The organism is Candidatus Methylacidiphilales bacterium, assembly GCA_025056655.1.
Lineage (GTDB): Bacteria > Verrucomicrobiota > Verrucomicrobiia > Methylacidiphilales > JANWVL01 > JANWVL01.
Genome location: JANWVL010000064.1, coordinates 1 through 57,671, shown reverse-complemented (window position 1 = coordinate 57,671; position 57,671 = coordinate 1). Strand labels below are relative to the sequence as shown.

Below are 57,671 nucleotides of genomic sequence, written 5' to 3'. Positions count from 1 at the left end.
TTCGGAAGCCGGTCATTGCGAATGCTTTTGAAAAGCCATGTAGGAAGATCGTCCGCTCCTTCATCCCAGGCAAGGAGGCGATGGAGGTGTGTTGTCCTTCGTAAGTTAATTCCGAGTAGATTTCGTCTGTGATAACGAGAAGGTTTTTGTTTTGAGCCAGGGCGGCGATTTTTTTTAGCTCTTCTTGAGGCATTGCTGCGCCGGTCGGATTTGTGGGGAAGTTCAGTAAAATAGCTTTGGTGCGGGGAGTGATGTGGGGCTCGAGTTGGGAAGCTTTAAGTGCGAAACAATTTTCTGGATGAGTTTGCACAGGCACTGGTATGCCATGACAGAGCCGAATGCTGGGCGAGTAGGAGACATAACAGGGCTCGTGATAAATGATTTCGTCGCCTGGATCGATGATAGCGCGTAGGGCTAAATCAAGAGCCTCTGAGACTCCAGCTGTGACGATGATTTCTGAGCTAGGGTCATAGTAGACGTGATAATATTGCGCGAGGTATTGTGAAATGGCTTTGCGGAGCCGAGGGATGCCTAAGTTGGAGGTATAACCGGTGCGGCCAGCTCGAAGGCCATCTATTGCAGCCTGGCGGATGTGTTCTGGGCTTGAAAAGTCGGGTTCTCCAATGCCTAGGGAGATCACATCTTGCATGGATTGCACAATTTCAAAGAAATCTCGGATGCCAGAACGTGGAATATTGAGGACGTGCTTGGCTATTGGTGGTGAGAAAGGGGCTCTGCTTGATTGAGACATGATGGGCAAAAGGGGAGGATATGCCTGATGGCTGCTGAGCTATGGGCTTATTTTGAGCCTTTCGTAGTCTTCTTCGTCGTCAGCAGCTAAGGCAGTATCGAAAAATGGGATGTGGTGCTCTTTGTAGGTTTTGAGGAGGAAATGTGTAGCTGTTGAGACGATTCCGGTAAGGGTGGAAAGCTTTTCTGCGACGAAATGAGCGATCGCTTTAGATGAGGGCGCTTGAACAAAGATCACCAAGTCATAATCACCGCTCACAAGGTAACAATCGATGACTTCTGGATATTGGCTGATTCTGCGGGCTAAGCGATCGAAGCCTTCGCCACGTTCAGGGGTAGTTTTTACGTTGATGATTGCTTTAACTGTATTTCGGTCGAGCTTGTCTTCGTCCACGATCGTCTTGTAGCCGAGGATAATTTTCTGTCTCTCGAGATCGGCGATGGTTGCACGGACTTCAGAAAGAGGGATGTGGAGCTCCTCAGCAATTTTTTCCAACGGGGTCTGGGCGTTCTCCTCAAGACGTGCTAAAATCTGAAGTTGTGGATTCATAAAAGTATTTTATATCCCTTGCAGCGATATAACAAGAATGAGCAGGATAAAAGATTGTAAAATGCGCTCATACACGGGACCTGTTGAGGAATGAGAATGCGTTAATCCTTTGGCGTGAAGGGGAGCGAGGACATATGAAGATAGATTTTTAATTTGCCATCTTCTGTTCTTTTCAAGACCCAGCTTTTGTCGACCTTTGTGGTGTTCCCTTGTTCATCAGTGAACCAGACATTTCCCATGATCAGTGCTAAAGCGCCTTCAGTTCGCCAAGCCACTTCGCCTTGCTTGCCTTTACCGATTTCAAAACGGGCTTCACGCCAAGGTTTAAGGGCGAATCCGCTGTCGTCTGGATAAAGGGAATCACCGCCGATGAAGTAGGAAAGGGCAGCTCGGCGACTTAATCGGAAGGTGTTTTCTCCATGACCGAGGGTGGGTTTGAAAAGCACTGGACCATTAAGGTAGTCGTATTTTTCGTCTAAGAATTTTTCTGCGAGTGCGAGCACGTCTTTGCCTTCTGCATGGGCACGAGAGATGGCTGTGACGTCTGTGCACCACTCTCCGATAAAGCGCAGGGCCTCCTCCAGATCTATGGGTTGCTCTGAGGAGAGAGAATGATTAGGTGGCCTCAGCTTATGGGGAGGTTGGCAAGAGGTTAGCAGGACAGTTAGAACTAGTGCTGAAGAAAACAGCCTGACTGACTTAGGGATTAGTTTTTTTATTTTCATAAGTGGTCATGATTGGTGAAGCCAAGCAGCGAATTTGTAATAAAGGGGAAGGCCAATAAGGAGATTAAATGGAAAGGTGATTCCGAGTGATGCGTTCAGGTAGATGCTAGGATTGGCTGATGGCAGTGCGTGTCGGACGGCTGCTGGAGCGTCAATGTATGAGGCACTGGCGGCGATCGCTCCTAAAACAAAACTACCGCCTAAGGAAAGGCCAGCCCATGTGCCGATCGATACACCGAGTAAACCATGGAGGATCGGGAGGAATATGGCGAAGGCAATAATTTTGATGCCAAGTTGGACGAATGCAGAAATCTGACGAGCGGCTACCATGCCCATCTCGAGGAGGTATAAAACTAGGATGCCGCGAAAGGCGTCTTCATAGACAATTTTTATAGGAGCCATGCCTTCTTCACCGATGAGGTAGCCTATAGTTAATCCTCCTAGCATGAGAATAACGCTGCGGCCTCGGAGCGTTTCTAGAATGATGTCTTTGATGGAAAAATCTGCTGTAGTTTTCTTTTCGGTTTGAAGCGACCATCTTGCGAGGAAGAGCGCGACTAGAATTCCCCACTCCATGATGCTAACCATGACGGGCATGAAGGGTTCGGGTGGGGTCATTTGTCGGTTGGCTAATGTCATGGCGGCAAGAAAGGTGACAGAGGAAACGGAGCCGTATAATGCAGCTAAGCCGGCTGCATCTTCGATGTTGAGCTTGAGTAAGCGTCGTGCGAGGTAGAAGACGGCGGCGGGGATTAGCAGTGTCAGTGATAATGTGGCTAGGGATGGCTTCCATATGTGTAAGAAGTGGCTTGAGGAAAGTTCTACGCCTCCTTTAATCGCGATTGAGAAGACTAGATAGATTGAGATGGCGTTGAGAACGGGTTCAGGGAACTCAAGGTCGCTTTTGAGCAGGGTGGCGATAGCCCCTATGAAAAAGGCTAGGACGATAGGCGACAGGAGGTTGTTGATGAGCATTTCCATACTTGGCAGTGAGTGAGGTTTGGGTTAATATATGAACATTTATTAGCGAATTATATTACACGAAAAATTATTCGTATGAAAAAGGTCGTCAATAAAAAAAATAAACCTGGCTGGACTTTTTTAACGAATCACACGCATGTGTTGATTTGTCTTAGGAAGAATCGGATGATGCGCCTTCGGGAGGTCGCTGAAGCAGTGGGGATTACGGAGAGGGCGGTGCAAAAGATTGTTGCGGACCTGATTAAAGCTGGTGTGTTGATAAAGAAGAAGTCAGGACGTTGCAATTCTTATGAGATATGTCCAGATATTCCTTTGCGACATCCGCTTGAGGCGCATCGTCGAGTTGGGGACTTGTTGCGTTTAGCTCGTGGTGGATAGGCTGGGGTTGGGCTTTATCTGATGGACGATGCGGATGAGGACGGGTAGGAGTTCTTTTTTTCGGGAGACTATGTTGCCGAGGTCGTAAAGGTTGGGTGCTAACAGTGGATAGTCTATGGCTTTGATCATTTCGCTGTGTCCGGTGACAAGGAGATAGCTTTGATGGAGTGTGATGTTGGTGATCATGAGGCAAGCGAAATGGGCGTTTTTTTCTTTGCGAAATTCTTCTAGGGCTTTGGCTAGTTCCAGGCGGTGTTTCCAGAATTGCTCAAATCCTAGCTCTTCGATTTGAGCGGCGATCAGGCTGTATCCGTTTTCGTTGTATTCTTTTGCATCAAGTCGAACAGCATCTTTGGCGGATAGATTTAGTAGTGGGGAACCGCAAGCGAAGAGTTGCTCTGCGAATTGGGAAAGGTTTACGGGGAGATAAGGTTTGAGCCATTGAAGGATTTCTTGGTCTTGAGGGGTTGTAGTTGGAGAGGTGAGGTTGAGTGTATCTGAGATGATTCCTGCAGCGAGGCATAAGGCGATAGGTGGGGGAGGGGTGAGGTGATGTTGCCTGTAGAGTTGTGCGATGATTGTGCAAGTGGAGCCTAGGGGCTCGTTGATATACCGGATAGGTTCTCTTGTAACGAGGTTTCCGGCGAGTCGATGGTGATCGATGACTTCGATGATTTCGGCTTGCTCGACGCCTGTGACAGCTTGTGAGAATTCGTTGTGGTCAACGAGAATCAGACGTGTGCGGGGAAATTGAACGAGATCAGATTTTGAGAAAACGCCAATTAGGCGGGCGTCTGAGTCGAGGACTGGGAATAGAACTTGTGTTTTTGTGGCGACGATTGTTTGAGCTTCTTTGATCAATGTGTTTTCGGGGAAACTGATAAAGTCAGTGGTGAGGGCGTGGCGGATCGGTTTAGCACATTTGATAGCGAGGGTAGTTGTGGCTGTGTCGTTTGGTGTAAAGATGACTGAGACGCCGCGATCTTTGGCTTGCTGGAGAAGTGTGGGGGTTAATTTTGCATTGCCTGTGATGATTATGGCACGGACGGCTTTTTCGATGGCGAGTTGTTGAATTGTGGGGCGATTGCCGACGACTAGTAGTAGGCGATCGAGGGGGTAGTGCTCGAGGCGTTCAGCGAAGTAGTCTACGGAGGAGGCAGCGACGGTTAGGATAAAGTCTTGTTCTTTGAGGGGGTCGACAAGGTGGAGTGCTGTGCCGTGAACGGTTTTGAGGATGCGGTTGAGGTTGGTTGGGATGGTGCGAGAGGCGAGATTGTCGTGTGAGTTGAGCGGTGGGAAGAGGTGCTCGAGCATTTTTACGATGGAGACAAGGCCGACAATGTGGTGGTGTGAGTCTATAACTGGGATGTTGCGGAAATTGTGAGTGGTCATGCGTTCAAAAACATCATGTAGGGATTCATCTTCGCGTGCGGAAATGGGATGACGTTGCATGATGTGAGAGAGGGTGGGGCGGACGTCAGCGAGAAGGCGGGGGACGGGGAGCGCTGTTTGTCTGAGGACGAATTCTGTTCGTTGGTTCAGTTCTCCGCAGCGGGCGGGGACTGCGTCGGGGAGGGTGGTGCGAGATAATAAATGAGCGTATGCGATGGCTGAGCAGATGGCATCGGTGTCGGGGTTTTTGTGGCCGATTACGTAGGTGGGCATGATGGGGGTGGGGCTGATATGAATCAAACTTTGGGCTAGTAGCTTAAGGTTATTAAGATTAAGGCAATAGCGATACGATAGTAAGCGAAGGGAGTAAGGGTGTGCGTCTGAACGTATCGAAGGAGCCAACGCACTGCGATGAAAGCAGTGACGGTAGCTATGAGAAATGCGATGAGGATGTCGGAAATCGGCTCTTGTGGAGGGCGAGTGAGATGATGGGTTTCACTGTAATAGGATAGGATCGATGCTGCAAACATGGTGGGGATGCCTAGCAAAAATGAGAATTCAGTTGCTGCTGGGCGTGAGGTGTGAAGGAGCATGGCAAATAGGATGACGGCGCCTGAGCGTGAGAGGCCGGGGAAGATGGCGGCGAAAATTTGAGCGAGTGCGACGGCAAAGACGACCGGCCATGTGATGGAGTCGGTGATTTTTTCTTTGGATTGTGCGTAACGATATTCTCCGTAGAGGATTAGGAGTGAACCTCCGAGGAGGGAGAGGATGATGGGGGCAAGGGTGTCAGGAAGAGTCCATCCGATTTTTTTTATGCCATAACCCATGAGGCATGTGAGTAGGAAGGCAGTTATGAGTTTAATTAAGTAGTTGGACTTTTCTGGGTTTTGGATGTTGAGGATGAGATCTAAAATTTTTTTCCAGTAGATTAGGAGGACGGCGAGGATGGCACCGGATTGGATGATAATATTGAAGGCGTCTGATCGTGGGCCTATCCAATGTTGGGCGATGAGCAAGTGTGCGGTCGAAGAGATGGGAAGGAATTCTGTGACGCCTTCGATTAGGCCGAGGATGAGAAGTTGGAGGAGGTTATCCACAAGTGGTGGTGGGGAGAGGGGATGTTATTGGGGTGATGTCGGGGGTGGGAGGGGTGCTTCGACAGGTGGGGTGGTTACCGAAGTTTTTTTCTCTGGGGTTTCTATGGGGACTGAGAGTAGGGAGAGGATGTCTTGAGCTAGGATTTCGGCTTGTATGTTTTGAGGAGTGAGTAGGACGGGGAAATTGCCGTTGGCAAGGGGAGCGCCGACTGTGAGTGTGTATGTGGTGTTGTTTTGGGTGGTGATTTGAATTGTGGCATGTGGTGTTTGGAAGGTGCGTTGGGGGAGGTTAAGCCAATTTACGGCTTGGAGCGAGGCTGCACGGACGAATAGGGTCTCGGTTTTGAAGGGGTCGAGTTTGGTATTTTCTAGGGTGGTGGTAAACGATTGGGCGTCTTGTCGGGAGATAGTGTATGGGGGTTGGTTTTTGGGGGTGAGTTTTAGGGTTTGTATTTGGCTGGACTCGAGATTGAAAAGGATTTTTGAGCGCCAGGATGAGGGGTCGAGTGAGTTTAGGTCATCAAGGATGTTGGTTGGGAAGGCGTAGATGGTGTTTTCGAAGTTGTTGGAGAGGTGGACTTCGTTTTTGTCGATTTTGCCGACGAGAATTTCGATGGTTTGTGTTGTCGGAGCGGGGGGCGGTGTGTCTTTGGTAGTGGCAGTGGGATTGGGTGGAGCGGGGATTTCTAGTTTGAGCGTGATTCGGGTGGAGGGTTTGTCAAGACCGTAGGGTTTGAGGTCGGTGGCGGCATCTTTTACGACGCGGTTTGCGGGGGTCTTTTGGAGACGTTGGAGAAGATTGGATATTTTGACGTGATCGGCGAGGGTATCGGCAGCATTAGCGAAAAGCCATTTGGATTGTTGGCGGATAAAGGTGATGGTGTTTCGATTTTTTTGGATGGTGAGTTGGGTAACGTGGTCTGAGGAAAATGTGGCGATGGTGAGGTCGCGGAGAGATTTGATGAAGTTAATGAGTTTATTGACGTCCTCGCGGTTAATTGAGAAGACGGCGGGGTCTTTTAGGCGTTTGGCGTAGTAAAACTCGGATTGTTCTGTGATGGGATTACCGATAAGGAGGGTGTGGGAGGATGATTCTTTTGCGGTAGTAAGGTTGATTTGGTATGTGGGGGTGTCGAGGCCGAATTTGTTGAGTTCTTCCTGAGAGTCTGTGATGAATTGGACGGAGTTGAGAGAGGTAATAAAGTTTAGGAATTCGTTTACTTTTTCGGTCGAGGCGCGTGCAGTGAAAGGACGTTCGAAGCTCCATTTTTTGTCTTTAAGTTTTAGGAGGAACTCTTGGGGGATGGGGGGAGCGTGCAGCGATTCAGCTTGGAAAGAGATGGTCTCGACAGACTGGGGGTCATCGAGGTCGTAGAAGATAGTGCGGTCGCGGAGGTCATCGAGTTTTCGGTTAAGTGCGGCATGTAGTGTGCTAGGGACGAGGACGACTGGGGCTTTTGGGTCTGTGCCGATGCGGGCGTAGTAGGTTTCACTGAAGGCTGTTTTTCTTCCGAGTTGGAGGGTATAGGTGATGGGAGGTTTGTTGTTGTCTTGTTGTGTTTTGAATTCGAAGGTGAAAGTGGGCGGGTTGAGGCCCCATTGGGCTAGTGTTTCTTGAGGGTTGTTGATTTGTTCGAAGGGGATGGTGCGCTTGGATTGGGAAAACTCAATTTCACTGAGGATCATGTCAATAGTGGGGGAGTCGGCTGGGGTGTTGATCGGTGCGGTGATGCGCCATTTGTCGTTTTGTTTTGTGAATGAGAATGTGCCGGTGGGGGCGATGAGTTTGGCTTCTATGACTTTGGAGAAGGGAACGTCGATAAAGAGGTTATTTTCAGCTTGTATGGTTTCTGTAGTGCTTTTTTGATTTTTGGCTACGAAGAAGATGTAGATGCCGAGTGTGGTGACTAGGGTGGCATAGATGATGATTGATTTGTAGGGTTGCATAGGTTGTGTGTGGTAGAGGATGGTGTTTATCGCCTACGGGAGAACCAGACAAGGATTCCAAAGATTAGTGGAATGCTGGGTAGGACAAAAATAGTAAAGATGGTGACGGTGCGTATTTGTAGTGGGGTGAGATTTAGTGGGAATTCTTGGGGGATTTTGGGTGGGATGTCGAGGAGGGGAGCCTTTTTGGCGAGCCAGCTGATTAGGTTGGTGCTGAATATGCTGCTCTCAGCATTGATGAAGGAATTTAGTGCAAAGGATGCGGAGCCGACTACGATGATGCGGGTGTCGTGGGTGGTTTCGTTCATGTTGTCTGGGTTTGCGCTTGTGTAGAGGGCTGCAATGGTAAGAGGGCCTTGTGTGTCTGCACCGGTGTTGAATTCAGGTGTGGCATTTTCGGAGAAGTTTGTTTCTCCCCAATAGTTTTTAATGGTTTTGACGAGGTCGATGTTGATGCCTCCTTTTGTGGAGTTTGGTGGTAGACCTGTGGTGATGGAACGGGCGATGGGAAGATTCAGGTTGAATCCTAGGAGTGCTCGTGTGGATGGGTGGTCTGCGAATTCGGATGCAATGACGTTGCGAGCAATGATGGGAGTGCCTGGAAATCTGATTAGGGCGATGTCGTTGTTAAGTTTGAGGCCATATTCTTGTAGGAGAGGTTCTAAGCCTGAGGTGGTCTGTGGGTCTTGAAAGAGGGCGAGGCGGCCTTGTTTTTCAAGATAGTTTTTTATGAGTGAGATTTCTTCATCCGACAATTTGGAGCGGGGTCCGAGGATGAGTAAGGCAGCAGCGTCTTGTGGAATTTCTTGAGTTTGAGCAAGGTTGAGGGGTGTGAGTTGGATGTTTTCACGTTTCAGGCGGTTTTGGAGTTCAGAGATTGAGCGGTTGGATGGGCCTTGGTCGAGTTGGGGTTGGCCATGGCCGACAAGGTAGTAGACCTTGGTTTCTTGTTTTTCAATAAGGGCTTGCAGGGCTGAGGTAATTTGTTGTTCGCCCTTGAATGCTTTGATTCTAGGTATGGGATCAAATGGGGATTGGGGATAGAATTCAGCGAGGTTTTGAGCTGTAATTGTGCGGAAGTTATCTTGGTAGTCGAGGATGATGACATCATCAATGCCGTAGATGTTGTATTTTTTAGCCAGGGCTTCAGCTCGGGCTAAGTCTTTTGCTGCATCAACGTTTTCTATTTTGATTTTTTCTCCACCTCTGGCGAGATATTCTTTGAGTAGATTGTTGACGTAATGGAAGAGGGGTGGGTTGGTTTCGTTTAGGGTGCCGAAGAAGGTGACCAGGGTAACGGGGGATGAGAGTGCTTTTAGGGTTTGGAGGGTGCGAGGGGAGAGTTCGTTTATTTTAGTGGGGCTTAGATCTTTTCGGATGTAGAATTTGGATCCGAGGTAATTGAACATTACGAAGAGGATGAGGGAAAGGAATGCAGTGATGAGTAAAGAGACGCGGATGGCGGAGGGGGAGGAATGTTTGTTGTAATGTGGAGTGAGTGGAGAATTCATAGGCGCGGACGGTTATTGGTTAAGAGTTGAGTCGACGGCTTTCTAGGGCACGTTGAGTGAGGGTTAGAAACAAAAGAGTGATGGAGAGGTAGAGAACTATGGGGCGAGTGTCGAGGACAGCTTTGAGAAAACCGTCGATTTGTTCAAATACTGAAAAGTAGTTATTGAAATCGGCAGAGGTTTTGACTGTTTTCAGGTATGGGAGGAATCCCATTAAAAAGAATGCGAAGGTAACGCAAAAGGAGGATATTGAGGCGATGATTTGATTTTTTGTGATGGAAGAGAAGAATAAGCCTACAGCAATAAAGGCACTGCCCCATAGTAGCAGAAAAAGGTAGGGGAGAATCCAGTAGGCCCAGGATTGTAGGACGTCGACCTGCCCGAAAATTTGGAGAAGGAATAGATTTGCCAGCATAGGTAGCCAGATGATGATGAAGAATGTGAGGGCAGCAAGGAACTTGGCCAATACCACTTCCCAAGCCCGAATCGGGGCTGTCATTAACATTTCGATCGTGCCAAGTTTGTATTCTTCTGCGAAAAGTCGCATGGTGATGAATGGAGTCTGTATAAGGAGTGCAATCCAGAAAAACGGGCCATTCATGTAGGCTTCTAGCACCGTGAACTCCTTCAGGTTCATGTCGTTGATCAGGATGATCATGAAATTCATCCCTAACCCGATGAGTAGTGCGGTTACAAATAGGATGATATAGGCGAGGGGTTGAACGAAGTAATCCTTTAGTTCTTTTTGGAATTGTATGATTAGACTCATAGTCGTGGTGGGTAAGTTATGGTGTTGGGTTAAAGCTAATCTTGGGTGAGCTCGACGAATACATCTTCAAGCGTTGTGCGAGTGCGGGAAAGTTCTCGTAGGTTCCAGTTGTTTTTTCGAACGATTTGGTAGAGGTCTTCGCGTATGTCGGAATTATCTTTGGTCGTCAGGTGTAGGGAGAACCAGCCATCGGCGGTGGAGTCTTTGGTTTGGATATTATCTACCTGAGGATGTCTTTTGAATTCCTCAAGAATGGAGTCTAGCGGTCCAGAGAGTTCAATATTGATTCCGCCTACACCTCTTCTGACGATGCGGGTAAGGTTTTCTGTGCTGTCTGAAGCCTCTATTTTGCCACGATGAATGATAATGACTCGGTTGCAGGTCATTTCGACCTCGTGAAGTATGTGTGAGGAGAGGATGATGGTATGCTGTTTCCCTATTTCCTTGATCAAATCGCGGACAGCGCGGATTTGATGAGGGTCTAGGCCTATGGTGGGCTCATCTAGGATCAATACACTGGGATCGTGGATTAGGGCGTCTGCTAATCCCACACGCTGGCGATATCCTTTTGAAAGATGACCAATGATTTTATTTTGAACATCCTTTAGGCTGCACTTTTCAAGAGCATTTCGGACGGCCTCTTGAACTTTGCTTGCTGGGACGCCCTTCAGCCGAGCTCTGTAGTGAAGATATTGGCGCACGCGCATGTCGTTGTAGAGCGGGACGTTTTCCGGCATATATCCCACACGCCGACGCACTTCTAAGGATTGGGAGACAACATCGTATCCTTCGACTTTGATCGATCCGTGGGTGGGAGGTAAATATCCGGCAATAGACCGCATCGTGGAACTTTTCCCGGCACCGTTAGGGCCTAAAAAGCCCACGATTTCGCCCTTTTGTATTTGGAAAGAAATATTGCGGACGGCTTTTACGCCCGCGTAGTGCTTTGAAAAGTTCTGAACGTCTACGATGACCATAGCCTAAAGGTTTATATCGAGCCATGAATTTTAATTTTCAGAGAGATAAATTCAATATGTAAATTACGTTGGCTCATGAATTCTCCAGTGATTTTTACTTGTTTATCGTGACATGTGACGGTAGGCAGTTTTCCTATGCGATCCCTCCTTTTACTTGCAGCCATGTTTACGATTCAGGCGGTATTCGGCTCACCGAAACTAGACGACGAAGTAGTGGTATTTGAAACTTCATTTGGCAAAATAGTGGCCGTCTTGTGGCCTCAGGAGGCACCGGCGACGGTAGCCAACTTTAAGAAGTTAATTAGTGAAAAATTCTATGACGGCACAAGTTTTCATCGCGTAATTAAGGATTTTCTCGTGCAAGGAGGAGATCCACTCAGTCGAGATCCTCGAAACCGCAACGTCGGAACAGGAGGGCCCGGCTACTTTATCAAAGCTGAACATAATAACCAGCCGCATACAAAGGGCGTTCTTTCTATGGCCAGGGACGAAAGAAACCCGGACTCTGCAGGCAGTCAGTTCTTCTTTTGCCTAAAGGATCGTCCTGAACTCAACGGCAAATATACAGCATTCGGCAAGGTAATTGAAGGTTTTGAAGTCCTAGACCAAATTGCAGGTGTAGAAGTGACGTTTAATCATGCCGGCGAAAGAAGTCTGCCGATTACTCGTGTTGGACTCAACCTGGTAAAACTTGAAAAGCAACAAGAATACGCTGAGGTTATCGCACGTCTTGATCGGCAACACCGTGATCACTCACTCATGGAGGCTCTGAAGGGCAAGACAACAAAAGATCCCAATGCCCCACCAGCAGCGACTCCTCCTCCGCCAAATGTTACTGATGAAACAGAAGTGCTCCTTATTAAAACAACGCTAGGTGAGATGAGTTTTGTATTGTGGGATCAAGAAGCTCCACATGCTGTCAATTATGTGAAAAATCTAATTCGCCGACGTTACTACGATGAGACTGCCATACACAGGGTGATTCCACGCTTCATGATACAAGGTGGATGTCCCTTTAGCCGAGATTTCAAAAGTCGATTGGTTGGAACAGGAGGGCGTGAGGAAGCTCAAGGTGTTGAATTCGAGTATCTAGACCGTGTCCCTCAACGAGGCTTCATCGGACTGGCCAGACAAGAGGGCGACCGATCTTCTATAGGCACTCAGTTTTTTGTCTGCTTAGATGAGCTTCCAGAAATACAAAATCGTTACCCATTATTCGGTCAGCTTTTTAAGGGAGAGTCCACACTGAATGCCATTAGTGGAGTTGAAGTGACCTATGGAAAAGCAGGAGAGAAGTCAAAGCCAGTCCAACCGGTCATATTAAATGAAGCGCGGCTTATTCCAGCCAAAGAAGCTCGTCTAAGGCCATAGGCCAGAAAGCTTAAACCTCGTGTTGACGAACACCGCACATCAATCTAACTCTAGTATCTGATAAAAAGAGGAGTTAGAGTTTAGGCTACATGCTCGAGGCACTAAAGCATCCCTATACTGCCTACTTAGATTCCAAAAAACAAAAAGTTGGACGCTATCTCCTCACGTCCATTTTACTTCACATTGTAATTATTGCTCTATTGAGCCTTGAGCCAGTTAGAACGTTTTTAACCTTTAAGCTTGATTTGCCTCCAGCTTCCCCTCCTCCTACCGTGCAGATCTTTTTCGAACCCCCGCCTCTCCCACCCCAAATGCCTGTCTCGCCCCCGCGAGAGGTGGTTTACACCGATGCTTCAAATGCCTCTGAACAAGAAGTGACCGATGCATTATTTGAATCAGCCCATAACACACGTCTCTCCTCGACAGAGGATCAATCGACAAATCAATCCACTAATCTTCCACAACAGTCTGGTGATCCTCAGCTGGGCCTCTCTATAAGCCCCACAGAAGGCCGCACCAACATCCCCGTAAATCCACCAACTCAGCCTCCTCCCCCCAAAAATTCAACTCCCACTCCATCCAAACCTCAACCTCCGGCCGAAGTCATTCTAGAAAATCCCGATGAACTGATCACCGAAAGTAAAATTGATGAAGCCACTTTAATCGAAGAACGAGAAGCCAGAAAGCGTGCGGAAATTCGCCAGGCCCTAAAGCAGGCACAAATGGATTCCCAGCAAACATCCAAGCCCATCTCGCGCCGACCTGCTCCTTCAAATCCACAATCCGTTCCATCTCGAGGCCATCGCGAATCTCTTACTCAAAAAACGCCATCTGCCGCAGAGAATCCTACACTGAGTCGCGGGCGATCTGAAATTCAGGGAAGTGCGCCTCGAGGAGACACAACTTCCATCGGATCCAGAGCTTCACCCGTAGGGCGATACAAAAATCGACTCTACCAAGAAGTAGGCTCGCGTTGGAACCAAGAAATTGACCGCCGCGGCGGCCCAAGCACTTTGCCCCTCGGTTCAGTCAGAATCGCATTCACAGTCCGGCACACCGGAGAGATAACAGACATACGAGTTGTTTCCCGCAGCGCATCCAATAACATTATTGCGCTTGAAAATTTGTGCCTCTATGCACTCCGAGCCTCCAGTCCTTTTGAACCTTTTGATCCCCAAGTCCGACAGCAGCTCGGCGATAGCTTCCAAGAAGAATTCACCTTTACTATTTATCGCTAGTTAATTTACAAAATAACCTCACAATCCTCTCAACACATTAACCCTCTATGGAAAATCTATGGCAATTCTTCGTCAAAGGCGGCTTCTTCATGATACCAATCGGATTGTGCTCGATCATCGCCCTTGCAGTCATTCTTGAACGAGCCTTCTCCCTCGCGCGTCATCGCATCATCAACGCTCCTCTCGCAACAGCAATCCTTAAATTCCACCACACCGATGATCCCACACCCCTAGAACAACTTTGCGCCCGCGAGACTACCGCGCTCTGCCGCATTGTAAAAACTTGCTTCATGCATCTCAACTGGACAAAATTCGAAAACTCCGAAGCCATGCAGACCCGTGCCCGTGCTGAAGTGTCAGCAATGGAGCGCAATCTCGTCTGGCTTGAAATCATAACAGGCGTCGCTCCCCTGCTTGGACTGCTCGGCACAGTTTCAGGGCTCGTTGTCGTGTTCTCCTCCTACCTTGATCAAGGGATGGTCTCTCAAGGTCCTATGTTAGCAAAAGGAATTGCAGAAGCCTTAAACACCACTGTCTTCGGCCTCGTTGTGGCCATTCCTTCAATGATGGCACATGGTATTTTTAGCCGTCGCGTTGAGTCATATGCAGTCGAGCTCGAAATCCTGAGCACAGACTTACTCGGGAAACTTTATACCTCATCCGATGATGAAGAAAATTTCGTAAACGAATAACCGATAATTCTCGCCTACCGCTCTCGCCCACATGCGATTCTATCAAGCTCAACGCCGAAAACCCACCATTTCTATCGTCTCCCTGATTGATATTCTCACAATCGTCCTTCTTTTCTACGTCGTCACAACAACCTTTCGTCGCGAAGAGCCAACAATTAAAATCGAGCTTCCTCAATCCAGCCATGCCGAATCAAAACGAGAACCCCCTCCAAACATCATTTACGTCGATGCTCAACAAAATATCTATCTCAACACTGAGCCGATCACCCTCGCAGAGCTTCCCAAGGCGTTGTCCAACATTTTGATCACACAAAAACAAGGAGACATCGCCATGCGCGCAAGCAAAGATGCGCCATTTAGCATCATTGTTGCGGTAATGGACGCTGCTAAAGAAGCAGGCATCTCTCATCTCCCGACCTTCACTGAGCCTGCCCCTCGTTAATGTTGAGCCACCCTCTGCCCTCGCACCGAAAAACTAAAATCATCGCTACTCTTGGCCCGCGCTCTAGTGATGACGCTACTCTCGAAGCGCTCATCAAGGCTGGAGTAAATATCTTACGTCTCAACATGTCGCATGCCGACCACCAGTGGGTTCGAAGCATCACTCACCGTGCGAGATCAATTGCAGAACAACTTCAATATCCACTCGGCTTCTTGCTCGATACTCAAGGACCAGCTATTCGCACAGGCGATCTTCCTACACAACTCAACCTTAAACCCGGAGACATCTTCACCTTCACCGTCCGAGGCGAAAAAAACGAAGAACAATTCTCTGTCGATACCAACTACGATCAACTCATCGATGACATCTGCGTAGGCGACATCGTCATGGTAGACAACGGCATGATCCAGATGCGAGTTCTCGCCAAAGAGAATAAAAAATTGCGTTGCGAAGTCCTCACCCCTGGGACGCTCGGATCAAGAAGGCATATCAACCTCCCCGGGATCAAGGTCAATCTCCCTGCCCTCACCGATAAAGACCTCAAGGATATAGCACTTGGCGTAGAAGTCGGTGTAGACTATGTCGCGCTCTCATTCGCCCGTGAAGCCAACGACATTTTTCTCCTACGACAAATCCTCGACACGCACCACTCCTCCGCCCTCGTCATCGCCAAAATTGAAGATCAATCCGCCATCACAAACATTGACGAAATCATAGACGCAGCCGACGGAGTTATGGTCGCACGCGGAGATCTCGGCATCGAAATCCCCTTTGAGGAACTCCCCATCGTCCAACGACGCATTGTCAAAAACTGTATACGAAAACAAAAGCCCGTCATCGTTGCCACTCACATGCTCGAAAGCATGATACAAAATCCCATTCCCACCCGCGCAGAAATCACCGACGTAGCTAATGCGGTCTATGAACAAGCTGATGCTCTCATGCTTTCCGGTGAGACAGCTGTTGGACAATATCCCGTAGAGTGTATCCGCGTTCTCGATCGTGTTGCTCGACGTATCGAACGAAGCGGTGGCGCAGGCTATGCGCGCCTCATACAACTCCAACACGATAAAGAGAGAGTAATCGCTTCAGCCGTTCATCTTGCAGACGAAACGCAAGCTGAAGCTTTATGCGTCTTTACACGCACAGGATTTATGGCGCGCACTGCCGCCAGCTTACGTCCTCGACACTCACCTATCTTCGCTTTCACTCCCGATGTGGCGCTTGCCCGGAAGCTTCTTCTACATTACGGCATCGTGCCGATCGTCTTAGAATTTTCATCCGATCCAGAAGTAACCCTAAACGCCGCCCTACAACTCCTACATGAACGCTATCCGCATCTCTCAGGCAAACCAATTGTCGTCGTCTCCAATCATAAAGCCGGCCGTGAAGCTCCGCCAATGGTGCAACTCTTAAGGGGAAATTCCTAGCGACAAAATCTACGTTGCTTAATTTTAGTCACACTGCAATCTGATGAAATATGAACCTACAGAAGATCCGCATCGGCATAATTGGCGCCGGTGCTATTGCTCGTCAAAGACATCTACCTAATCTTCAAAAAATTCCTGGCGTAGAAATTGTCGCCGTCTGTAACGCCAGAAGAGAAAGCGCCGAGCGAGTCGCAGCCGAGTATAAAATCCCAATTGTTGTGGACCATTGGCAGGACGTTATAGCGCTGAAGGACATCAACGTTATTTGGATTAGCACGACACCTCATCTACATGCGCCGATAACGATCGCTGCTCTACAAGCGGGGAAACATGTATTTTGCCAAGCACGCATGGCAATGGACCTATCCGAAGCTCGTGAAATGCTTACTGCCGCACGGGTCCATAACAAATTGGTCACCATGCTGTGCCCAGCGCCTCATGGAATGAAACATGGGAGATATTTTAAACATCTCTTGGATAGCGGCTTTATCGGGCAACCCTATCATTTTCGATTAAACGCAATGAACGGCATGTTTAGCGATCCTGATGCTCCTGCGCACTGGCGTCAGCGGGTCGAGTTGAGCGGTTTAAACATCATGTCCGTAGGCATATATGCTGAAGTGCTCGGTAGATGGATTGGCCAGCCCTTACGGCTCTTCTCACGCCACGAGACATTCACCCGCCGTCGCGGAGAAGTCCTCGTGCAAATTCCCGACTTTGTCCAAGTGATAGGAGAATGGCCTAAAAATCTAATCGGCACGCTTGAGTGGAGTTGCGTTGCGTGCCATGCGCCTCAGGAATGCCTTGAAATCTACGGACGAGAAGGAACCCTGGTTTATAACTTTATCACAGATGAAATCTTCGGAGCTAAGCGGACTGATTCAGGCTTGAAAGCCCTACAGGTTCCCCAAGAGTATGTGGATTCGTGGCATGTCGAGGAAGATTTCATACAAGCCGTGCGTTCAAAAGGCCATCCCCAGCCAGATTTTGAGACAGGTGTCCGATACATGGAATTTGTCGAGATGGTTCATAAAAGCGCTCGTGAGCGACGCTGGGTCGATTTGCCTAGGACGAGTTATTTATAATCAGCTTTCATGCAGGGCGACGGATTGATTCCATCATCAAGCTTTCAAAAAGCATTTTGTGATGCCCTGGCGGCTTTTTGGGACGAGGTGCAAGAACAATTCCCCTCCGATACCTTTGCTGAGAGGCTCTTTCATGATTTAACGGAGTTTACCCAACGTCCCGGCAAACGCATTCGTCCTTGGCTCTTTGCTGAATTCTATCGGCTCCTAGGAAGAGAAAATTGGGCTGAAGCAGGGGTAATGCGCGCAGCATTGGCTTTAGAGCTCCTTCACTCTTTTATCCTTGTGCATGATGATATCATCGATCGATCGGTCGAGCGTCGCGGTCGACTCTCTCTTCACCGTCTTCTTGCGCTTCATTTCGGGAAACACAAAGAAAGTCTCAGATTAGGAGAGAGCCTGGCAATTGTCGGCGGGGATATTTTATTCGCCCTAGCTTACAAGGCTTTATTGACTTCCGCTTTTCGACCAGATCTTAAAGTAAAAGCTCTGCTTTATCTTTCGAGCGCTATCCTGGATACGGGATGTGGTGAAGTCTTGGAAATATACACAGCAGCGCGCGATTTAGAAGCTGCTTCGATGGATATCATACAGAAAATCTACGAGCTAAAGACCACCCGTTACACCTTTATCGCGCCCTTGCGTCTGGCAGGAATATTAGCTGAGGCAGACGAAACATTGATCTCAAAATTGGAGCAAACTCTGTTGCCACTGGGGCTACTTTTTCAGATCGCAAACGACCTTGACGATTTCCGTCGTATGCGAAATGAGCTGGATTCGACGGATCTAAGCGAAGGAATAAAAACGATCCTTTTGCGAACCGCTTATGATCGGCTCGGAGAGGTCGAGCGCACTCTGTTGCAGCTCTGTCTCTCGGATGCGACATATCATGAAGGCTCGTTCTTTCGTATTGTTACACTGATTGAAAAATCTGGCGCTCTTGGCGAAATCAAGAGGCAAAAGGAACGTCTTCTGTCTGAATGCATCAGAAGGCTAGAGATGCTAAATGATCCCGATATGCAGAGCAGAGTCTATGCGATTATTAGTCGTATCGGGGTAGAACTGTCGGGTGTCTTAGTTCGAGGCGATGGGTCACGTGGATGAGAGTTTTGAAGCTGCTCGGCAAATCACGCAGAAGTTTGCTAGGAGTTTTTATTTCGCTTCGAAAGCCTTAGATCCAGAGACACGAAATGCTTGTTATGCCGTTTATGCATTCTGTCGAAGTGCAGATGATGCAGTAGATCTTCTTGCAGAACGAAACGAGACTGCGCAAGAAGCCCTAAGACCTTATTTTACCTATATATCTGCGCTTCAAGGGGACCCTAAAGATAAAAACGAAGCGCTTCCCAAATGGTGGGAGGCTTGGGCAGCTACTGTCAGGCGTTACGATATCCCGATAGTCTATTTCGAAGAACTCCTCAAGGGCTTAGCGATGGATCAAGGAAGGGTGCGAATTGCGGACGGCCAGGAGCTGCGGCTGTATTGTTATCGCGTGGCTTCTGTGGTCGGCATGATGTTGACACACATTTTTGTTCGGAATCCGAGCGCGGAGTTGTTGCAGTATGCTGAGGCTATGGGGCGGGCGATGCAGTTAACGAATATCTTGCGAGACGTGGCAGAGGATTGGGAACGGGATCGGATTTACCTTCCTCAGAGTGAATTAAAAGCTTTTGGAGTAGATGAGGAAAGTATCGCCTCGCGTCGCATGACCAAAGCTCTGCGAGGTTATCTTCGAGCCAAAGTATTCGAAGCGCGAGGGTATTACCGTGAAGCAGAGCGTGGGATTCGAGAGTTGCCCCGAGGGAGAATACGTCTGGCTGTGTGGATTATGCGTTATGTATATGGGGGCATTTTAGACGTTATTGAGGAGCGCGAGTATGATATTTTCTCATCGCGAGCCTACGTCTCTTTTCCACGAAAAATCGTGCTGGCATTTCAAGCCTTTCGTGCTGAGAGAATGAGTGATTTATGATTCGGGCGACACCGAGCTGGTGGGGACGTCACATTTTAAGACCGTTTTTTGAATGGCATCTTCGAAGGCATTTTCATGCAGCTTATTTTTGGGGTTGGGAATCGTGGAAAAGGATAGCGGATGATGAACCAATCTTAGCATACGCGAATCATTCAAGCTGGTGGGATGCGATTGTGTTGATCCATCTGATACCCTTTTTTAAGCCACGCCAGTCGTATTGCATGATGGAGCGATTGGAGGATTACCCTTTCTTTAGGCATCTTGGCGCTTATTCGGTCAGTCTCAGTCGGCCTGTTGAAGCGGCCGTTTCGTTGCGCTACACCAGTAGATTGATCGGTAGTAGACATGCTCTTGTCTGGATCTTTCCTCAAGGTAGAATCTTGCCTCCTCATTCTTCTTTTGAGGTGAGAGAGGGATTTCGATGGCTAATCCGTCGACATCCTCATGCAGCACTTCTGCCTCTTGGACTGCGATATGGTTTTGCTGAGCATGAGCGACCTATCATTGCAGGCGCTTTCGGTGAACCACTGCGCGGCGAAGATCGTGAGCGTCTCTGTGTGGAGCGGCTAGAGCAATTATTGAGGATGTTGGATCAGCGAGTTGGGGTATGGGATTGGTCTGGCGCAAGAGTGACTTTGCGGCCGGGTCTTTCCTTGCATGAAAGGTGGGACCGCTGGCGAGGTCGGTTGTTTTTTTGGAGTGGGAGACAAAGTCGGGCAGAGAAGTAGCGTCTTTTTTCAGAGCGGCTATTGATTCATAGCCATTTGTGCTGTGGCAATTTCTAGGAGCTCTGTGGTGATGTTGGCTTGCCGCTGTTTGTTATAATCTAGTGTGAGTTCTTTGATAATGGTCTGGGCGTTGTCGGTGGCGTTTTTCATTGCCACCATGCGTGCTGAATGTTCAGAAGCTCTTGCGGAGAGCACTTTTTGGTAGAGGGAGTAGTGGACGAAGTAAGGCAGCATGTTATTCAGAAGCTCGACAGGGTGTGGTTCGAAGAGGTATTGAGCTACGGGGGAATTGTCCGAGGGGCTGGCATCAGATAAAGCAGAGGTCGTCACTGTTGCGGCTGAGCCAAGAGGAAGAAGCTGAGTGAGGACTGGTTTTTGAGCCAAAGTATTGATGAATTCAGAATAGGCTACGATGATTTTGTCTGTTTGATTATCTAAGAAAGATTGGATGAGGAATTGGCTGATTTTTTTGGTGTCGCGAAAACCAAAGCTTTCCTTGAGCTCGAAATCTGCGGTTAGAGAACGGCCGAGTCGAGCGATGAATTGGCGACCTTTTCTGCCTATGGTGATGTAGTCGAAGGAGACGTCTGGGCTTTCCTTTTCGTATTTCAGGGTTTCCCGAAGAAGGTTGGAATTAAGAGCACCACAGAGCCCTTTATCGGTCGTGATGAGAACTATTGTCTGGCGACGGAGAGGACGTGCGTCGAGGAGAGGATGGGTGAGGTCTGCTCCAGAGCGAGCTTCGTGTAATGAACGAGCGATATGATCGAGGATACGTTGGTAAGGAGCGGAGGCGAGGGCTTGTTGTTGTGCTTTGCGCATTTTGGACGCAGCCACCATTTGCATGGCTTTGGTGATCTGAGCAGTGTTTTTGATGGACTTGATGCGGCGACGGATTTCGCGGAGGTTGGCCATAGAGCTTAAGGGGAGGGGATAAGGAGTAAATTTTGGTTAGCTTAACTTGTAGTTTTCTGCGAAGAGAGTGATCGCAGCTTTGAGTTCTTGAGCGATCTGATCGTCGATCACGGCTTTTTGACGGATAGCAGCAAGTAGGGGCTCGTGCCGCATGGTGAGGTGCTCTGTGAGCTTATGTTGGAAATCTTTGATTTTATCCAGAGGGATGGGATCGAAGAAATTATTTTGCATAGCCCAGAGCAGTGCGACTTGGATTTCGACGGGGATGGGGTTGTATTGTGGCTGCTTGAAGAGTTCAACTATGCGTTGTCCTCGATCTATGCGAGCTTTTGTTGCGGGATCGAGGTCTGAGCCGAATTGCGCGAATGCAGCCAGCTCGCGAAACTGGGCTAATTCGCCTTTGATTTTGCCAGCGACTTGTTTCATTGCTTTGATCTGAGCTGCGGAGCCGACACGTGAAACCGATAGTCCCACTGAGATGGCGGGTCGTATGCCTTGGTAGAAGAGATCAGTCTCGAGATAGATTTGGCCGTCCGTGATCGAGATGACATTCGTGGGAATGTAGGCGGAGACGTCGCCGGCTTGTGTTTCGATAATTGGGAGTGCGGTGAGGGAGCCGTTGCCGTTTTGTTCGTTGAGACGAGCTGAACGCTCGAGGAGGCGTGAGTGAAGGTAGAAAACGTCGCCGGGGTAAGCCTCACGGCCAGAGGGGCGTTTTAAGACCAAAGAGACTTGGCGATAGGCAACGGCGTGTTTGGAAAGATCATCATAGACGATCAAGGCGTCCATGCCATTGTCCATGAACCACTCTCCAATGGCTGCGCCGGCGAATGGGGCCAGGTATTGCATGGTGGCGCTATCGGAAGCGCTGGCTACGATGATGATTGTGTATGGGGTGGCGTTGGCCTCAGATAGCACGTCGAGGACTCTTGCGATATTTGAATTTTTCTGACCGATGGCGACGTAGATAGAATAGAGTGGGCGGAAATTGGGGTTGCCTTCGTTGGCACTATTGATACGAGATTGATTGATGATGGTATCAATGGCAATGGTTGTTTTGCCTGTGGCGCGGTCACCGATAATGAGTTCGCGTTGTCCGCGGCCGATCGGGATCATGGCGTCTATTGCAATGATTCCTGTCTGAACGGGCTGGGAGACGGGTTTTCGCTTGATAATACCGGGAGCGATTTTTTCTACGGGGTAACTGACGTTCGTTTTAATCGGTCCTTTACCGTCCAGTGGATTGCCGAGAGGATCGATGACGCGGCCTAGTAGTTCCTTTCCAACCGGAACCTGCAGCAGGCGACCAGTGGCTCGAGCTCGTGTGCCTTGTTTGATTTTTCCAAAATCGCCTAAAATGATCGCCCCGACTTCAGTTTCTTCGAGGTTTAAGGCCAATCCATAAATGTTGCCCTCAAATTCGATCATTTCGTTTAATGCTATGTCGGAAAGGCCTTCAATTTTCGCGACGCCGTCGGCTATTTGGCGGACCGTGCCGACATTTGACTTGGTAATGGTGGTTTTGATTCCCGCTATGCGCTGCTCGATTTCCTGGAGAAGGGTGTTCATAAATATCAAGGGGTGGATTGTCTAGCTGTGTCTAGCCAGAGGCCGAAACATTTCAAGCTGGGAGATTAGTGAATGAATAAAAAAGGCCAAGAGGTGATCTTGGCCTTTTGATTTTATACGATTTATTTGAGGATTATTTTAGGTTTTCAAGAGTGGATTTTATGGCTTGAAAATTGGGCAACTCTTTTGGGGAGGGGGTTTGCTCCGCATAGCGTATGATTCCTTCGCGATCAATCACAAATGCTGCACGTGCTGATGTATCGCCTATTCCTGCGAGGCCAGGTAGAAGGACATCGTATGCTCGGGTGACTTCTTTGTTTAGGTCACTAGCTAGGAGGATGGAGATTTTTTCTTGCTTTGCCCATGCTTCTTGAGCAAATGGACTATCCACACTAATTCCGATGACTTCTGCACCTAAGTTTTTGTAAGCTTCGAGGCCATTGCTGACTTCACAGAGCTCTTGAGTGCATACTCCAGTAAACGCTAGGGGGAAAAACAAAAGCAGCACGTTGTTTTTTCCGATGTAGTTTTCAAGTTTAACATCAACTAGGCCTTCCGAGGTTTTGGCTTTGAGTGTGAAGAGTGGTGCTTTTTGTCCAGTTTGAATCATATTTTTTTAAAATTAAGGGTTGAGGTTGAATTGTTAGCGGTTACACTATCACAAGAATAGTGACCTTCGATGGCAAGCATAGCTTTTTTTCCGAAATATGCAAATTTTGGCAAGTTACTGTTGATTTTTTTATGTGGATTGCTCTTTGTGGCCTCGAATACGATTGACTGTAAAGCGCAAGATGATTTGCGGTTGCCTCCTAAATTCATTTTAGTGAGCGTGCCTGAGCAACGACTCACATTATGGGAAGATGGGAGAATCGTCAGGCGTTATCGTATTTCGACTTCGAAGTTTGGGTTGAGCAATCGGAGTGGAAGTTACGGCACACCGCTTGGCTGGCACACGATAGCGGCAAAGATTGGTGATGGTGTGCCAGTAGGAGGAGTCTTTAAAAATCGTGTTTGGACGGGCGAAGTGCTTCCGGTGAATGCCCCGGGGCGAGATCCTATCGTCACCCGAATTCTTTGGCTAAGTGGCGAAGAGTGGCACAACTCTAATTCATACGACCGCAAAATCTATATACACGGCACGCCAGAGGAATCGACGCTTGGAATCAACTCGAGTTACGGTTGTGTGCGCATGGCTTCTCGTGATGTTATTGATTTGTATGATCGCGTGCATGTTGGAACGCCAGTGTTGATTTCACTTCTATCGACTTTAAGCCCGGAAGTTCGTTTGCAAGTGGCGTCCTACTGGCGATATGCTCATTCTCCTTCATTTGCCTTTCAGCAAAGAGAGCCCGCATTCTCTGGCATGAGAGAAGCACCACCGGTGCCTTAAGTTAAAAAGGGCGATGAAACGCTAAGTTGAGAAGTCGTTCTTGAGGACTTGAATAAAGGCCTCTTGGGGAATATCGACTTTGCCGAAGGACTTCATGCGTTTTTTGCCTTCCTTTTGTTTTTCAAGCAGCTTTCTCTTTCTTGTAATATCGCCGCCGTAACATTTTGCCGTTACGTTTTTACCGATGCTGCGAACGTCCTCGCGTGCAATGATTTTTCCGCCAATGGCAGCTTGGATTGCAATTTTAAAGAGATGAGGAGGGATAACCTCTTTAAGTTTGGCAGCGATTGCGCGTCCGCGAGCTGCGGCTTTGCTACGCTCGACAATACACGAAAAAGCTTCGACAGGTTCGCCATTTACAAGGATGTCCATTTTAACGAGGTCGGCCACTTGATAGGGACCATGCTCGTAATCCATAGAGCCGTAGCCTCTGGTAATCGTTTTAATGCGATCGTGGAAATCAACGAGAATTTCAGCCAAGGGTAAGGTGCAGTGTAACATTACGCGCCTGGAGTCAACCGACTCGGTGTGATCACAGGAGCCGCGTTTTTCCATCACAAGTCCCATGATGTCTCCGATGTTTTCGTTGGGGACTAGGATGAACGCTTTTACCGTAGGTTCAAAAATCTCATCAATGGTCGAAGGGTCTGGCCATTTAATCGGGTTATCGATATAGATCTCTTCGCCGTTAGTTTTTTTGATTCGATATACCACGCTAGGATAAGTGGTGATAATATCGATATTGTATTCTCTGCGAAGACGCTCTTGAACGATCTCCATGTGGAGCAGGCCTAAAAATCCACAGCGAAAACCCGATCCTAATGCAGCAGAGGTTTCGACGGAAAAAGTAAGCGCAGCATCGTTGAGTTGTAGTTTATTCAATGCGATTTTAAGCGCTTCAAATTCTGCTGTGTTGATTGGATAGATCCCGCTGAAAACCATCGGGGTGATCTTTCTAAATCCCGGCAGCGGAGTGGGAGCTGGGTTTTCTGCGTAAGTCATTGTATCGCCTATTTTGACTTCACTAGGACTTTTTATGTTGGCGATGACATAACCTACGTCGCCAGCGCTTAAGGAAGGGCATTTTTCGGGTTTCGGACGGAAAATACCGACCTCCTTTACTTCGTATTTCATATTTGTGCTCATCAGGAGCACTTGCGTGCCAGGTTTCAGTGTGCCGCTGACGACCCGGACGTAGTTCACTACTCCACGATATGCGTCGTAGACTGAGTCGAAAACTAGACACCGCAAGATATCGTCTTGAGGTTCGGCGGGAGGAGGGATTCGCTTAATAATCGCCTCTAGAATGTGATCTACTCCAGCACCAGTCTTAGCGCTGCAAAGGATAGCTTCATCGGCTGGAATTGCGAGAATGTCTTCAAGCTGGCGTTGAACGGAGGGGATATTTGCGCTTGGAAGATCTATCTTATTGATAACGGGAATCAGTGTTAATCCTTGCTTCGCAGCAAGGTGAACGTTGGCTACGGTTTGTGCCTCGACGCCCTGAGCCGCGTCTACTACGGCAAGGGCGCCTTCGCATGCTGAGAGGCTTCGAGACACTTCGTAAGAAAAATCGACATGTCCAGGAGTATCAATTAGGTTGAGGCGATAGGTCTGTCCGTCTTGAGCTTTGTAAAATAAGGTGACAGGGTGTGCTTTGATGGTAATGCCTCGTTCTCGCTCAAGATCCATGGAGTCGAGAAGCTGGTCTTGCATTTCTCGTTCGCTGATCGCTCCTGTCAGTTGTAAAAGGCGATCAGAGAGGGTTGTCTTCCCGTGGTCGATGTGAGCTACTATACAGAAATTCCGAGTAAGCTGGATTGACATGCTAAAAGCAGATTGCTTGTCTGGCCAAGACAATGGATTAAAGACGAATTGAAATCAAGATACCTTGTTGCTCGATTGCTCATCCAGCGGCAAGAGCCTCCGACGCGGCGTGGCGGAGCTCTTGGACTTTTGATCGAAAGTTCGGGCTATGAAAGAGGGTTGTGCCTGCGACGATGATATCGGCCCCGGAGGCGGTCGCCATCCGCGTGGTTTCGGTATTGAGTCCACCATCGACTTCAATTCGGTAATGCTTGTTATGTTTCAGAGCATATTGCCTGGCTTGTCTTATTTTATCGAGGACCTCAGGCATAAACTTTTGCCCTCCGAATCCTGGATTTACAGTCATGCAGAGCAAAAGATCAATTTGATCAAGATAAGGAATAGAGCGGGCGAATAGAGTCAATGGGTTTAACGCCAAGCCAGCCTGGCAGCCTAGACTGTGAATCAAGTCTAATGTGCGACGAACGTCATGATGTGCTTCGAGGTGCACGGTGAGGATATTTGCACCGGATTCAATAAAAGTCCGAGCATATCGGTCGGGTTGTTGAATCATTAGATGGACGTCAAGAGGAAGACGGGTTAGACGGCGTATTGTTTTTACGATATCTGGGCCGAAGCTGATGTTGGGGACAAAGTGTCCGTCCATGATGTCTAAATGAAGCATTTCGACTTCAGCTTCTTCGCAGCGACGAACCTCATCCTTGAGTATCGAAAAATCTGCAGCGAGAATCGAAGGGGCGATCTGGACGGCTCTCATGTTAGTTTTGGATTAGACACGCCTCTCTTGAATTCAGAGGATTGCATAGGGAGCTCCGTAAGTCTGTCTTGATGCTTTTGTTTTGGCAAGGAGCAGTATTTTGGCATTAGAGAGAATTTGTGCGTGTTTGCGACTTGACTCAATTTTATTCCCCGAAAAGCGGTGGAGTGAAACGTTACATTTACGAAAAACAGCGATACATCGAGCGAGAGACACTGGATGAGCATATTCTAATTGTGCCTGGCGACGCTACGAGGTTGGAGGATCACGGGAGGATAAAGGTGTTTACAGTATGGTCGCCGCGGATAGACCGGACCTCTCGTTACCGAATTTTACTGAATACAAAAGTCGTAAAGGAATACCTTCGCGAGGCACGTCCGGATATCATCGAAGCGGGAGATCCTTACCATTTAGCGTGGACAGCTCTTGAAATGGGACGAGAGCTAGGTGTGCCTGTTGTAGGGTTTTACCATTCACATTTTCCGGAGGCCTATTTGAGGACACTCGGAAAATACATAGGAAAGTGGGCCTATCGGAAGCTCATGCGATGGTGTGAGCAATACATCGTGCGATTATATTCTCAAATGGATGCTACGTTTGTTCCGAGCGATCATCTACGTCAGCTTTTGCGAAGGTGGGGGGTGCGGAATGCCGTCACACTTCAACTGGGTGTTGACACCCAAATTTTTCATCCCGATGCACCTGATTTAATTTGGAAAGATCAACTTGGGATTCCTGCAGATGCTTATGTGTTGCTATATGTAGGTAGGCTAGCACGAGAAAAAAATATCGATACCTTGCTCGAAGCTTTTGAAATACTTTGCAGAGATTCCGATCGCCTCTACTGGCTTGTTGTTGTTGGTGACGGGCCGTTGCGTTCTCTTGTAAAAAACTATCAAGAGAAGACAGGTCAAATTGTCTGGCGCTCATACGTGAATGAGAGCAATGTCTTGGCACGATACTACCGATGCGCTGATTTGTTTGTTCATCCAGGCATTTGTGAAACTTTTGGCCTTGTGACGCTGGAGGCGCAAGCGTGTGGATGCCCAGTGATAGGGATTCGGGGAAGCTATATGGATGCTAATGTTTTTGGTGGGCATGAGTATTGGGCAAGGAATAATTCTTCGCATGCACTTGCAGATGCGATTGAAAGGATCTTTAATGAAGATTTGGCGAAAATCGGTGCAGAAGCTGCTCGAGAAGTGCACAATAAGTTTAGCTGGGACAAAGTCTTTTCTAAATTGTGGAGGCACTATGAAATTGCGATCAAAGAGAGAAGGGGAAAAGACGAATTGCTTTAGAAGCCTGCTGCCTGCCCGTTAGCTGCTGCGTCGAAATCTTCGAGCTATTTCGCGTTCAGCTTCAGCTTTCTTTAGCTCAGCTCTTTTGTCGTGTTGCTGTTTGCCTTGAGCGAGGGCGATCAGCACCTTTACGTAGTTGTTTTTCCAATACATTTTCAAAGCAACTAAAGTGCGGCCTTTGATTGCTGATTGAGAGTAAAGCCTTTGAATTTGGGATCTGCGGAGTAGAAGTTTGCGTGGAGCTAGAGGCTCGTGATTATCATGGGCCGCATTTTCGTAAGGCTCTATTTTTGCTTGCCAGAGGTAAGCTTGATTTTTCTCAATCCTCACGAATGCTCCATCGATTTGGACATGTCCCTGTCGAATTGATTTCACCTCTGTGCCGCGCAGCACAATGCCCGCTTCTACTGTTTCCAGGATTTTATAATCCCGATAAGCTTTGCGATTCGTGGCGATCTCTTTTTCCATCTACTTTCCAAGCTATAAAAGAGGAGCACTTCGGAGAAACTAAAAAACAGCGTAGATTATGAGCGTATGTAGTGGTAATAGGATTTGAGATGTATGGGTTTCTACTACCGACGATCAGTTAATCTCGGTCCTTTTCGAGTCAACATAAGTAAGTCTGGAGTCGGTTACTCAATCGGCGGTCGGGGGTTTCGAGTTGGCACAACAGCAAAAGGTAAACGTTACACGACCTTTAGTATTCCTGGGACAGGCGTTTATTATCGCAGCAATCGAGGTTGTTTTTCATTAATCATAGGGGTAGTTTTCATTATTTGTAGCGTCGCATTTTTGAAAACTCTATGAGTTTTACGTGGAAACGAACTTTATCGACGTTAAGTTCAGAACGTTTTGTTGCGCAGCTGGATGGCCAAGATGCGGCTGCATTTGACATTCACTATCTACCCAATGGGCAAATTGCTGGGACGGTAATATTGCTTCGTTCTCGCTCATGGAATGAGGAGCAAATTCAAAGGCTTCTTCGCGCATTTGATGAAGATTTTCTTCCTCATGCGAACTGGGAGAGTGGAGGCATCTGCTTCACTGTGGTCCTCGGAGAAGTGCTTGCGAACTTTGAAGCTCAAAAGGAAAACGCAGCTTCATGAACGGACAAAGTTATCATGAGTCACAGTGACGCGATCAAAATCACTGTATGCATCATTACATTAAATGAGGAAGAGGCACTTCCACGTTGTTTAAAGAGCGTTCAACCTTTTGCAGATGAGATTGTGATAGTGGACAGTGGAAGCACAGATCGCACACAAAAGATTGCCGAGGAATTTGGGGCTCGATTTGTTTATCGAGAGTGGCAGGGATACTGTAAACAGAAAAATTATGCTTTTGAATTAGCCCAGATGGGGTGGATATTCTCAATTGATGCGGACGAAGAGGTCAGTGAAGAATTATGTGAGAGCATACTCCGTCTGAAGCGGCATGGTCGTCGCCATCCTCCTTCAGCTTTTGAAGTCTGTCGACTTCCATTTTATGAAGGGAAATGGATTCGCCATGGGGATTGGTATCCAGACTGGCTTCCGCGACTATTTCAAAAATACAAAGCCAAAGTGGTAGGAGGTCGAGTGCACGAAAAAATCCGAGTCTTTGGAAGAAGAGAACGTCTTAATGGTCATTTATACCACTATTCATACCGAGATGAGGCCGATCGTCGTAAGCGTATCGAACATTACGTTAGTCTATGGCTTGAGTCGGCTGTTAAGAGGTATCGAAGAAAAATATTGCCTCTGGAGCCGGAACTGCGCGCCTTATGGCGATTTATTCGAGGATATATTATAAGACTGGGCTTTCTAGACGGTAAATTAGGTTGGAAAATAGCTTTGGGCTCTGCATGGGAAACTCATTTGAAATATCGTCAACTTAGAAGACTTCAGTGTGGATAATTTATCAACCTCAACTGATCAACAAATTCGCGGGCAGACTACACGTCGTGTAGGAGTGGTCGGTTTAGCCATCGTCGGCTCAAGGATTTTTGGTCTTGTTCGTGAACAGGTGCTCGCAGCGATGTTTGGCGCAGGGAAACTGCTGGATGCCTTCTATGGGGCTTTTCGTATCCCCAACTTGCTGCGCGATCTTCTTGCCGAGGGTGCACTATCGACTGCCTTCACTACGGTATTTACGCAAGTGCATGAAAAGGAGGGCTCGGAGCGGGCTTGGCGGCTTGTTCGTCTGATGTTTTCCTTAATGATCGTTTTCATGGGGGCCATCACCCTGCTAGGTATTCTTGCGGCACCGCTGATTATTAGTCTTACAAACGCAGGCTTTCATGCTGTAGAGGGGAAGTGGGAGTTGACCGTTGCGTTAACCCGAATTTTGTTCCCATTTATTTTTTTCGTATCAATAGCTGCAGTGGTGATGGGCATCTTGAATGCTCGTCATGTCTTTGCTTTGCCGGCTTCAGCTTCGACTGTTTTCAACATTGTCAGTGTAATTACCGGTGTCACATTGGCTTATCTTTTTGATCCTCAAGAAAACTGGTTAAAGCCGCACTTCACTGAAAAAGCATTATACGGAATTTCGCTCGGGGTTTTGATAGGCGGGATAGCTCAACTCTTGATCCAGCTTCCCAGTCTTTGGAAGCAGGGCTTTCGAGCTGGCTGGATCTGGGATCTCAAGGATCGGCATCTACGTGAGGTCCTTCGTTTAATGTTGCCAAGTGTTATCTCAGGCTCGGCTGTGCAGGTCAACGTGCTGGTAAACGGCGTATTTGCATCTATGATCAATGGGGGCATATCGTGGTTAAATTGCGCATTTCGCTTGATGCAATTTCCAATCGGAGTCTTTGGAGTAGCGATTGCGACAGTCACTCTTCCAGCAGTGAGTATTTTGAAAGCACGGGGTGATATGCAGGGATTTAGCCATGCTTTAATTCATGCGATTCGTCTGACACTTTTCTTGACGTTACCTGCAGCTACAGGCCTTGCTGTGTTAGCTTATCCCATCATTCAAGTTATTTATGAGCATGGACGGTTCCTCTCGAATGATACGCTTGCTACATCTCAAGCGCTTCAAGCATATGCTTTGGGGCTTGTCGGCTATTCCTTGATAAAGGTCCTTACGCCTTGCTTCTACGCACTAGGAGAAGCGAAAGCGCCATTGAGAGTGAGCCTGTGGGGCATGGGTATCAATCTCATTCTCAACTCAGTTTTTTTTTATGCGCTGGGGTGGGGACACATTGGATTGGCTTTTTCGACTTCAATGTTAGCACTAATTAACTCTGCACAGCTTCTTGTAATGATAAGCCGCCGGGTTCATCTTTTTTCCTCGTGGGGTCGATTTTTGTGCTCGCTCTTTTTTTCAACTTTGATGATGGCTCTTACGGCCTGGGTTGCGATTGGTCTATGGCCGGGGTCTGATAGTCTATTTGAACAAGCGCTTCGACTTCTGAGTGTGATTTTATTGGCAACCGTAGTCTTTTTTTTCTGCGCTTTTCTTACGAGAATGCAGGAAGCAAAGGAATTTTTCAGTTTTCTAAAACGGCCCAAAATAGCGAGTAAGAGTTAGCCTGCTTCTTTAGAGCTATGGGGTTGGGGAAATTAGGAGGAATTCTTGGTTGTCACAACAAGCTTGAATACAGCTTGCAGTAAGCCTCAGCGCTGCGTCTCCAGCTCAAATCCATTTGCATGCCGCGCTGTCTTACTGCAGTGAATCGTTTTGTGTCATTGTAGAGCTTAAACGCTCGCTCGATCGCTTTACTGTAGGCATCCAATTCAAAGGGCTCAAAGACAAGTCCGTTGTCGTAGCCTTCACCTTCTTGGACGGTGTCGGACAGGCCTCCTACTTTATGCACGATTGGAATTGTGCCGTAGCGGAGACTATACATTTGATTTAATCCACAGGGTTCGTATCGAGAGGGCATTAGGAAAAAGTCGCCTCCCGCTTCGATCCGGTGCGCCAGTTCTTCGTCAAAACCAATTTTCACGCCTACGGATTTGGGGTAGCGCGTCGCAGCCTCCTTTAACCCTTGCTCTAGCGCTTGGCTTCCCGTGCCAAGCAAGACGAGGTTTCCGCCAAGCGCCACGATTCGGTCTATCAAGCCGAGTGTGAAGTGCCATCCTTTCTGCTCGGTTAATCTTCCTATGCTTACAAATAACGGCTTGTCTACACCGGTGAGCTTGAATTCTTTGAGCAAGGCAGCTTTGCACTTCTTTTTTCCACTCATGTTGTGGATGCCGTAATTTTCTGGGATCAAGGGATCTGAAGCAGGATTCCAGGCGGCGGTATCGATGCCGTTGAGGATGCCGACGAGGGAACCATCTGCGCTCCGTGCTCTTAGGACTTGAGCTAGGCCGCAGCCATACTCTTCGGTTTGAATTTCTACGGCGTAGCGTGGGCTTACGGTCGTCACGCAATCCGCTAATTTAATGCCGCCTTTTAAGAAGTTGATTCCACCATGCATTTCTAGACCTTCGGCGTGGAAATAGCCCAGTGGTAGGTTTGTTAGTGCAAATTCATAGCCTGGGAACTGACCTTGAAATGCTAGGTTGTGTATCGTGAGCACTGTCTTAAAAGGTAAGCCGGCTGCCTTTACGAAGGCAGGGACGAGTGCTGTCTGCCAGTCATGCACGTGGAGGATTTGTGGGATGGGGCGGACATGCCGTGCTAGTTGCACTACGGCTTTAGAGAAAAAGATAAAACGCCGCACATTGTCGGGGTAGTCGCGATTATTTTCGCCGTAGAGCTCAGGGCGTTTGAAGAAGGGATCGTATTGCACTAAAAAAACGACGAGGCCGTTTGCTAGTCGCCCTGAATAAATCTGGGCGTCAATCTCTTCTCCTCCGACTGGCACTTTGATGCTCAACTCACGCCGCGGCTTTTGTGGTAAGCGTTTATCGACGTCGTGGTAGAATGGCAGGACACAGGCCACCTTATTTCCTAGTATTCTTTGCTCTGCAGGCAGTGCGCTCAGGACGTCGCCGAGGCCGCCAGTTTTTGCTAGGGGTGTCAATTCACTTGCTGCGTGGAGGATCATAGCCATAATTATGGATGATGGCGGTAGTGTGATTGTCTTACAACATTATCTTCCAAAGCTTTTTCGGTTTCAGAAGGGTTTTTGGCTATGGTTTTTTTCTCAACTTTTACCCATAGCCTGGGGGCAATATCACATTCCTCAGTGGGGGCAGGATGTTTCTTCGTGTGGGCAGATTGTCGTCGAGAGTCATGACCGCTCGGCGCATCCACCGTTGATTGAGCTGGTCACGCATATTCGCAATGAGCTTGCGCCTCGGTTGGGGCTTAAGACTGCATGGCGTGATCGTATTCTTCTTCGGATCGAGGGGGCTGTGCTCTATGAAAAATTTGATCCTAGTTTGGTGAAGGTGTTGCCGGCAGAGCCTTTTCGTATCCATCTGTGGTTGCGTCCTCGGGCGTATGATTTTCAGCTTACTGCGACTTCTTGGCCTCAGCCTCCTGAGGAGCTGATTCGGCAGATTGTGAGTATTTTGATTTATGAGAAGGCTCTTACGCGCTTTATTCCATTTGAGCCTGGGGATTACTTGCCTGCGCTTCCGCTTTGGTTGAATGAGGGATTAACACAGACGCTCTTTGATAAGAGGCACGATACCTGGACGGCTATTGTTGTGCGTGCGTATCGTATAGGCCGATCGCCGTCGCTTAAAGACATTTTGGGTTGGAAGGAGCTTAGTCCCGATACTCTTTTTCGGGCTTGGCAGCAGGCGCATGTTTATCATTTGGTGTGTTGGTTAACGCAGGACAGTATGACACGAGCCGAATTTCAGCGGCAACTTATGCAGTATATCCCTCGGGTTTTAGGTTCACGTGGTTCATCTGTCCCTTGGCCTAATCCGGAGAGACTTGAGCCGCTGTGGAAGGATTATTTGAAGGGTTTACAGCGTCCTTCTGATATAATTTTGACGTGGGATCAGACGGCGGCGGAATTGATGCGTCTGCAGAAGGTTGTGCTACAGAATTCTGATGGCTCGACACCGGTTTTGACGACTTTGGATCGTCTTCATGAGGCGCTGGAGCACCCTGCCGCTGAGGGGGCTATCAGAGAGAAGATTCGAGCGTTGATTGATCTTGAGCTTCGTGCGCAGTTTGCATGGCGTCCAGTTGTTGCTTCGTTTCGTGAGGCGCTGGAGGGGTTGATTTTATCTCGAGAAGCCGGTGCGGATTATTTAGAGCGGCTGGCTCAGGCTAAAGCATGGGCTCAGCGTATGCAGGAGCATCGGGATGGGTTGAATGATTACTTGAATTGGTTTGAAGTGTCGCATCTGCCAGCGATGCCGGAGAGGACTTTTGGTTCTTATTTTAAATTTCTGGATCAGCTGCAATCTTTTAATCTCCGTTCTCACGATCCTTTTGCTTTGGGGTCTGATATGAGCCAGCCTTGAATGGGATATGAGGCTAGCGCGGGGCGTGGAATGTGGCTTCTCGAGCTGGTCCGACGGAGACTAGTGTTACTTTGGCGCCTGAGTATTGTGCGATAGCTTTCAGGTAGCGTTGTGCGGCTTGTGGTAGCTCGGAATATTTGCGGACACCGGAGAGGTCGCACTGCCAACCTTTGAATTCTTTGTAGATTGGGCGGCAGATTTTCCAATCATCGAGCACGGCGGGTGGATCCGTCAGGCGGGTGCCTTTGTAATCGTAGGCGATGCAGAGGGGGATTTTTGAGAGATGATCTAGGCCGTCTAAATTTGTGACGGCTAGTTCTTCGATGCCGTTGATGCGTTGTGCGTAGCGGGTGAGGACGGCGTCAAACCAACCGCAGCGGCGGGCACGGCCAGTGGTGGCGCCGTATTCTCGGCCAAGGGAGTGAAGGTGGTCGCCGAGTTTTTCGTCTTCGGTGACGAAGGGGCCTTCTCCGACTCGGGTTGTGTAGGCTTTGACGACTCCGACGACTTTATCTATGGCTTGAGGGGGCAGGCCACTTCCAGTGAGGCATCCGCCGGATGTGGTGTTGGAGGATGTGACGTAGGGGTAGGTGCCGAAGTCAATGTCGAGGAAGGTGCCTTGAGCTCCTTCGAATAGGATGCGTTTTCCGTTTTTCCATGCTTTATGGAGATAGAGGACGGTGTGGGTGATGTAGGGAGCAAGGAAGGAGGCGCACTGTTCGATTTGAGATTGGACTTTTGCTAGGTCTAGGGGCTCAATTTTCCCGATTTGGCGGTGGTCGGAAAATTCAGCAAAGCGGTGTTGGAGTTTTTCTCGGATTTGGCGTGGCTGGAGTAGATCGGCTGCGCGGAGACCGATGCGGAGGATTTTGTCGGCATAGGCGGGGCCGATGCCGCGCTTGGTTGTGCCAATTTTGCGTTCACCTTGTGCTTCTTCGCGTTGTGCATCTAGGAAGCGATGATAAGGCATGACGAGGTGGGCGTGGGTGCTGAGCCATAGGCGGCCTCGGGTTTTGATGCCTCGATTTTCGAGCATTTTGATTTCGTCCACGAGGGCTGTGGGGTCGACGACGACGCCGTTGCCGATTACGCCGATTTTTCGAGGGCGTAAGATACCGGAGGGGATGAGGTGGAGGATGAATTTTTCGTTTCCTACGGCGACGGTGTGTCCTGCGTTGTTGCCGCCTTGGCAGCGGACGACGATGTCAGCTTTTTCGGTTAATACGTCTATGATTTTTCCTTTACCTTCATCGCCCCACTGGGCGCCGACGACGATGGTGTTCATGTATTATGTATTATGGGAGTTGCACGAGGGGTTAGTCTAACATGGGAGGGGAGGACAAGGAAACGCTCTTTTGTGGCTTGCGGTGTGTGGGGAGCCAGAAGAGTTCATGAAGTGGATGATGGTCGACGACGTTTGGGTGAAATCCTCCGAGGCGGTCTGGGTGATAGAGTGCGATGCCGACGAAGTAGTAGAGGGGGACGATAGGCATTTGGTCTTCGATGAGGATTTTTTCAGCTTGGCGAAGGAGCTCCATGCGTCGGTGCGGATCGGCGGTGGCATTGGCTTGGGCGAGAAGGCTGTCGTAGGTGGGGTGAGACCAACCTGTGCGGTTGTTGCCGCGTCCGGTGACGAACATATCGAGGAAGGTGTTGGGGTCGTTGTAATCGCCGACCCATGAGGAGCGTGCGATGTGGTAATCGAGTTGGTCTAGCGAGGCAAGGTATACTTTCCATTCTTGCTTTTTGAGGGAGACGGTGATGCCGAGGTTTTCTTTCCACATGGCTTGGATTTCGACGGCGATATTTTCGTTGAGCTCGGATTGATTGTAGAGGAGGGTGAGGAGAGGGAAGCCTTGCCCGTTGGGGTAGCCAGCTTGTGCGAGTAGGGCACGGGCTTGCTCTGGGTTGTAGTCTGGGCCTTGATATGGGGTGTAACCGGGGATTCCAGGTGGGACGAAAGATCGAGCTGGGGTTTCGCCTGCGCGGGTGATTCGTCGGGTGAGATGGGCTTTATCGATGGCGAGCGCTAGGGCGCGGCGGACTAGGGGGTTGTCGAGAGGGGGACGAGTGACGTTAAACCGGTAGAAGTAGGTAGCGAGGAAGGGGTTGGCGTGGAAGTAGGGTTTGTCTCGGATTTTTTCTATGAATAATGTTGGGACAAGGCCTTTATCGAGGACAAGATCTGCGCGGCCCGTGTAAAAGAGGTTGAAAGCGGTGGTAGGCGAGGTGAGGGTGAGGGCGTGAATCCTTTGGAAGTGGGCAGGGGTGTGGTAGTGAGGGTTGCGTTCGAGGATGATGCGATCATCTAGATACCATCCAGCGAGGCGGTAGGGGCCATTTGAAATGAGTCGGTGCGGTTTGATCCATTCTTGTGGATATTTTTCAATTAAGTCGGTGCGAACTGGGAAGAGGGTGGGGAAGGCCAGGAGGTCTAAAAAGTAGGGGCAAGGTTGATGGAGGCGGATTTCGAGAGTGGTTGCATCGATAGGGACGACGCCGACTGAGGAAAAATCGGTGAGTTGTCCTCGGTTGTAAGCTTCTGCGCCTGCGATCGGGTAATACATTTCAGCGTAAAGGGAGGCTGTGCTGGGGCGGAGAGCACGTTCCCATGCTTGATGGAATTGGTATGCGGTGACTGGGGATCCATCACTCCATCGGGCTTCAGGTCTGAGATAGAAACGGTAGGTGAGCAGGTCGTCAGAAATTTTCCAGGACTGGGCCACTCCTGGAACGATTTCGCCGCGGCCGTTGCGGGTGGTGAGGCCCTCGAATAATGCGTGAACGATGCGCATTTCGGGTTGCCCGGTGATGGTGTGGGGGTCGAGGCTTTCTGGCTCGGGGCCATTGACGAAAGTAAAGTCTGGTCTTTCTGGATATCGAGAGCAGGCAGTGGGGATTCCTAGGGCAAGAATGATGGCTAGTGGGAGAGTTATTTGTATGGAGGCAACTCCGAAGAGTTGGGAGGGCATTTGATTTGACGGACGCGGATGGCGGGCGAGATTGCAGTTACTGTGGGGGGTATGGACTGGAGGGCTGCGGGGAGACGGGGAGAAATGGTGAGTGTGGATAGGGGGGTGTGGCTGTTTCACCGTTTGGGTTTAATCCGGCAGATGAGGTGATCTGGTCGATAGGTTCCTGGGCTAGAGGAGACTGTGTTGAAGCTGCTGGTGTAGATTGAAAGGAGGTGGGGGTATATGGGGCTGGGTTATTGGATAGCATGTATTGAGTCAATAAATTGAAGGCTTCTTCTATGGTTTCGCCAGTTTTTGCGCTAGTAAGGAAGAGGGGGTGTTGTTGCGCGAGCGTGTCAATGAGGGTTTGTGGAATTTTCCACTGGTCTACGAGGTCTTTCTTGTTGATGATGAGGATGTGAGGGATAGCAGTTTCGATGTTTTGTAAAGCGGATTGTTGCATGGCGAGGGCGTGCTGAAGTGTCTCAGGCCGAGTGCCGTCAGCTATGAAAATCAAACCTGAAGCTCCGCGGAGGTAGGCTTGGCGATATTTTTCAAATGAATCCTCACCTGCTAGGTCCCAGAGGACTAAGGTGACATCTAGGCCGTTGAACTGGATGTTTTTTTTGTCAATTTTTACGCCTATTGTTGAATGATAAGCCTCGGAGTAAATTCCTTTAACGTAACGCGCTACGGTGCTGGTCTTACCGACACCTGGAGTGCCTAATAGGCATACTTTTTTTATGATATTCATGTGATAAGTGATGCTAGGTGTTTGGGGTAAAGATTTATATAGCCGATAGCTTTAGAATTTGCAAGCAAGGGTGTTGCGGGGGGGAAGAGGTAAGAGTTTGCCAAGGATGAGATGTTGAGGCCTTAGCACTGACGGGCGTTTTTGACTCATGGGGTAGGAATTGAGGGGATATCCGGCCTATTGTCATGGTGGATAATTCTGTTATACGGTGGGTTTGTATGCGAACCGTATTGGGGTTAGTAGGATGTATCCAGCGCTCTTTGAAGATCGTCCTCGCGATCGTGTTTTTATGGTTTGGGACGGAAGGAATAAGCTTTGGGGAGATCAAAGTCGTAGTTTCAAATATAGAGTGGTTCCCTGGCACGACACCTAATCCCAAGCCTAAGCAGGAGCTTAAGCATATGCAGGTTGCGAGGCAAGAGTTAAGGAGGATGAATCCTGACATTTTTATCGGCGTGGAGATTCGTGATTTGAAATCGTTTAGAGAACTCGTCTCAGCGGTTCCTGGGCTGAAGCCAGCGGTTATATCTAGATTTAAGGAAAATGGGGAGGTGACACGACAGCAGATTGCAATTGCTTCACGTTATCCTGTGAATTCAGCATGGTATGAGGAGTGGCAAACGACGAAGTTGCCGATGTTGAGGCGAGGATTTACTTTTGCTGCAATTGAAGATCCTAGAGAGTGGGGAAAGTTGCTTTTTGTTTATGGAGTTCATTTTAAGAGTAATCGGGTTTTAGATGGATATACTGATCAAGACAACTGGGAAGCCAGGAATGAAGCAGCACGGCAACTTATTCAGCATTTCGAGAGGATGCTGAACATTTACGGTCGGGAACAGGTCTCTGGGGCTGTGATCGGGGGGGACTTTAACACCAACCATGACGGACAATTTGGTGACCGAGCGATCGCAATCCTCGAAGAAGCGGGTTTTTACAATACCTTCTCTGAAGTTCCAAAACATGATAGAATCACCTGGAAGGGGCGTGGAGCTTTTTCAGGAACTACATTTGATTATATTATGACATATGGACTAGGGAAACTTCGAGCGCGAGCCATTCCGACCTCAATTGATTATAGCGACCACAACGCCGTGGAACTTTTGATTCCATAAATTTGTAGTGTCTCGTAGCTGGATTTCAATCCAGGAGAGTTTTTTTATTTGACGCTTGGTGCCAGCAACTTATTGTTTTCGCAAAGACGCATGCCAATAGCGGTCAAAGTATTTTTTGCTCACGTTTTGGGAATATTGCTTGCTATTTATTTTGGGCAGAAACTCGCAGAAAGCGATTGGCTTCCGATTTTTTTCATTACGGCGATAGTCTTTACTTTTGTAGCTGTTGTTAAGTATCAGTTAATAGCATTTGCAGTGGTAGCCTTTGCATGGTCGAACCTGACAGCGCCGTTCATTCCAGGGCAAATGAATTTGCATTATCTTTTTGGTTTAGCATTGATTTTTGTAACACTACTGCGATTAGCTTTTACGAAGACTTTCTATTACCAAAAGAGCTGGGCTCATTTTTTTGTAATAATTTTTGCTGGGGTATTAGCCCTTACCATGGCTTATCGGGGTTCAGGATTTCGCCTGCTTGGTAGTGAGTCTTGGGGAGGCATGAACTATGTGTTGCTTTTTATTAGCATTAGTGTGGTCTTCCTCTTACCATACATTAATTTGCCTGAGAAGATATGGCCTAAGGCATTGACAGTGATGGCCTTGCTTTGTGGATTGAGAGCATTTGCGGAATTTTTGATCATGAAAGGTATAGGCGGGGATTTACTCAATCGTTTTGTTGAGGCCGATAACGCAATCATCTATGCGGAATCCTCTGGTCCATACTCCGACTTAATGTTTAGAGTGCTGGGTTTAAGAGATGCAGGAATCATACTTTTGATGGCATTAGCCTGCCACGTTGATTTCAATAAGATTTTCCGTATAAATGGGTTAGCATATGCTTTAGCTATCCTTATGCTGCTTGCAATAACTGCTTTTTCGGGCTTCAGGATAGGTGTCACGGCATTCATTTTGTATTTTTGTATCATCTTGTTTTATCACAGAGCTTGGAGCATAAAGCGCCTAATCAACTTTATCGGAGTAACACTCGTAGCACTGATTATCGTGGGAATGAATTTGAATAAGCTTCCAGATGCGGGGCAGCGCGCATTTTCTTGGATTCCTGGCGCCAAGGTTGAGCGGCATGTTGAATATGATGCTGAAATGTCTGCATTATGGCGCTTAGAGCTTTGGGAGATTGCCATGGAATTGATTCCCAAATACTGGCTTGTGGGTAAAGGTTATGCATTTTCATTTAACGAACTCATCAGTGTGCTGGCTCGTGGACGCTCAGCTGATGGTTCTACATACCTACAAGACCAACATACTTGGGCCATTGTAACGGGCAACTATCATAACGGTGTGCTAAGTGCTCTCCTCGGCCTGGGAATATTTGGTTTGATAGCCGTAGCAGGATTTATGGTCTGCGCCTGCTATCGACATCATAGGTTTACTCGGAGTCAGTGGAATTCAAACACCCTCAAAATGTGTCATACTGCTGTCACTGCACTATTCATCACTTTAACGATAACCTTTTGGCTGATGTATGGGGATGTCCGCCAAAACATGCCTACACTGCTTTTCTTGTTTGCCTGTATGGAAGCCTTGCTGCGATGCGATAAGAATGCTGCGCGTTACGGCTCAAGCTTGAATGTGCAAGCCAAGCCTGAATGAAATTTGACCACCTCAAGAATAGGCTAGGAACGAGAAGGCGGCTGCTTCGGACTTGATAGTTGGCTAATAAACGCCGTCGTGTATTGACCCTTTCTGAATTGACTATTTTGAGTGAGCTGCTGGCCAAACGGAATCGTCGTTTTGATTCCTTTTATAATAAATTCATCCAATGCTCGATCTAACCGCGTAATCGCCTCCTCGCGGTCTTCACCTTTGACGATCAATTTTCCGATCATCGAGTCATAATAAGGCGGTATAACGTAGCCTTCGTAAGCGTGAGAATCTAGCCTCACACCGTATCCACCTGGGGGGTAATAAAACTCAATCTTTCCCGGAGAGGGCCGAAAATCCTGTGAAGGGTCTTCTGCGTTGATACGAAATTCGATAGCATGATAAAGCGGCTTCAAATCATCGAACTGCTTTGATAGCGGTTTGCCAGCAGCGATCCGAATCTGCTCCTTTACCAGATCCACTCCGTAGGCTTCTTCTGTCACAGGATGCTCGACTTGGATGCGCGTATTCATCTCCATGAAGTAGAAGTTTCCGTCGTCATCTACCAAGTATTCGATCGTGCCCGCGTTGGTGTAACCGACAGCTTGAGCTAGCTTAATGCTGGCCTTGCCCATTTTATCACGCAGTTTGGGGGTGAGAATCGGCGATGGGGCTTCTTCGAGCAACTTTTGGTTCCGACGCTGTATGGAGCAATCCCGTTCTCCTACATGAACGACTTTTCCGTGTTCATCGGCGATGATTTGAAATTCAATATGATGAGGGTTTTCGATTAATTTTTCGATATACAGTCGTCCGTCTCCAAAGGCTTTTTCAGCTTCGAGTTTTGCTGAGACAAAACCCTGTATTAAGCTGACGTCGTTATAGACAGGCCGCATCCCTCTTCCGCCGCCGCCCGCAACGGCTTTGATCATCACAGGGTAACCAATCTCTTTTGCGAGTTTCAGCGCTTCCTGCTCGGTCTCAACCGGCTTCAGGCTGCCTGGGGAAACAGGCACGCCCGCTTTACGGGCCGTCTCTTTCGCCACGGATTTATCGCCCATAGCACGAATAGCGGAAGGCTTAGGGCCTATAAACTTGATATTGCAACTTTCACACACCTCAGCGAAGTGTGCGTTTTCCGCTAGAAAACCGTATCCTGGGTGTATCGCATCCACGTTGCCGATCTCTGCCGCACTGATGATGCGCTCGATCTTTAGGTAGCTTTCGGAGCTTGGTCCTTTCCCTATGCAAATCGCCTCGTCGGCAAGTCGCACGTGCATCGACTGCGCGTCGGCCTCAGAATAGACAGCCAGCGTTTTAATTCCGAGCTCACGGCAAGCTCGAATGATGCGGACGGCTATTTCACCTCGGTTGGCAATTAGAATTTTTCGAAACATGGATATTATCAAAACACCGTTGAGTTACTCAATCTTGTGAAGACTGGAAGGAGTTAACTAACCCGCACTCTAAATAAAGGCTTCGCGTAATCCACTGGCTTACCGTTTTCAGCCAATATCTCAGTGATCGTGCCGCGTATCTCTGCCTTGATTTCGTTCATTACTTTCATGGCTTCGATGATACAGACGACGGTATCTTCGGTGACTTCTTGTCCAACTTCGACGTATGGAGGAGCTTCGGGAGACGGCGAGCGATAGAAAGTGCCCACCATCGGGGACAAGATTTCTTTGTATTGAGCGTTACTCGGAGCGCTTGGCGAGGGAGTTGCGGGTGGGGGCGGGGTGGAAGTTTGCGTAGGGGGAGCAGAAAGAGTGGTGCCTGTAACGGGAATCGGTGCAAGGTTAGCAATAGGCTGTGGAGATGGCTGTGGAGATCCACTCGGAAGGGAAGGGGGGAAGGATAAAATAGGCAGCTCACTAGAAGTGGATTTTTTTAATCTGATTTTGAAATCTTTCTTTTCGAGTTCAAATTCCCCAAGCCCATGTTTATCCATGAGCTCGATGACGAGTCGAATATCTTTGATTTCCATGGATGATGAGTTGATTGGGGTGCAATACTCGCACGGTTTGGCGTGCAGTTAAAGATTTTTTTCTGCAAGGCTAGGAAAAATTGGTTTTTCAGTTTACCAAGGCTTATTGCTTCGGCTAGCTTCGCAAGTTAATTCAAAGCCATGAAGGTTCATCGCATAGCAGTGCTTGCTGGAGACGGCATCGGCCCGGAAGTCATGGCCGTGACTTTGCCGATTGTTAAAAAGGTCGCCGAGAAATATGATTGTAAACTGGAATTTTCCGAGGCGCTGGTGGGCGGTGCGGCTATTGATGCCTGTGGAAAAGCTTTGCCCGAAGAGACGGTGAATGTTTGCCAAAAATCCGATGCTATCCTTTTCGGATCCGTAGGGGGGCCGAGATGGGAATCCCTGCCGCCACAGGAGCAACCCGAGAGGGCAGCTCTGTTGCCGCTCCGGAAAATGTTCAAGCTTTACGCCAACCTACGACCGGCATTGTGTTATCCTGAGCTCGTCGAAGCGTCGCCCATAAAAAGCCATTTAATTCGAGGGGGCTTTGATTTGCTTGTTGTGCGTGAATTGACTGGTGGAATTTATTTCGGCAAGCCTAAGGAAACGGTTTCCACTGAGCACGGCGAGCGTGCGATCGACACGCTAGTCTACGAGACTCCAGAAATCGAGCGGATCACTCATCTGGCATTCATGGCAGCTAAAAAACGTCGCCAAAAAGTCACCCTCGTAGATAAAGCTAATGTGCTGGAGTCCAGCCTTCTTTGGCGTAAGACTGTGAAACGTATCGCTGCGTCCTATCCGGACGTCATGCTTGACTTCATCTACGTGGATAACGCTGCGATGCAGGTCGTAAAAAACCCGAAACAATTTGACGTTCTCTTATGCGAAAATATGTTTGGCGACATCATCAGTGATGAGGTGGCTGCTGTGGCAGGCTCACTGGGGATGCTTCCGAGCGCGTCTCTAGGTGAGGGGAGCTTTGGTTTATACGAGCCAAGTGGAGGCACAGCGCCAGACATCGCGGGCAAAGGAATTGCCAATCCGATTGCTCAGATTCTCTCGGCCGCGTTGATGTTTCGGTTCAGTTTCCAAATGGAAGAGGCTGCTCAAAGTATAGAGGAAGCGGTCCGCAAAGCGATCACGGCAGGTTATCGCACGGCAGATATTTATTCCGAAGGGACGAAGCGGGTGAGCACCGCTGAGATGGCTCTGGCCATAGAGAAGTTTTTATGACCACGACTTCATCCACTCCGATTCCCGTTAGCACTTACGATCCGATCAATGCTGCCATATTGGCGGTGTCGGAAGATCGAATTCAGGGGTTTCATCGCAAGCCATTTGCGCAAATCGCAGCTTTAAGCGGTGTCCCCTATGATGTAGTGGTTGAAAGGATTCGCGCGATGCTTGAGGCTGGGACGATACGGCGAGTCAGGTTAACATTGATAGCGAATGATCTTGCGCCCGGTGCATTGGTGGCTTGGCGTGTGGCGCAAGAGAGGCTAGATGCGGCGTTTGATTGGCTCTGGAAAGAAGATCCTTTTAGCGGGCATATTGTTATTCGTTCAACAGACACCGAAGCTGCAGGAAGCACCTATAAATTATGGACGACACTTAAAGTGCCACAGGGATTCTCTCTAGAGGAGCACTGCGAGTGCCTTCAGCGCAAGATCGGTGCGGAGGCTTTCAGGATAATGCCAGCAAAGGGCATCTTTGTTTTGGGAGTGGGGCATGTAAGGCGTCGCGAAATTAAGCCTGGCTCTAAGTCGGATACACCTGCAGAGATGCACGAAATCAAAGTCACCCGCTTGAGCGATGAGGAATGGCATGTCTTAAGCTACCTGAAGAGAGAGTGCATGCCTCACGAGATCGGCGATGATCTCTGGTTAAGGCGAGCTGAGGAGGCTGGTTTAGATTATGAGCGTTTTTGTGCTGTTGCTGAGGGGCTTGCGGATAAAAAAATTATTGGGCGTTTCTCTACATTCCTTGAGCATGTGAAGCCCAATGCTGCTGGAGAAAGGGTGACAAAATTCAATGCGCTCTTTCATTGGGCAGTGCCGCCAGGCTTGGAGAAAAGAGCGGGTGAAGAGGTGGGGCGGTTTCATGCGCTGACACATTGTTATTGGCGTGAGGCTGGGCCTGAGTTTAAGAATGTGAATATTATGGCGGTTGCCCACGGCACAGATAAAGAGCTTGTGAAGGCTCACAAAGCTGCGATTGATGCGCACCTCAATGAAGTGGGGATACCCGTGCTTTACACCAACATCTTCTGGGGCGGACGGAGTGAGATCAAGCCATCAGAAATTCTTCCCTCAGCCTACGCAGCTTGGCGCCGTCAACAGGCTTCAGCGTAGGTCGATAAATTTCACGCTGTAAATATCCTTATCTTGGGCGATCTCCTGGAGCGCATCTGTAGAAGGGACGCTATCGAGATGAAGTATGCTAAGGGCGCGACTGCCTGGTTCTGCTCTTCCGAGTGCCATGCTCGCGATGTTTATGTGGTGACGTCCTAGAATAGTGCCGAGCCAGCCTATAATTCCAGGGCGATCTCGATTTTCGATCACAAGCAATTTTCCGTCCAAGGCCGCTTCGAGGTTTCTGTCATTTACTCGGACAATTCTTGGGCGATTGCCAAAGATGGCCACGGCGACGGATAGGTGCTCTTTTCCGAAGATGGCTTCGAGGGTGATCAGGTCTTTATATTCCTCGTCATCGTTATTTTTATGTTCACTCCACTTGAGGCCGAGATTGTCAGCGAGATGCAGGACATTTACTTCGTTTACGGAAGTGCCGCCGGCAGTTAACAAGAGTCCTTTTAGTGCGGCGCGCGTGATTGGCGTGGTGTCGTGTTCATTCACCTTGCCGGAGTAGTGGATTTTAACGGCATCGAGTCGGTGAGGTGTGAGTTGTTCGACGAGATAACCGAGGCGCGTAGCGGCTTGTATGTAGGGTTTGAGCACAGCTAGGGCGCGGGCCTCTACGTTTGGCATATTGACGGCATTGCGTATGATGCCATGGAGAAGATAGGCCTCGACTGCCTCAGCGATTTCGAGGCCTACGTTTTCTTGAGCTTCTTGGGTTGAGGCTCCGAGGTGTGGTGTGAGTATGATTTTGGGGTGGGAGCGCAGTGGAGAGTTTTGTGGCAAGGGTTCAATTGTAAAGACATCCAGCGCAGCTGCTGCGATATGCCCGGAATCTATAGCTTGAAGTAGCGCTTCTTCGTTGATGAGCCCTCCGCGTGCACAATTGATCAAGCGAGCACCCTTCTTGCAACAAGCCAGTCGTTTTGCATCTAGTAGGTTCATGGTTTCTGGCGTCCCTGGGACGTGCAGGGTGATAAAATCAGCTTGTGGCAACATTTCTTCAAGCGTTTCGAATAACTCGATTTGTAGGATCTGAGCGCGGGCGTGGGTGAGAAAAGGATCGTAAGCAATCACTCTCATGCCAAAAACTTGAGCTCGTTTGGCGACTTCGCTACCTATCCGACCGACTCCTATAATGCCGAGCGTTTTGTCTTTGAGCTCGACGCCTTGAAAACTTTTGCGGTCCCATTCTCCTTTAGTCATGGAAAGATGGGCTTGAGGAATATTTCGCGCTAGGCTCATGAGTAGGGAAAAGGCGTGCTCAGCGGTCGAGATGGTGTTGCCGACTGGCGTGTTCATCACGACTATGCCGCGCGCAGTAGCAGCGGGAACGTCTACATTATCAATGCCTACGCCAGCGCGTCCGATTACACGGAGCTGTTCGGCCACTTGGATAAGAGATGATCTTATTTTTGTTTCGCTTCTTATTAGAATCGCATGATAGGATGGGATGATAGCAGCAAGCTCGCCTTCTGAGAGGCCGACCCGAGTTTCGACATCAAAGGCGGGATTTTTTTTGAGATATTCAATCCCCTTGGGTGAAATAGGGTCGGCCACGAGTATTTTGATTTTTTCCATCTTGCGAGAGGAGATTAAATTGGTGGAGGGATTAGTCAATGTTCTAATTTCAAACTTAAAAATATAAATATATGTGCAAATAACCTAATGACTATTATGGAGTTACGGAAAATAACGCCCCCTGTAAATTTTTTGCAGCGAGTATAATTTAAGCATTGCAAGAAAAACTTTCTTTCGCTTCTGTGCGATAATGGCCATATCTAAGTTAACAAACAAAAAAAATTTACTAGACAAAAAAATGAATTGAGTTATAAGAGTTACTAGCCAAGCGAGGAAAAGAGAGGATAAAATATGAACAAGATGGTTAAAAGCCAAAAGTTTCAAATACTATCAGAAATTAAACGCAGCCAAGGTTTGTCGGTTCAAGAATTGTGTGACCGAGTAAACCTTTCTTACATGGGAGTCAAGCAACATTGCATTGCACTGGAGAGGGAAGGATACGTGGACACGTGGAGGCGTCCTAAGGGGATGGGACGGCCTGAAAAGGCATACCGCCTGACGGAGCTTGCTCAGGAATATTTCCCTAATGAATTTACTAAGTTAACGAGTAAAATACTCGATAGTATTGGAGAGGTATATGGACCATCTGCTCCTGAGAAAATTCTATACCACATATACAGCGATCAGACGGCTCACTATCAACAATACGTTTATGGAACAAGCTTAGAGGAGCGAGCCAAAAATCTTGCAGGTCTAAGAGATGAAGAAGGTTACATGAGTGAATATCAGTTTGATGCCAACACCCGAAAGCATCAAATTGTTGAGTATCACTCGCCTATCCTTCAAGTTATGGACCGTTACCCGATCTTGCGGGATTTAGAAGTTCAAATGTTTGAAAAAGTTCTTAACGTGAAGGTTAACCGCAAAGAGGAACGAATATCCGGGCTATATAAATGTGTGTTCACGCTTGAACCCTAAAGATCGATCAGCCTAGATTTATTAGGCGAATGCTTCAGCTTTATCGATTCTTTAGGAACCTATTTGCAATTATAGGTTTTGGCACATGCATTGTAGGGGTCGTATATTTCGCACGAAGTTTGCTATTGGAGAGCTGGTTGAATAGCCTTAAGGCTCAGGACTCATTTTCCTTTGAGGCACATGAAACTTATCTATCGCCTCATCTAGATCGGATCGTCATAGGTCAGGCCAAGATTAAAAATCCCGTCAGTTTTGGACTATCGGATGGTTTAATTTTTTCAAAAATAGAAATTGATTTTAAGTCACCAATCCGTTGGAAAGGACGTTGGAATATAAAGCGGGCGCATTTTACAATCGAGCGTTTGAATATCGTTAAAAAAGCCTCAGGTGATAACCTCGATGAGCTAGGCATACTTATTAAGGCTTGGGATGCTCCCAAAAAGCCGATCCATCCCTTTTTAGCGGATGAGGTCAACATCATACTCCGCGAAATTGCATTTATTGATCCTAACTCCCTCGACAAAGCTACCGTGGCCCAAGTTAATCTTCAAATTACTGATCACTATCTCGACTCTTACACAAAAATTTATGATTCACTGATGAAACTTATAGCTGCAATCGGAAAGCTATAGATTTCGCTAGAGCCGTGCCACTAGTAGCTCCCTCTGAAAAATCATTTCTATTGGCAAGCTGTCTTTCAATCGAATGAAAAGTTCATTTTCGAGTATCACTTCACGTTTCCACTCCTCAACATCAATGTTTTGAACCGCATCGAATTGCTCAGCGGTAAAGTTCTCCAAGCCAACTAAGTCAAAATCCTTAGCATAAGGCACCCAGCCTAGGGGTGTCTCCATGGCTCCTGCGCGGCCGTGAGCGCGATCGATTATCCATTTGAGCACTCGCATATTCTCACCAAAGCCTGGCCACATGTAATTTCCATTTTTATCCTTGCGAAACCAATTCACACAAAAAATTTTCGGAGGAAACTTGATGTGCCGTCGCATCCGTAACCAGTGCTTAAAATAGTCCCCCATGTTGTATCCGCAGAAGGGAAGCATCGCCATTGGATCATGGCGAACTTGTCCCTGCCCTCCTACGGCTGCAGCCGTCATCTCTGATCCCATGGTGGCGCCGACAAAGACTCCGTGCACCCAGTTGAAAGCTTGAAATACCAGTGGGAGAGTGTTAGCCCGACGACCACCGAATATTATCGCGCTGATTGGAACACCTTCCGGATTATAAACTGCCGGGTCGAGGGAAGGATTGTTGACCATAGGCGCCGTAAAACGGCTATTTGGATGAGCGGCCTTTTCTTTACTCGCTGGCGTCCACCGTTCGCCTTTCCAGTCTAAACATTCTTCGGGCGGATCACCATCCATTCCCTCCCACCACACTGAGCCATCGGGGGTGAGAGCTACGTTAGTGAAAATCGTATTTTTTGATATGGTGATCATGGCGTTTGGATTTGTCTTGGAATTTGTTCCAGGGGCAACACCAAAGTAGCCCGTCTCGGGATTTATTGCCCAAAGACGACCATCTTTTCCTGGATACATCCAGGCTATATCGTCGCCTACAGTCCAGATCTTCCAGCCTTTGAATCGAGGGGGCGGGACAAGCATAGCAAAGTTTGTTTTCCCGCAAGCACTCGGGAAAGCAGCGGCCACGTAAGTCCGCTCTCCCTCTGGGGATTCAACACCGAGGATTAGCATGTGTTCAGCAAGCCATCCTTCTTTGCGTCCAAGGTAGGATGCGATACGAAGGGCCAGGCATTTCTTGCCTAGAAGGACGTTGCCACCGTATCCAGAGCCGACTGATATGATAGCATTATCCTGTGGAAAATGGGCAATAATTCGGCGTTCTGGGTTGACATCGAGGAGACAGTGCAAGCCTTTATTAAACGACTTTTGTTTTTCCAACTCTTCGATCGCGACCTGGCCTACGCGGGTCATGATCCGCATATTTATCACCACGTAGATCGAATCTGTGAGCTCGATTCCCACCTTGGCTAGAGGAGATCCCGGTGGCCCCATCAAATAGGGAATCACATACATCGTGCGTCCTCGCATGGCCCCCTTCGTCATTTCACGTAGCTTGTTATACATTTTTTCTGGATCAACCCAATTGTTCGTTGGGCCTGCATCGTCCTGTAAAGGAGTGCAAATATATGTGCAGTGCTCGACACGGGCTACATCATTGGGGTTGGAGCGATGATAGTAGCAACCTGGCCACTTTTCTTGGTTAAGACGGATCAGCACACCTTGTGCTACGGCTTGTTCGATAAGTGCTGCATATTCCTCGTCAGAGCCATTGACCCAATAAACAAAATCAGGTTCACAATGGTCGATGGTTTGCTGTATCCACTCTAAGGCTTGAGGGAGGCGGATGTTGGGTTCATTGAGGTTCGTTTTCATAACTGTTTTCTAAATTAAATCACCCGATGAAGGATTATCCAAAGCGTCCTGAAATGTAGTCCTCAGTTTGTTTTTGGGTTGGATTTGTAAATATCTTTTCAGTAGGTCCATGCTCGACCAGGCGTCCCATTAAGAAGAAAGCTGTCTGGTCGGAACATCGTCCAGCCTGTTGCATATTGTGAGTAACGATGACGATGGTATATTCCTTTTTCAATTCACGGATTAATTCTTCAATTTTCATCGTTGCAATCGGATCCAACGCCGAGCACGGCTCATCCATGAGAATCACTTCAGGTTTAACTGCAATAGCTCTTGCGATACAAAGCCTTTGCTGTTGCCCTCCAGATAGCCCCAAAGCCGATTCGTGTAAGCGATCTTTCACCTCATCCCAAAGGGCGGCGCCCCGAAGGCTTTTTTCAACTACCTCATCAAGCTTCGCGCGAGATTTTTCGCCTTGTAAACGAAGCCCATAGACCACGTTCTCGTATATGCTCTTGGGGAACGGATTCGATTTTTGAAACACCATACCGATCTGTTTTCTCAGTGCGATAACATCTACGTCTGGCTTGGTTATGTCTCGACCGTGAAACCAAATCCCCCCTTGCGTCACTCGAGCGCCGTCGATCAGATCATTCATTCGGTTGATGCAACGCAACAACGTAGACTTCCCACATCCGGAGGGGCCGATCAGTGCAGTGATTTCTCTCGGCCTTATTTCAAGGTTAATGTCATGCAGCACAGTTTGCGACCCGTATGCAAAACTTAAGTTCTTAATCTCTATCATAATCCGACATCGTCTTTCATCACCACCTCACCCTCTTTCGAGTGCGTGAACGCAACACAGTTGCTACAGTCATCACCACACCAATCAACATCAGAAACACAAAAGCGGACGCATATTGAGTGCGAAGAGTATATTCGTTTGGCGGAATACGCATGCTCACCGTGTAAATATGATAAGGAAGCGTCATCACTCCTTGAAAAAAAAAGTCACTCCATCTATCAACCTCCCATGGCAGACGATCCTGAATCACAAAAGCTGCAGTGAACATAATGGGAGCCGTCTCACCAGCCACCCGCGCAAGGGAGAGAATCGATGACGTTAAAATTCCGGGCCAGGCGTAGGGCAATACATTTGTCCATATCGTTTGCCATCGTGTAGCTCCTAGAGCTAAAGCCCCTTCACGAAAACCTTTGGGAATAGCCCTAAGCGACTCTTCCACCGATGTGATCACAATAGGTAACACCATAAGCGCTAAAGTAAACCATCCAGATAGAAGCGAGATCCCCCATCCCTCAAAGTTCAGCCACAATCCCCATGGAAGCGGTAAATGAAGGCGTTCAAGATTAGGTTCGGATTCAATAACTGGCATAAATGTTACGAAAAGTCCGTAGCCAAATAGTCCGAATACTATCGACGGCACCCCGGCTAAATTCACGATCGCCAGACGCACACCACGTATAAAACGCCCTTCTCGACCATATTCACTGAGATAGATCGCACTAAATATGCCTATAGCCATGGCAAGAACCATTGCACCGATGGACAAAAGAACGGTGCCAACAATGTTCGGCATGATCCCACCAGCGCTATATACATAAGGGATACTTGGCCATTCCTCGCCCAGCCCCTTTTCTGCTAGAAATGCACGAAAATCCCTCTCTCCCATCGAGCGCCTCTTGCCCTCAAACTCGAAAACATGCAGCGTCTCAGGTGGCTGAGTAAAAAAATCAACATTGACCCATGGAAATTCCTTCTGAAAAACAGTCTTGCTCCCTTCCCAAGTGATTTTCCCAATTATAAAACAAGCAAATAGCAGCACCGCATACGTGCTAACCCGCAACACAAAAACAAGCGCCACTTCAGACCAATCTCTTCGATCGTATGGGGAAGAATACTCAGCCATAAGCAAGTTGCGTCCTAGTATCGAGATTTTATTCGCGCTTTTGATACGATCTAAGCAACCGTTGCACTGAAAAATTAATTAGCAATGCGATAATAAATAGCGTCAGTCCGATCACAAACAACGCCCGATAATGTAAACTGCCGCGCACAACTTCCGGCATCTCTTGAGCGATCAGACCTGTCATCGTATGCACAGGCTGAGTTAATACGCCCAAGCCACTTCCAAAATCCGGCAGCATCAGTCGATTGCCTGCACAAAGCAATACCACCATCGTCTCTCCTATCACTCGCCCAAGTCCCAAAAGAATAGCCGCTATGATGCCCGACGATGCAGCTGGGATAATGATCGTCCACACTGCTTGCATTTTAGTCGCTCCCAGTGCAAAAGCTCCCTCCTTGTAGCTTCCTGGGACGTTTTGTAGTGCATCCTCAGCAAGACTAAAGATTGTCGGCACAGCCATAAAGGCTAACAGACACCCCGCCGTCAACGCATTTAGGCGTTCATTAAATGGAAATCCAGGAAGCCAACTTAAAAGTGGACTTTGAGAAATCTCTCGCAAAGTCTCTCCAAGGACGACGATGCCAAAAAACCCTAAAACCACTGACGGTATCGCAGCTATGAACTCTAACGATGGCTTGATAAAATCCCGCTCGAGTGCACTAGCAAACTGATTCACATAAATCGCTGAGCCCACCCCAATGGGCACCGCAATTGTCAACGCAATGATACAGACTAAAGCAGATCCCCCCAACACAGGCAAAAGCCCATACCAATCCATCCAAAAGCTTTGAGTAATCCAGTATTGGCCTAGCAGAAATGCCGACAAAGCCTGCAAATGTCCAACGGGCTCTTTCAATTCTTTCCGCGCGCTTTCTGAATCTATATTGGCACAGCGTTCCTCAATTGCTCTAAGCTTGGAAACCATCGATCGAAGTTTGGTCGTATCACTTGCTTGTAACCGCTGTTGCATCAACCACGTCTCGGTCACCGTACGCAAAGAAGCCATGCGACTGCGAAAATGTTGTAAGTCTTGCATAAAATTCAAACACAATTGTCGCAACTTTTGCTCCTCGCTCACCCAATCCACTGGCTCTATCTTAATTAGCTCTGCTTCATTCTTTCTCCCCATCTGAACCAACCTCCTCTTTCTTCGCTCGGCTTCCTCGGCTACTTTCGCGCGTTGGCGAACCTTCATAACATGTTGAATCATTGGATCTGCCGCCAACCGTGTAGCGTAAATGTGATCCCACCACTCGTGCCAAAGATTGTTGACTTCTTCAATGGAGCGTTCAGGCCTAAACGAGCCTTTTTGTTTTTGATACCAATCATTCCATTCGTTCAAGAGCTCCTGACTCTCCCTTAACGGCACTAGTAAGAAATCTACCAGCTCTCCTCCAGATTCACGATACAGCTCAAGATGACGTCGATGCTCAGGGAAAAAATCAACCCCCTCCCGCCATAAAAATACAATAATCAACGCGACCACAATGATTGCCACTGTCGCGTTGCCTCGAAAGAAATAATAAACTATTGCATCCCAACTTAACCTGGCCGCTATCCTCTCAGAAAGTTTTCTCTGCCCATAGAAACTCATAGCTAGCGTGAAGTTCTAGCTGGCACAAACCCAGCAATCTCTACGATTCGTTGCCCTGTTGGGCTTAAGACAAATTCAACAAATCGACGCACCGTTCCTTTGGGTTCTCCATTCGTGTAGAAATAAGTCGCACGGGCGTAAGGCCAGCGTCCCTTTTGTATGTCCTCCAACGTAGGCTCTATCCGAATACCATCCCCCCTTACCACTGATATCGTGCGCACACCAGGCAAATTAACATAAGCCATTCCGACATAGCCGATGCCATGCGGATTCCGAGCTACTTCGGCAGCAATCTGTTCATTCCCCGCAAGCTTCTGCGAATGTAAAGCATAATCCCTTTTCCGCATCGCCAACTCTTTCCAATCCTGGTAAGTGCCTGAACTGGTATTGCGTGTATAGACAGAAATGCGCCCTCTCCGTCCGCCAATCAAACTCCAATCCTTTATATCTCCAGTAAATATCCCCTCCACATCTCGCACCCGCAAAGCCGTGATAGGGTTGTCTACGTTCACAATCACACACATCGCATCATAAGCGACAACTATTGGATAAAACGTCACTCCTTTCCCCATCGCTACACTCTCCTCTTGAGCCTTTACAGTTCGACTCGACATCGCAATATTACATGTCCCATCTATTAAAGCTGCTATTCCGCTAGTCGATCCTTCCGCTGCAATCTCAAAATGGATCTCTGGATGTTGACGCTTAAATGCCTCAGCTAACATCGGCACCATCTTGGCACCCAAGGTGTCCGACCCTTTGATCACAAGACCTTCTCGCCCAAGCATGATCCCCAATTGCAGGCACCCCAGATAATAAAAGACAACTCCCACTAAACGTATAGCCACAACTAAAGATTTAGCTCTTTCCCAAAGTATGTCTACCCGTGAAAGGTAAACAAATTGTAAAATAACTTACTGCAAGTTAAGAATTCTAATTTTCCGAACTTCGACTCTCTGCGTAGGCTGACTTCGCTCCCCACTTGGGGAGATATTAACAGGAACCGCTGCGATTTTATCCAGCACTTCATCACCTTCAATCAAACGCCCGAAAGCTGTGTATTGGCGATCTAGAAATGGGGCATCTCCATGACAAATAAAAAATTGACTACCCGCAGAATTCGGATCGCTTGACCGGGCCATTGAGATGACGCCACGGACGTGGGGTCGATCATTAAACTCAGCAGGAATCGTATAGCCCGGCCCTCCCGTCCCATATCGGGCGAAATTAGCAGGATCTTTGGTGAGGGGATCCCCACCTTGAATCATAAACCCTGAAATGATTCGATGAAAAGCAGTCCCATCGTAAAATCCTTCTTGGGAAAGTTTGATGAAATTTGAAACCGTCTTCGGAGCTACTTCCGGCCAAAGCTCTATCTTCATTACGCCAAAATCCGTTTCGATTTCCGCTACTATCTTCTTTCCATTCTCGGATGACCTTGAATTGGTCCCAAATGGAAAGTCTCTCAGAGGCTCTTTTTGGCTGAAGAAAAACATTATCACCAATAACACTGCCGCGGTGAGAATAATCAACGAGCTCTTTTTAAGCAGAAACCGCACCATTAGAAGCGCTATTTATTCAACTTGCAAGTGCGTCGTCAATATTCAACGACAAGCCCACTCCCGATCCGTGCGTCGCGTTCGGTCCCGCAACGCAGTGCGATGAGTATGATCGTATATAACCTCCAACGGCCGAGCGACCCTTACGCCTGCATGTTTCCTATTCCGCGCTAGATAATCACTCAATCTGGAGTCTATCACCGTGCGACGTTGACTGCGTGAGGCATGCATTAGGCGTAAAACTCCGTTGGAGTCTCGATACGCGATACCCACATGTGAAGTAAATGCCCCAGGACTGTTTGTCGTAATGCAGATCACATCTCCGTCTTGGAGTTTGGGTTCGATTTTTTTTCACGTGCACTTTGGGAATGTGATAAGTAGGTCGTGATGAGACCATCTTTTCTATCAAAGCTATGCCTGCGACCCAAGTGGATTATTTCTAAGATAACGGAAATTTCGCCATCCCACAGCCATGTATTGAATTCGCCGATAAAGCCGTTCCGCATGCCCCCAAGCACGTGTTTTGTCTACAACTAAACCTCGCCTTGCGTTATCATAAATCCAATCCTCCAGATGATGGAGTCGAGATAAGTAACTATCTGTGCAGCGTCCTCCTCGATACCGTTCGAGTTCAATCATAGCTAATAGGTCCTCTGGACGGTAATCCTTCTTTTTTGCCCGAAGCATTCTTGCAAAACCCAGCGAAATCTCAAAATACGTCCAGCAATCCATCCCATGCAAATTGACCGATGGGGATTCGATGTGATCATCGATCTCTAATGTGTAATTAACATATGGCTTATTTAGTAAAGCCTTTGCCACTGCAACCGTTCTTTGCCCCAAAGGTAATTCAGCCCAATTTTGAATTTCAGCACGCTCAAGCAATTCGAAAAATTCTTCCTCACCATTAAATGTTATTTGTAAAGGAAGTTTAGCATGGGATAAATTACAGCATGTGAGAAAAATATTAATTGCATAGGTAATATATTTCATATGTGAACTTATTTTATATTACGGTAAATTTTACTATATGACGCTTAATAATTATTTAAAGTAAAAAATTTAAAATCACGTCATTCAACCCCCAAAAATCATCCCATTCAAACGTAAAATTTGCCCATAGACTAGGTAATTTCACAACATCCCTAGGCCTAGTAAAATTCACAGAATCGTAACTTGTAAATTTTTAAGATCTAGAAATCCTTCTTGGGAGTTAGTTGGAACTATGTCCAGTAGGGTTTTCATTCGAATCACTCTCTTGTTGACTTTTCATCTCTTTTCCCACGCACGGAATAGCGTGATATTCATACACATAGACGGAGCAGGATTAGCTCAATGGCAAGCGTTGCGCTTTTGGCAGGTTGGTCCCGATGGGGATACAGAATGGGATAAACTTCCCCACATGGCCATCTACAGGGGCCATATCGCTGACTCCTTAACAGCATCATCAAATGCAGGAGCTGTCGCGCATGCCTACGGTGTCCGAGTTCACACCTCATCTTTTGGCATGGACTCAGGAGGTAAACCCATTTCGAACCTCCAAGGAAAAGCCGAAAGTGTGATGCAAGAGGCCAAGCGACGTGGAGTGCGCACGGCGCTGATCAATTCAGGTTGCATCACCGAGCCTGGCACGGCTCTTTTTGTAGCGACCGCACCGGAGCGCGAACAACATGAGCTGATCTCAGAAAAAGTCATACATTCAGGCACTGATATTATCCTATCGGGTGGAGAAGGATGGTTGATCCCCGAAGGCACAGAGGGGCGTCATGGCCCAGGGCGCCGTAAAGATGGGCGCAACTTGATCGAAGAAGCTCGAAAGGCTGGATATGTCGTTGTTCACGATCGTGAAGAACTACTCGCCGTGCCACGGCAGACAAAAAAACTCCTAGGAGTTTTCGCCCATGAGCATACCTTTCATGATCTCCCCCAATCAGCCAGACGTGTGGCCAATCTCTCGCCCTATAAGACAGACGCGCCATCGCTCAGCGAAATGCTCGCCAAAGCGCTAGAATGTTTGCACGGAGAGCAGTTTCTCATTGTGGCGGAGGAAGAAGGTTCAGACAACTTTGCCAACATAAACGACGCTACAGGCACATTGGAAGCCCTTCGGCGCGCTGATCAAGCCATCGGTGTAGCAAGAAAATTCGTTAAACAAAATAACAACACGCTTCTCCTTACTGCCGCTGATAGCGAAGCGGGAGGATGGGATGTAATTGGATTCCCTGACGAGCACACGGAAACAAAAATATGGGCTAAAATCGGCCGCGATCCCAATGGCGCGCCTCTCGGCTTAGATTCCGATGGGCGACCATTTCTATCCGCGCCAGATCGGCATGGAGTTCGACATCGTTTCGTGCTCGCCTGGGCTTCGCATACGGACACATCTGGCGGTTTACTTGTGCGAGGAGAGGGGAAGTATGCCGAGAAAATTAAAGGGCAGATGTGGAATACCGACGTTTACCGAGTTATACGCAGTAACCTCTTCAACGGCTTAAAATAAGGGTATCAAGGCGAATTAATGTTCGCCATAAAATTAATCCTGATAATAAAGCAGAACCTATGCCATTTTTCGTGCATGGCTTAATATGTTTGTTAATTTTTTATTTCAGAAGAAAATTTATCGCAAAATAAGATTTAATAGAAGTCATTCGCTATTTTAAAAAATGTTGTCTCTCATTTCCCCTGCTCAGAAAGCAACCTTACGGTAAAAATTGTCATAAAGTTTTGTTAATTTTTATTGACGGTTGTTGTTTCGTATGCAATATTTAGGTCAGAATGCAAAATT

At 48.1% G+C, this 57,671-nt stretch carries 52 protein-coding genes and 1 pseudogene (1 of these 53 running past the window's edge); 23 read left to right on the top strand and 30 right to left on the bottom strand.

What is annotated here, in order from left to right; all coding sequences use genetic code 11:
* From NZM04_03870 to NZM04_03855, 4 genes are all read right to left on the bottom strand, one after another.
* Positions 1-751: the 5' portion of an aminotransferase class I/II-fold pyridoxal phosphate-dependent enzyme gene (locus tag NZM04_03870; protein MCS7063177.1), read on the bottom strand. It extends 431 nt beyond the left edge of the window; only the first 751 of its 1,182 coding nucleotides appear in the window; its start codon is at positions 749-751; its stop codon lies beyond the left edge, outside the window.
* A gap of 39 nt (positions 752-790) precedes the next feature.
* On the bottom strand, positions 791-1,300 hold the full coding sequence (locus NZM04_03865; protein MCS7063176.1) for an Lrp/AsnC family transcriptional regulator: 510 nt from the start codon (positions 1,298-1,300) through the stop codon (positions 791-793).
* A 101-nt stretch (positions 1,301-1,401) separates the two neighbouring features.
* A complete protein-coding gene (locus NZM04_03860; GenBank protein MCS7063175.1) occupies positions 1,402-2,025 on the bottom strand; it encodes a hypothetical protein in 624 nt (207 codons plus the stop codon).
* Between the two features lie 6 nt (positions 2,026-2,031).
* Positions 2,032-3,006 carry a sodium-dependent bicarbonate transport family permease gene (locus tag NZM04_03855; GenBank protein MCS7063174.1) on the bottom strand — a complete coding sequence of 325 codons (975 nt, stop codon included), beginning with the start codon at positions 3,004-3,006 and terminating at the stop codon, positions 2,032-2,034.
* 75 nt (positions 3,007-3,081) lie between these two features.
* Here NZM04_03855 and NZM04_03850 point away from each other — a divergent pair, with 75 nt between their 5' ends.
* Complete coding sequence (locus tag NZM04_03850) at positions 3,082-3,384, top strand: winged helix-turn-helix transcriptional regulator (protein ID MCS7063173.1); 303 nt, start codon at positions 3,082-3,084, stop codon at positions 3,382-3,384.
* Here NZM04_03850 and NZM04_03845 read toward each other — a convergent pair.
* Genes NZM04_03845 through NZM04_03820 form a run of 6 tightly spaced genes read right to left on the bottom strand, consistent with a single transcriptional unit; the run spans position 3,367 to position 11,080 of the window.
* Positions 3,367-5,076, bottom strand: coding sequence for a putative manganese-dependent inorganic diphosphatase (locus NZM04_03845; GenBank protein MCS7063172.1), 1,710 nt, complete (start codon positions 5,074-5,076; stop codon positions 3,367-3,369). The two genes, NZM04_03850 and NZM04_03845, sit on opposite strands and share 18 nt — an antisense overlap.
* A gap of 8 nt (positions 5,077-5,084) precedes the next feature.
* Positions 5,085-5,876: an undecaprenyl-diphosphate phosphatase gene (locus tag NZM04_03840; protein MCS7063171.1), complete on the bottom strand. Its 792-nt coding sequence runs from the start codon at positions 5,874-5,876 to the stop codon at positions 5,085-5,087.
* Between the two features lie 24 nt (positions 5,877-5,900).
* A complete protein-coding gene (locus NZM04_03835) occupies positions 5,901-7,823 on the bottom strand; it encodes a DUF4340 domain-containing protein (protein ID MCS7063170.1) in 1,923 nt (640 codons plus the stop codon).
* Between the two features lie 26 nt (positions 7,824-7,849).
* Positions 7,850-9,334, bottom strand: a complete 1,485-nt coding sequence (locus NZM04_03830) for a GldG family protein (GenBank protein ID MCS7063169.1) — start codon at positions 9,332-9,334, stop codon at positions 7,850-7,852.
* 19 nt (positions 9,335-9,353) lie between these two features.
* Entirely contained in the window at positions 9,354-10,103 is a 750-nt protein-coding gene (locus NZM04_03825; GenBank protein MCS7063168.1) for an ABC transporter permease, read from the bottom strand.
* Between the two features lie 35 nt (positions 10,104-10,138).
* Positions 10,139-11,080: an ABC transporter ATP-binding protein gene (locus tag NZM04_03820; protein MCS7063167.1), complete on the bottom strand. Its 942-nt coding sequence runs from the start codon at positions 11,078-11,080 to the stop codon at positions 10,139-10,141.
* A 135-nt stretch (positions 11,081-11,215) separates the two neighbouring features.
* Between NZM04_03820 and NZM04_03815 the strand changes: the two genes are divergently transcribed.
* The 9 genes from NZM04_03815 (at position 11,216) to NZM04_03775 (ending at position 20,038) form a co-directional block, all read left to right on the top strand.
* On the top strand, positions 11,216-12,451 hold the full coding sequence (locus tag NZM04_03815; protein MCS7063166.1) for a peptidylprolyl isomerase: 1,236 nt from the start codon (positions 11,216-11,218) through the stop codon (positions 12,449-12,451).
* A 245-nt stretch (positions 12,452-12,696) separates the two neighbouring features.
* Positions 12,697-13,689 carry a hypothetical protein gene (locus NZM04_03810; protein MCS7063165.1) on the top strand — a complete coding sequence of 331 codons (993 nt, stop codon included), beginning with the start codon at positions 12,697-12,699 and terminating at the stop codon, positions 13,687-13,689.
* A gap of 47 nt (positions 13,690-13,736) precedes the next feature.
* Entirely contained in the window at positions 13,737-14,381 is a 645-nt protein-coding gene (locus NZM04_03805; GenBank protein MCS7063164.1) for a MotA/TolQ/ExbB proton channel family protein, read from the top strand.
* Positions 14,382-14,412: 31 nt separating this feature from the next.
* Positions 14,413-14,823: a biopolymer transporter ExbD gene (locus NZM04_03800; GenBank protein ID MCS7063163.1), complete on the top strand. Its 411-nt coding sequence runs from the start codon at positions 14,413-14,415 to the stop codon at positions 14,821-14,823.
* Positions 14,823-16,253, top strand: a complete 1,431-nt coding sequence (gene pyk, locus NZM04_03795) for a pyruvate kinase (GenBank protein ID MCS7063162.1) — start codon at positions 14,823-14,825, stop codon at positions 16,251-16,253. The genes NZM04_03800 and pyk overlap by 1 nt, the downstream gene beginning before the upstream one ends.
* 50 nt (positions 16,254-16,303) lie before the next feature.
* Entirely contained in the window at positions 16,304-17,338 is a 1,035-nt protein-coding gene (locus NZM04_03790) for a Gfo/Idh/MocA family oxidoreductase (GenBank protein MCS7063161.1), read from the top strand.
* A 9-nt stretch (positions 17,339-17,347) separates the two neighbouring features.
* Positions 17,348-18,442: a polyprenyl synthetase family protein gene (locus tag NZM04_03785; GenBank protein MCS7063160.1), complete on the top strand. Its 1,095-nt coding sequence runs from the start codon at positions 17,348-17,350 to the stop codon at positions 18,440-18,442.
* Positions 18,426-19,310: a phytoene/squalene synthase family protein gene (locus NZM04_03780; GenBank protein ID MCS7063159.1), complete on the top strand. Its 885-nt coding sequence runs from the start codon at positions 18,426-18,428 to the stop codon at positions 19,308-19,310. The genes NZM04_03785 and NZM04_03780 overlap by 17 nt, the downstream gene beginning before the upstream one ends.
* Complete coding sequence (locus NZM04_03775; GenBank protein ID MCS7063158.1) at positions 19,307-20,038, top strand: lysophospholipid acyltransferase family protein; 732 nt, start codon at positions 19,307-19,309, stop codon at positions 20,036-20,038. Before NZM04_03780 ends, NZM04_03775 begins: the two co-directional genes overlap by 4 nt.
* Positions 20,039-20,056: 18 nt before the next feature.
* Here the strand turns inward: NZM04_03775 and atpG are convergent, their stop codons facing one another.
* The 3 genes from atpG to NZM04_03760 form a co-directional block, all read right to left on the bottom strand.
* Positions 20,057-20,953 carry an ATP synthase F1 subunit gamma gene (gene atpG, locus NZM04_03770; GenBank protein MCS7063157.1) on the bottom strand — a complete coding sequence of 299 codons (897 nt, stop codon included), beginning with the start codon at positions 20,951-20,953 and terminating at the stop codon, positions 20,057-20,059.
* 36 nt (positions 20,954-20,989) lie between these two features.
* Positions 20,990-22,522, bottom strand: a complete 1,533-nt coding sequence (gene atpA, locus NZM04_03765) for a F0F1 ATP synthase subunit alpha (GenBank protein ID MCS7063156.1) — start codon at positions 22,520-22,522, stop codon at positions 20,990-20,992.
* A gap of 133 nt (positions 22,523-22,655) precedes the next feature.
* On the bottom strand, positions 22,656-23,132 hold the full coding sequence (locus NZM04_03760) for a redoxin domain-containing protein (protein MCS7063155.1): 477 nt from the start codon (positions 23,130-23,132) through the stop codon (positions 22,656-22,658).
* A gap of 147 nt (positions 23,133-23,279) precedes the next feature.
* Between NZM04_03760 and NZM04_03755 the strand changes: the two genes are divergently transcribed.
* Entirely contained in the window at positions 23,280-23,912 is a 633-nt protein-coding gene (locus NZM04_03755; protein ID MCS7063154.1) for a L,D-transpeptidase, read from the top strand.
* 21 nt (positions 23,913-23,933) lie between these two features.
* On the opposite strand, the gene lepA is transcribed toward NZM04_03755, so the two are convergent.
* Together lepA and rpe are read right to left on the bottom strand one after the other, a co-directional pair.
* Positions 23,934-25,739, bottom strand: coding sequence for a translation elongation factor 4 (gene lepA, locus NZM04_03750; protein MCS7063153.1), 1,806 nt, complete (start codon positions 25,737-25,739; stop codon positions 23,934-23,936).
* Between the two features lie 79 nt (positions 25,740-25,818).
* Entirely contained in the window at positions 25,819-26,496 is a 678-nt protein-coding gene (gene rpe / locus NZM04_03745) for a ribulose-phosphate 3-epimerase (protein ID MCS7063152.1), read from the bottom strand.
* Positions 26,497-26,663: 167 nt separating this feature from the next.
* Between rpe and NZM04_03740 the strand changes: the two genes are divergently transcribed.
* Positions 26,664-27,797: a glycosyltransferase gene (locus tag NZM04_03740; protein MCS7063151.1), complete on the top strand. Its 1,134-nt coding sequence runs from the start codon at positions 26,664-26,666 to the stop codon at positions 27,795-27,797.
* A gap of 18 nt (positions 27,798-27,815) precedes the next feature.
* Here NZM04_03740 and smpB read toward each other — a convergent pair whose 3' ends face one another.
* Positions 27,816-28,265: an SsrA-binding protein SmpB gene (gene smpB / locus NZM04_03735; GenBank protein ID MCS7063150.1), complete on the bottom strand. Its 450-nt coding sequence runs from the start codon at positions 28,263-28,265 to the stop codon at positions 27,816-27,818.
* A gap of 335 nt (positions 28,266-28,600) precedes the next feature.
* Between smpB and NZM04_03730 the strand changes: the two genes are divergently transcribed.
* From NZM04_03730 to murJ, 3 genes are read left to right on the top strand one after another with little or no spacing between them, the layout of a single operon-like run.
* Positions 28,601-28,903 (top strand): hypothetical protein, encoded by a 303-nt coding sequence (locus NZM04_03730; protein MCS7063149.1) that lies wholly within the window; start codon positions 28,601-28,603, stop codon positions 28,901-28,903.
* A gap of 15 nt (positions 28,904-28,918) precedes the next feature.
* Positions 28,919-29,692: a glycosyltransferase family 2 protein gene (locus tag NZM04_03725; GenBank protein ID MCS7063148.1), complete on the top strand. Its 774-nt coding sequence runs from the start codon at positions 28,919-28,921 to the stop codon at positions 29,690-29,692.
* The gene (murJ, locus tag NZM04_03720) at positions 29,685-31,313 is read left to right on the top strand and encodes a murein biosynthesis integral membrane protein MurJ (GenBank protein MCS7063147.1); all 1,629 of its coding nucleotides are present in this window, start codon (positions 29,685-29,687) and stop codon (positions 31,311-31,313) included. Before NZM04_03725 ends, murJ begins: the two co-directional genes overlap by 8 nt.
* Positions 31,314-31,365: 52 nt before the next feature.
* Here murJ and glgA read toward each other — a convergent pair whose 3' ends face one another.
* Positions 31,366-32,787, bottom strand: a complete 1,422-nt coding sequence (gene glgA / locus NZM04_03715; GenBank protein ID MCS7063146.1) for a glycogen synthase GlgA — start codon at positions 32,785-32,787, stop codon at positions 31,366-31,368.
* Between the two features lie 4 nt (positions 32,788-32,791).
* On the opposite strand from glgA, the gene NZM04_03710 reads away from it, so the two are divergent.
* Positions 32,792-34,162 carry a hypothetical protein gene (locus NZM04_03710; protein ID MCS7063145.1) on the top strand — a complete coding sequence of 457 codons (1,371 nt, stop codon included), beginning with the start codon at positions 32,792-32,794 and terminating at the stop codon, positions 34,160-34,162.
* A 13-nt stretch (positions 34,163-34,175) separates the two neighbouring features.
* Here NZM04_03710 and NZM04_03705 read toward each other — a convergent pair whose 3' ends face one another.
* The 3 genes from NZM04_03705 to NZM04_03695 are packed head-to-tail and all read right to left on the bottom strand — an operon-like array spanning position 34,176 to position 37,870.
* Positions 34,176-35,447, bottom strand: a complete 1,272-nt coding sequence (locus NZM04_03705; protein MCS7063144.1) for an adenylosuccinate synthase — start codon at positions 35,445-35,447, stop codon at positions 34,176-34,178.
* A 31-nt stretch (positions 35,448-35,478) separates the two neighbouring features.
* A complete protein-coding gene (locus tag NZM04_03700) occupies positions 35,479-37,254 on the bottom strand; it encodes a peptide ABC transporter substrate-binding protein (GenBank protein MCS7063143.1) in 1,776 nt (591 codons plus the stop codon).
* Entirely contained in the window at positions 37,172-37,870 is a 699-nt protein-coding gene (locus tag NZM04_03695) for a GTP-binding protein (GenBank protein ID MCS7063142.1), read from the bottom strand. The genes NZM04_03700 and NZM04_03695 overlap by 83 nt, the downstream gene beginning before the upstream one ends.
* Positions 37,871-38,088: 218 nt before the next feature.
* Between NZM04_03695 and NZM04_03690 the strand changes: the two genes are divergently transcribed.
* Positions 38,089-38,982, top strand: a complete 894-nt coding sequence (locus NZM04_03690; protein MCS7063141.1) for an endonuclease/exonuclease/phosphatase family protein — start codon at positions 38,089-38,091, stop codon at positions 38,980-38,982.
* Positions 38,983-39,072: 90 nt separating this feature from the next.
* Positions 39,073-40,593: an O-antigen ligase family protein gene (locus tag NZM04_03685; GenBank protein ID MCS7063140.1), complete on the top strand. Its 1,521-nt coding sequence runs from the start codon at positions 39,073-39,075 to the stop codon at positions 40,591-40,593.
* A gap of 23 nt (positions 40,594-40,616) precedes the next feature.
* Here NZM04_03685 and accC read toward each other — a convergent pair whose 3' ends face one another.
* Together accC and accB are read right to left on the bottom strand one after the other, a co-directional pair.
* Positions 40,617-41,981 (bottom strand): acetyl-CoA carboxylase biotin carboxylase subunit, encoded by a 1,365-nt coding sequence (accC, locus tag NZM04_03680; protein MCS7063139.1) that lies wholly within the window; start codon positions 41,979-41,981, stop codon positions 40,617-40,619.
* Positions 41,982-42,034: 53 nt separating this feature from the next.
* Positions 42,035-42,571, bottom strand: coding sequence for an acetyl-CoA carboxylase biotin carboxyl carrier protein (accB, locus tag NZM04_03675; GenBank protein ID MCS7063138.1), 537 nt, complete (start codon positions 42,569-42,571; stop codon positions 42,035-42,037).
* A 141-nt stretch (positions 42,572-42,712) separates the two neighbouring features.
* On the opposite strand from accB, the gene leuB reads away from it, so the two are divergent.
* Both leuB and NZM04_03665 read left to right on the top strand, forming a co-directional pair.
* On the top strand, positions 42,713-43,792 hold the full coding sequence (gene leuB, locus NZM04_03670) for a 3-isopropylmalate dehydrogenase (GenBank protein ID MCS7063137.1): 1,080 nt from the start codon (positions 42,713-42,715) through the stop codon (positions 43,790-43,792).
* Positions 43,789-44,910, top strand: coding sequence for an Lrp/AsnC family transcriptional regulator (locus NZM04_03665; protein ID MCS7063136.1), 1,122 nt, complete (start codon positions 43,789-43,791; stop codon positions 44,908-44,910). Before leuB ends, NZM04_03665 begins: the two co-directional genes overlap by 4 nt.
* Here the strand turns inward: NZM04_03665 and serA are convergent.
* On the bottom strand, positions 44,902-46,536 hold the full coding sequence (gene serA, locus NZM04_03660; GenBank protein MCS7063135.1) for a phosphoglycerate dehydrogenase: 1,635 nt from the start codon (positions 46,534-46,536) through the stop codon (positions 44,902-44,904). The two genes, NZM04_03665 and serA, sit on opposite strands and share 9 nt — an antisense overlap.
* Positions 46,537-46,788: 252 nt before the next feature.
* Here serA and NZM04_03655 point away from each other — a divergent pair, with 252 nt between their 5' ends.
* A complete protein-coding gene (locus tag NZM04_03655; GenBank protein ID MCS7063134.1) occupies positions 46,789-47,415 on the top strand; it encodes a winged helix-turn-helix transcriptional regulator in 627 nt (208 codons plus the stop codon).
* Between the two features lie 137 nt (positions 47,416-47,552).
* Positions 47,553-48,047 (top strand): hypothetical protein, encoded by a 495-nt coding sequence (locus NZM04_03650; GenBank protein ID MCS7063133.1) that lies wholly within the window; start codon positions 47,553-47,555, stop codon positions 48,045-48,047.
* 6 nt (positions 48,048-48,053) lie between these two features.
* Here NZM04_03650 and NZM04_03645 read toward each other — a convergent pair whose 3' ends face one another.
* The 7 genes and pseudogenes from NZM04_03645 to NZM04_03615 all read right to left on the bottom strand — a co-directional run bounded on the left by NZM04_03645 (position 48,054) and on the right by NZM04_03615 (position 55,879).
* Positions 48,054-49,826, bottom strand: a complete 1,773-nt coding sequence (locus NZM04_03645) for a phosphoenolpyruvate carboxykinase (GTP) (GenBank protein ID MCS7063132.1) — start codon at positions 49,824-49,826, stop codon at positions 48,054-48,056.
* A 34-nt stretch (positions 49,827-49,860) separates the two neighbouring features.
* Positions 49,861-50,610, bottom strand: a complete 750-nt coding sequence (gene pstB, locus NZM04_03640; GenBank protein ID MCS7063131.1) for a phosphate ABC transporter ATP-binding protein PstB — start codon at positions 50,608-50,610, stop codon at positions 49,861-49,863.
* Positions 50,611-50,629: 19 nt separating this feature from the next.
* Positions 50,630-51,733: a phosphate ABC transporter permease PstA gene (locus NZM04_03635; GenBank protein ID MCS7063130.1), complete on the bottom strand. Its 1,104-nt coding sequence runs from the start codon at positions 51,731-51,733 to the stop codon at positions 50,630-50,632.
* A gap of 28 nt (positions 51,734-51,761) precedes the next feature.
* Positions 51,762-53,327 (bottom strand): phosphate ABC transporter permease subunit PstC, encoded by a 1,566-nt coding sequence (pstC, locus tag NZM04_03630; protein ID MCS7063129.1) that lies wholly within the window; start codon positions 53,325-53,327, stop codon positions 51,762-51,764.
* A gap of 2 nt (positions 53,328-53,329) precedes the next feature.
* Positions 53,330-54,175: a phosphate ABC transporter substrate-binding protein gene (locus NZM04_03625; protein MCS7063128.1), complete on the bottom strand. Its 846-nt coding sequence runs from the start codon at positions 54,173-54,175 to the stop codon at positions 53,330-53,332.
* A 66-nt stretch (positions 54,176-54,241) separates the two neighbouring features.
* On the bottom strand, positions 54,242-54,823 hold the full coding sequence (locus tag NZM04_03620) for a peptidylprolyl isomerase (GenBank protein ID MCS7063127.1): 582 nt from the start codon (positions 54,821-54,823) through the stop codon (positions 54,242-54,244).
* Positions 54,824-54,931: 108 nt separating this feature from the next.
* Positions 54,932-55,879 (bottom strand): annotated as a pseudogene (locus NZM04_03615) (DUF1460 domain-containing protein).
* 232 nt (positions 55,880-56,111) lie between these two features.
* On the opposite strand from NZM04_03615, the gene NZM04_03610 reads away from it, so the two are divergent.
* A complete protein-coding gene (locus NZM04_03610) occupies positions 56,112-57,386 on the top strand; it encodes an alkaline phosphatase (protein ID MCS7063126.1) in 1,275 nt (424 codons plus the stop codon).
* The last annotated feature ends 285 nt before the right edge of the window (positions 57,387-57,671 follow it).

Coding starts and splice junctions, on each gene's coding strand:
- NZM04_03760 (MCS7063155.1), bottom strand. CDS start 23,132: ATGATTCAAACTGGACAAAAAGCACCACTCTTCACACTCAAAGCCAAA.
- NZM04_03815 (MCS7063166.1), top strand. CDS start 11,216: ATGCGATCCCTCCTTTTACTTGCAGCCATGTTTACGATTCAGGCGGTA.
- NZM04_03790 (MCS7063161.1), top strand. CDS start 16,304: ATGAACCTACAGAAGATCCGCATCGGCATAATTGGCGCCGGTGCTATT.
- NZM04_03830 (MCS7063169.1), bottom strand. CDS start 9,334: ATGAATTCTCCACTCACTCCACATTACAACAAACATTCCTCCCCCTCC.
- NZM04_03785 (MCS7063160.1), top strand. CDS start 17,348: ATGCAGGGCGACGGATTGATTCCATCATCAAGCTTTCAAAAAGCATTT.
- NZM04_03610 (MCS7063126.1), top strand. CDS start 56,112: ATGTCCAGTAGGGTTTTCATTCGAATCACTCTCTTGTTGACTTTTCAT.
- NZM04_03645 (MCS7063132.1), bottom strand. CDS start 49,826: ATGAAAACGAACCTCAATGAACCCAACATCCGCCTCCCTCAAGCCTTA.
- rpe (MCS7063152.1), bottom strand. CDS start 26,496: ATGAGAGCCGTCCAGATCGCCCCTTCGATTCTCGCTGCAGATTTTTCG.
- NZM04_03835 (MCS7063170.1), bottom strand. CDS start 7,823: ATGCAACCCTACAAATCAATCATCATCTATGCCACCCTAGTCACCACA.
- NZM04_03825 (MCS7063168.1), bottom strand. CDS start 10,103: ATGAGTCTAATCATACAATTCCAAAAAGAACTAAAGGATTACTTCGTT.
- NZM04_03695 (MCS7063142.1), bottom strand. CDS start 37,870: ATGAATATCATAAAAAAAGTATGCCTATTAGGCACTCCAGGTGTCGGT.
- NZM04_03635 (MCS7063130.1), bottom strand. CDS start 51,733: ATGGCTGAGTATTCTTCCCCATACGATCGAAGAGATTGGTCTGAAGTG.
- glgA (MCS7063146.1), bottom strand. CDS start 32,787: ATGGCTATGATCCTCCACGCAGCAAGTGAATTGACACCCCTAGCAAAA.
- NZM04_03665 (MCS7063136.1), top strand. CDS start 43,789: ATGACCACGACTTCATCCACTCCGATTCCCGTTAGCACTTACGATCCG.
- NZM04_03780 (MCS7063159.1), top strand. CDS start 18,426: ATGGGTCACGTGGATGAGAGTTTTGAAGCTGCTCGGCAAATCACGCAG.
- accC (MCS7063139.1), bottom strand. CDS start 41,981: ATGTTTCGAAAAATTCTAATTGCCAACCGAGGTGAAATAGCCGTCCGC.
- NZM04_03800 (MCS7063163.1), top strand. CDS start 14,413: ATGCGATTCTATCAAGCTCAACGCCGAAAACCCACCATTTCTATCGTC.
- pstB (MCS7063131.1), bottom strand. CDS start 50,610: ATGATAGAGATTAAGAACTTAAGTTTTGCATACGGGTCGCAAACTGTG.
- NZM04_03710 (MCS7063145.1), top strand. CDS start 32,792: ATGGATGATGGCGGTAGTGTGATTGTCTTACAACATTATCTTCCAAAG.
- NZM04_03820 (MCS7063167.1), bottom strand. CDS start 11,080: ATGGTCATCGTAGACGTTCAGAACTTTTCAAAGCACTACGCGGGCGTA.
- NZM04_03705 (MCS7063144.1), bottom strand. CDS start 35,447: ATGAACACCATCGTCGTCGGCGCCCAGTGGGGCGATGAAGGTAAAGGA.
- NZM04_03730 (MCS7063149.1), top strand. CDS start 28,601: ATGAGTTTTACGTGGAAACGAACTTTATCGACGTTAAGTTCAGAACGT.
- atpG (MCS7063157.1), bottom strand. CDS start 20,953: ATGGCCAACCTCCGCGAAATCCGTCGCCGCATCAAGTCCATCAAAAAC.
- pyk (MCS7063162.1), top strand. CDS start 14,823: ATGTTGAGCCACCCTCTGCCCTCGCACCGAAAAACTAAAATCATCGCT.
- atpA (MCS7063156.1), bottom strand. CDS start 22,522: ATGAACACCCTTCTCCAGGAAATCGAGCAGCGCATAGCGGGAATCAAA.
- lepA (MCS7063153.1), bottom strand. CDS start 25,739: ATGTCAATCCAGCTTACTCGGAATTTCTGTATAGTAGCTCACATCGAC.
- NZM04_03685 (MCS7063140.1), top strand. CDS start 39,073: ATGCCAATAGCGGTCAAAGTATTTTTTGCTCACGTTTTGGGAATATTG.
- leuB (MCS7063137.1), top strand. CDS start 42,713: ATGAAGGTTCATCGCATAGCAGTGCTTGCTGGAGACGGCATCGGCCCG.
- NZM04_03775 (MCS7063158.1), top strand. CDS start 19,307: ATGATTCGGGCGACACCGAGCTGGTGGGGACGTCACATTTTAAGACCG.
- NZM04_03865 (MCS7063176.1), bottom strand. CDS start 1,300: ATGAATCCACAACTTCAGATTTTAGCACGTCTTGAGGAGAACGCCCAG.
- smpB (MCS7063150.1), bottom strand. CDS start 28,265: ATGGAAAAAGAGATCGCCACGAATCGCAAAGCTTATCGGGATTATAAA.
- NZM04_03620 (MCS7063127.1), bottom strand. CDS start 54,823: ATGTTTTTCTTCAGCCAAAAAGAGCCTCTGAGAGACTTTCCATTTGGG.
- NZM04_03860 (MCS7063175.1), bottom strand. CDS start 2,025: ATGAAAATAAAAAAACTAATCCCTAAGTCAGTCAGGCTGTTTTCTTCA.
- accB (MCS7063138.1), bottom strand. CDS start 42,571: ATGGAAATCAAAGATATTCGACTCGTCATCGAGCTCATGGATAAACAT.
- pstC (MCS7063129.1), bottom strand. CDS start 53,327: ATGAGTTTCTATGGGCAGAGAAAACTTTCTGAGAGGATAGCGGCCAGG.
- NZM04_03655 (MCS7063134.1), top strand. CDS start 46,789: ATGAACAAGATGGTTAAAAGCCAAAAGTTTCAAATACTATCAGAAATT.
- NZM04_03690 (MCS7063141.1), top strand. CDS start 38,089: ATGCGAACCGTATTGGGGTTAGTAGGATGTATCCAGCGCTCTTTGAAG.
- NZM04_03855 (MCS7063174.1), bottom strand. CDS start 3,006: ATGGAAATGCTCATCAACAACCTCCTGTCGCCTATCGTCCTAGCCTTT.
- NZM04_03725 (MCS7063148.1), top strand. CDS start 28,919: ATGAGTCACAGTGACGCGATCAAAATCACTGTATGCATCATTACATTA.
- NZM04_03805 (MCS7063164.1), top strand. CDS start 13,737: ATGGAAAATCTATGGCAATTCTTCGTCAAAGGCGGCTTCTTCATGATA.
- NZM04_03850 (MCS7063173.1), top strand. CDS start 3,082: ATGAAAAAGGTCGTCAATAAAAAAAATAAACCTGGCTGGACTTTTTTA.